This is a genomic window from Vibrio phycocola, from assembly GCF_053850235.1.
In genome coordinates, this window is record NZ_JBSQDJ010000013.1 from 1 (window position 1) to 57671 (window position 57671).

Genomic DNA, 57671 nt, shown 5'->3' on the forward strand with positions numbered 1-57671 from the left:
TCATCGTCTTCTCCCAGACTCATTTGCCACCTTTAAGGTTAGCTTCGTATTAGAGCGGGAGTCCAATTATCTTGTTAGCCGTACATTGCCCAACGGAAGTACGGACGCTGACCATCCATACGCTCGACTTCTGCACCTAACTTTTTGTAGAACTCGTGTGCTCTGGTGTTATAAGGGCTAGCAGTCCATGAAATATGAGAAGTTAACGACTCTTCAGCAATCATTTTCAAAGCATGCATAAGTTCAGCACCGTACCCCTTTGATCGACTCTTACCAACAACTAGAAGGTCATCAAGCCAAATAGACGGCTCACCACGAAAGGAGGAATAACGATAATGAAATAAGGCGAACCCCTGAGCTTCGCCATCGACCTCCAATAACAAAGCGTGAGCAAACGGATAATCACCAAATAAGGTTCGTTCAATCTTCTGTTTAGTCGTAGAGATTTCGCCGTCGAACCCTTTCATACTTCGGTCAAACTCTGCTTTGTATCCAATAAGTTCTAACAACTTACCGGAGTCTTGCTTGCTCGCTTTCCTTACGTTCACTTTGTTCTCCATAACTAAAATTTGTGCTTGTCGGCTAACGCCCACTTAAGCGGACAAAAATAGTTGGTTAAAATGTGTAGCGAAGCGGAACCTAACCAACTGTTTTTGTTCCGTTTGAAGTTCTTGTTAGCCAAATGGTGATGGAGGTTCAGGCCTATATGTACTTCTTCTATTGGGTTGATTGTGATCAAGCCAGCTTTTCATTAGATCTAGCGATGTAAAATCCAGTATCTCTAACTGTTCACTAATAGGGTTATCAAGCATTACCTCAACTGTTGAGCCTTCATGACCGCCGAGTGACATTAGCCAGTTAGTATATTGCTTAAATGTATAATAATTAGATCCTATTTCACCATTTAGAAAAGACTCGATTACTACATCAGCGCTAATTCTAGAAGATGTTTGCTTTTGCTGATTAATAAGAGGTGTTACTAAGGGATTAAATACTTGGTTATTACAAACCTCAGGATAGTAGTTATTAAAATGAGCAGTTCGAGTCTGTCGCTTTTTAGACCAAGCAATATAATGGCATTGCAAACTTTGTGAGCGACGATTCATCTCACTATCTAATAGAGTACACAATTGAGCACGCAATGATTTACGAGATTCAGCTTTAATATCTCGTTCTTCGTACTTAAACTCTATCAATGCAAATTTAGTAGTAGTGGTGAATATGTAATCAGCTCCTAAAATCGCATCTTGACCATCCAAACTACAACGATTTAAAGTTCTTCCCTGTTGCATGGCAATTTTAGAAAAGTGGTTTGAAAAACCATCCGCGACTGATTGTTCGTGTTTTCGTTGCATTCAAGCTCCATTAGATATTGAATTTGGCTAACGCCCGCATAAACGGACAAAAATTGTTGGTTATAATGTGGAGCGAAGCGAAACCTAACCAACTGTTTTTGTTCCGATTTAATACACTTGTTATGAGTTTTTAAGGCAACCTCACAATTCTGATTGAAATGTGAATTTAGCTGCCTCTAAGAGAGATTCATGTTTAGTAACTCCAAATTTTATGCCCCTCTCTTGCTGATAGCATTCGTAACCATCATGTGTCTTAATTAAATATTCTCCGTCGAAAGTTTTTATTTCAAAATTCAACCAGTCATTGGATTTTCCATTTCGTACGAGTTCATAAAAATCCGAATCACTTTGAAATAGCTCAAGTATTCGGCTACGATCACCAGAAAGTTTCAGCTCAATTAATTTATCTAAATATGACATACCTATACTCATAACATTTTTAATAATATGCCGGCTCGTTTTTACAGGCTAACTTTATAGCCGAAAAAACCAACAAACTACTGTTTTATATTGGATAAATTTCAATTTTTCACCAATTTACTACCAGAAAAACGAGCCAACATAAAACATCTTTCAATTTTGGCACGTTATCCCAATAGTGCTCATACTTAACCTAATAATATGTAACATGTTTCTCATTTTTTCTCTAGAAAAACGAGCCAACTTCAACGACAAAAACACACTTTATTCATTCAAATTCCACCTCGCCTTCCAATAAGCTGTATAAAAACACATTATTGAGCGATTCATATGGCAAGCAAATTTATAGAAGAACTCAGGCAAGGTATTCGTCTAAGAGGTTACAGCCTTAAAACCGAGAAGGCCTACCTCTATTGGATCAAATTTTATATAAGACACCATAAACTTCGCCATCCCACCGAAATGGGAAAGAAAGAAGTGACTGAATTTTTATCCTTCTTAGCAAATGAACGGTATGTCGCGGTTAATACTCAGAAAGTTGCACTAAACGCCTTAGCGTATTTATACAATAAACATCTAAACCTTCCGTTTGGTGAACTTGGTTTTTCACACGCCAAAAAACATAAAAAGATACCCATAGTATTATCATCGCAAGAAGTTCAATTGCTACTTAATCAACTAAGCGGGCAATACAAGCTCATTTTTTCTTTGCTCTACGGATCAGGCCTTCGTATTAATGAATGTTTACGGTTGCGTGTACAAGACATCGACTTTAATCACAAATGCATAGTTGTTAATAACGGCAAAGGAAACAAAGATCGAACGACGTTGCTTAGTCCATCTTTGATTGATCCCATTCAACACACTATTGAGTGCGCCACGCGAATTCAAATCTCCGACAATAAACAAGGTATTGGCCCTTCACTTCCTTTTGCTCTTCATCGAAAATATCCGAACGCCTATCGTCAAAGTGCATGGATGTTTTTATTTCCATCACAATCCATCAGCCATCAGCCCTCATCCTGTAGCGAAGCAATTATGCCGCCATCATCTTCACGACTCAGCACCACGTAAAGCATTGAAAAAAGCTGTGTTCAACTGTGGCCTACAAGATAAGAGAATTACTTGTCATACCTTTCGTCACAGTTTCGCCACTGAACTATTAAAATCAGGTCAGGACATCCGCACTGTGCAAGAGTTGTTAGGCCATAGCGATGTGTCTACAACGCAAATCTATCCCCATGTTTTAGGGCAGCACTTCGCTGGAACACACAGCTCGTTAGACTTAATGGTCTCTAACAACAAAACGATAACGGATTTTTAAAGCTCAGCGTCTTACTCAAGCCCAAATTCGTTAGCCAGCACATATGCAAAAACTAGCGTCGCGTGACCGCAACAATCAATTTCAGTTAATGGCCTGTAATTTATGATAACTTAGTGAGTATCGTACATAACCTCGCGCTTGGCCCATGATCGAGAGACTTCCCTTACTTCATACACTTACTTCTCTTAACGCTCCAATAGTGATTCTCAATGGATTACCGGGCAGTGGAAAATCGGTAGTATTACGTCAATTAGCCAAATATCTGGGCTGTGATGTGAGTAAAGTTTTACCTAGCCCTGGTGAACATGGTGATAATGCGCACCTAATTTGGGATCCTGTTGGACGAGGGTTCTATCAACACTTGGATCAAGTTTTACAGCTCTGTGAAGAATTAGAAATCAGAGAACAAACCTTATTTATTAGCGCCAGTTGGGTGGGCAACAATAAAATATTATCCCAAGCGTTGTTGTACGGAAAACTCGCGATCATTGACCAGTCTGAATTAATGTTTTCCGAGCAAGAAATCTCGACACTATACCCGAGCGAATCTTCTACCATTTATTTACACACTAAAGGTTGGCCAGTATTAGTATCCAATTGGGCTGAACTGGGTAGCGAAAGATACAAAGAGTCACTACAAGAATATGTCAAAGCAAGGATCCTCCCTACGCTTCCCTATCATGAGCAGCGACTCCTTATAGCATTAGCTTTTTGTTCGGCTATTCCCTTAGCGCAGGTCAACGTTGAAAAGACCCATATCGAAGTGCTGGCTCCCCTAATAATTCTGGAAAAAAACAGCCAATTCGTTTTGGGCATTCCGTATTTAAAGCAGACCCTAATCGATATCGCAAAAGCCGATCCTCGGGTTTATCAGGAAACAATGCGACTTGTGGCAAAAAACCATTTTTATATGAATAATCATTTAATTGCGATTAAAACGGCGATTGAAACCAATAATCTAGATCTTGCGATTAAGTGGTTTAAAAAAAGTGGTGCCGGAATGTATGGCTATCGTCATAGCTTTGGAGAGCTAGAGCAGCTTCTGGATTGCTTCCCTGAGGAAATTATCGAAAGCAACCTTCACCTTAGCTTAGCAAAAACTATTTACTTTCTTAAAAATCAACGACTTTTAGAAGCAAGAGAATTCATTGAAAGGCTAAACCTTTCCGATCAAAGATATACGCGAAATAAACAAGACCAAGCGGTAGCGACGCTTATTCAAGGGAAATATGAAGCCTACTTTACTTCGGATCCTCACGAAATAAGAGTAAACAAGCTCCTGAAATTGGAATTCATACTCGCACCTGATCCCGATGCAATGATGATCTACTATGGAATGGTTTCAATCAACTACAGCAATCTGGGAAACTGGTTTCAAGCGGCTGTGTATCAACAAAAAGAACTGGATCTTGCGACCAAATGCAACGTGCCTTATCTCAAGTTTTACAGTCATTTTAATCTGGCTCGCATCAATTTGAGAATGGGATTCACCGAGATTGCTGAACAACATGTCTTAAAAGCTAAAAAGAACATTACAAGAATTGGTTACTACCAGTCTTTAAGTTTTGAACGGAATTTCATTGATCTTATTGATGGAATGCTGGCTTTACTTAAAGGAGATATTAAATTGGCCTACAAGCTGTGGGACAAAGTCGGGATTTTAAGAAAGCATTCCGAGGTGTGGCCTGAGTTCCTTACTCAGTTTCATTTTTATGGTATTAGTTGTCACCTTATTGCCAACGAAACAGAACAAGCAACATCGCTACTCGATCAACTGCATTATGAGTATCGAATTTACTTCTCTGATGAACAAGGCAATATTTATTTTAATCTATTGGCGGTTTTGATTCTGCAGCAACAACAACGTTGGGTGGAAGCTGAGCATAAACTTACATCAATAGAAGCCAAAGATGGGAACATAACGGGATCGGTTCTCGATCTCTATCGTTGGGTGTCTCGGCGCAATGAGGTCGGACTCATATGTATTCATAGAAGTCGAAAACACCAAACCTTCCTTCCTGTTCAATATAAAGATACTCCATGGACAGATGTCTGTTATGCGCTTCAAGACCTTAAACTGCTCTGGTTTAATCAAGAATATACGCTCTTAGCTCCCCGATTATTGTCACTGTTTCAGCGAGCTAACGAATTAGATCTTTGGCTCCCACTACTCTTTGAAATGGAGTGGTTAAATCAGGCAGTGAAAAAGGTCAAGAGCAGCGCAAAAAACCGTATTCGTCATACTCATTACGAACGCACACTTTTAATCTGGACAGAAAAGAGCCAACAAAGCCCAAGAAGTACCAATACCGACGAGTTAACGACAAAGCAGTTATTGATTGTGCAGAGGCTTGGCGAGGGACTCTCCAATAAGCAGATTGCTCAATACACTGGGCTATCAGAAAATACTGTTAAGTTTCATTTAAAGAACTTATTTAAAAGATTTGATTTAGAAAGTCGCCAATCGCTAGTTCAATTGGCGAACCAGAAAGGCTGGATCCGCTAAGTTTCACAAACCAAGTGATGCATCGAAATATGGAGATGCTTCAGATTGGATAACTATTCTTAAGGACAAAATACGTATTCATTTCTGCCATAGTGGGAATCCCCACTATGGCAGAATGGCATTAACGGCCTGCTGGTCGACATGTCCAATTTAAGTTAGAGAAATCATAAAAGAAGCTCTGGATTGGAATAAATTTCAAATCACTCAGACACGTATTTACCGCCATCCGATAACGAGTGGTTTGTAAGAATGAATCAACTTGATTATCGACAATATATTGTTGCAGCGACTTATAGATCTCATTACGCTTCGTCGCATCCAATTCGGTACCCGCAGCATCGATCATGTCATCGACTTGTTGATCATTTAACCATGACATTGAAGCCCATGATCCTGCTGATTTTGAAGAGTACTGATTGAAGAATACGGATTGAGGAGACGAATACGTCGGCCCAAAGAAAATTTGGTTTACGTGTGGTGTGGTTTCTGGTTTCGCAGCAATCTCCGTTACTCGGCTCCACGGATCAGCTTGTAGTGTTGGTTTAAAGCCGATTGCTTGCAAGTTTGCCTGCATCATTAATGCAATTTCTTCTTCGTAAGCAGGACCGGCTACATAACCAAGTGTCAGTGGAATCGGTTTTCCTGCATATTTGGATTTCTTAACGTATTCAGCGGCTTTTTCTAGATCTAACTTTGGCGGTTCCAAGGTATCTAAGAATGCATCTTTAAACAACGATGCAAGTGGGCCAGCCATTGATTCGCCAGGATGCAACTCTTCATTAATCAAATCATAATCGATCGCCAAAGAGATCGCTTTGCGGATATTCACGTCATCCGTTGGTGGAAGTTGGTTATTATACTTAATGTAATACCCTGTCGCCGTACCAAGGTTTTGAATTCGATAATTGTCCAACTTACCGAGCGCTGTCAATGTTTCATTGGCTTGATAGATACTGCTGATATCGAGCTCACCTTTGTTTGCCAGTGCCTTAACCGTTGATTCATCTTTGGTGACCAGAATTCGAACAGTTTCAATAGGGTTTGGCTTAAAACCTTTAAAGTAGTCACGGTTACGTGTCATCATAATGCGACTACCACGCTGCCAGTCGTCCAATACATATGGCCCAGAACCAACAGGATTAGAGGCAATGAACTCTTGTGCCCAGTCATCACTTTCACCTTGCTCCATCGCTATATCCGAGTTAATAACGAACAAAAGTGGTGTCATTGCAAGAAACGCGGATGACGGTTGTTTTAAGTTAAATACAACGGTTTTATCATCGATAGCACGTACGCCGTCTGCGTCCAAATCAGACTGGAAAAAACCCGCTGGTCCTTCATTAATTGATAGCAAGCGCTTAACCGAATACACGACGTCTTTTGCGTTAACTATCGAGCCATCTTGAAACTTAGCATCATCGGCAAGATAAAATGTGAACGTTTTTCCATCAGGTGTAATATCCCAACTTTTGGCCAAACTTGGGACAATGTTCCCTTTCGTATCGGCAGTGGTAAGTCCATCATACAGGTTGACCGCCATTAAATATTCCGTGTAATCCGTAACCTTCGCAGGATCAATACTCCCTACGACTTGAATGACATTCATAGTCGCCGTCAAGTCATCATAGCTTTCCGCCAATGCGGGTGCTGTGGAAAGTAGCGCTGAAGTAAGCGCAGCAATTGCTTTTAATTTCATAACATAAATCCTTTTAGTCTTGATTGAATGGTACGTAGTCAATGTCCTGATAGCCAAAGGCTGCCGGGCCAATAATTTTCAGTGCGCGTTCTGACCGAAGAAGTGGATGACAAGGAATTGCGAGCACAGCGATTTTCTGACCATAGCGCAACACCTCAGTAGTAATGGCGTGTCCTGTTTCTATATCAAGAATGATGATGAGATCGGGCACACTACATGCAACTGCTTGATCAATTTTGAGAATCAGATTCTCATTTTGGATATCCACGCTGGCCGTTTGTTCGATATAACGACCACTTCCTTCAACTTGTAATGTTCCGCGTGTAAATCCTGCAGACATTTTTCGTTCCAAATCGATGATTTTTCCTTCAAAAAGAACCTGCCCATTTTCCTGACGACAGATTTCTTCAATCGGGTTCAATTTTTCTTTGTGGGCGTTTATTACCGCTAAACCAAGGTTTTTAGCTTGAGTAACGGTACTTGGAATCGCGAATTGTTTGACAAAACTGCCTTTCATTGGGGCTTCAACCATACCAGCAGAAGCACCCATCTGAACCACACAAGCACGCGCTAACCTTTCAAGCCAAAACTCATCTTTCAGGTTCTCAAAGATAACGGTATTACCGTGAGCATCAGACATTGCGGAGGGCGCACTGCAATGTCCGTAAATACTAAAACTGGTCATCTGCATTTCAGGAAAAGCACGTCCCATACCATCGCCATCAACTAACGGTAGCCCCATAATTGCAGCGATAGCGGCAGGACGTATACCGTTGGCACCACCGATTTCAACGGGAATAATGGCGTCAATTTTTTTACCTAAATTTTCTTCAAGAGCATAAATAGCTCGAACAATTTCATTTCCCTCACAGATCTTTTCCATGGAAACCGCTGGAGCTCCAATGTTGCCCACAGAGACAACCAAAGCTTCATCATCCAGTTCATTCAATCCGATCAACTGAACTCTGCCACCTTTTTCCATTTCTGCCAGCGTGTGCAGCTTACCGTAATAGGGATTACCTCCCCCACCTGTACCGAGTATTGCAGCACCAATTTCTATCGCTTCAATATCACCTCTTGTTAATTCAATCATGTTAAAACTCCAGATCGCCAACGACTTTTATGTGTATACGTGTTGCATTTCCTGGCAGGTAAGCGAGGGGCACATCTTCCTGATCAACGACCGTAATCGATGAGACCAAAGCTCCTGCTTGCACTGCTTTATCTGTTGCAATAGATATGGCATCGGCAATGGCGTCGCTGCGACTGATATCAGACAAGCTGTATATTTTGTCAACCTCACCACTCACTTGTGCAATAGCGGCTCCGACAGCGTTGGCGACAGCATAGTGGTTTGGTTTAATAACCTTTAGGGAACCAATTTGATTCGGTGTGAGTATGGAACCACCGCCCACGACAATCACGGGGATTTGGGCTGAAGAAAGCCGATTTTTTTCAACGGTTTCTAATATGGTTTGGTCAATCTCTTTTAAGGCAGAAGCGATCAATGAAGAGGCTATTGAATCAACCAAAGCCGCGTTTCCAACCTCTGCCCGTCCAGCACATACAGCAATATCAGTAGCAGTGATTTGTGTACCTCCAAAAACCAGAGCTTCTTCAGCAATCCGATAGCCGACACTTTTCGGTCCTACTTTCGCTATTGTTCCAGAAAGATTTTGGGTAAATTCAACGCAACTACCGCCCCCTAAGCCCACTGAAACCATATCTGGCATTCTGAAATTGGTTCGGATGCCACCGACATCAACACTCATCGACGCTTGACGAGGAAAAGAGTTCTGTACTAGACCGACATCGGTAGTGGTGCCACCAATATCAACCACAATGGCATCTTGTTCTCCAGATAAGAACACCGCACCACGCATTGAGTTAGTCGGTCCACTAGCAAAAGTAAGCACTGGAAACTGTTTAACAAATTCGGCATTCATCAGCGTGCCGTCATTTTGTGTGATAAAAAACGGACAGTTAAGACCACAAGATTTAAGAGCCGAGGAAAATGCAGTCACCGTTTTTTCGCTCAGAGATAATAAACTGGCATTAAGAATGGCTGCGTTTTCTCGCTCCAACAATCCAATTCGCCCGACTTCGCTTGCCAGTACCACTCGACATTCTGGGTAATAATGAGTTAACAGTTCAGCCGCACGTTTTTCGACATCATCATTGACCGGGCTGAAAACACTATTGATTACCGCTGATTTAATCGATTTTCTTTGTAGATCGAGTGCTATCTCTTTGATGTAATTTTCATCAAGCGGATTAATCTCTCGCCCATCAAACTCATAACCTCCATTTACCAAATAACTACCAGCATCAATTATCTCGCGAATATCAGCTGGCCAGTCCGAAAAGGGCGGAACACTAAGCGTTGCTGGCAAACAAATACGAATAACAGCTGTTTGCGTGAGATGCCTGCGCTCGACAACAGCATTAGTAAAATGTGTGGTACCAATCATCACGCCTTGAATATCAGTGTGTGGTACACCTGAAGTATCAAGAACTGCTCTTAAGGCATTTTCTATTCCGGTTGTAACATCTTCAGATGTAGGTTGCTTTGTTGTGGCAACGACCTGATCGCGCTCCATGAGCACCGCGTCGGTATTTGTACCACCAACGTCAACCCCTATCCTGTAATTGGTTGTCATCATTTCTCCTTAATTTATACCTGTTGAAGGACACTTAACGCATCTTCATCACTAATTGCGGGTTTGTGTTGCTCTTCTTCATCGCTGATGACAGGTATTGCTCGTATCAATGCCTTGGTGTAAAGGTGTGTGGGCTGTTTAAAAATATCATCCGCCGTGCCGGCTTCGATAAACTCGCCACGAAACATAATGGCGACTCGGTTACAGAAATTTCTCATCAGACTGAGATCATGAGAAATAAAAATGTAGGTAAGTCCCAGCTCAGCCTGGAGTTTTTCCAATAGTTCTATTACGTTTTTTTGCACAGACACATCCAGAGCCGATGTCGGTTCATCGAGCACTAAAATCTTGGGATTGGCCGCTAATGCTCGAGCAATCGCCACCCTCTGCTTTTGTCCTCCAGATAGACTAGAGGGATACATTTGGGCGTATTCGGCAGGAAGCTCGACAAGCTGCAAGAGGCGATTAATCTCGCGTTCTCGATCCACTGTTCGGGCAATATATTTGAGTGGGACTTCAAGTGTTTGAGCAACTGTACGACGTGGATTAAGCGATGCCGCCGGATTCTGATGCACTATCTGAATACTGTGACAGTTTTGTTTATCATTGCGCCAGATCTCAAGTGGCTGTTCCTCAATCATGATGCGACCACTGGTGGCATCAATCAGCCCCATAATCATTCGTGCAATGGTGGTTTTACCCGATCCTGATTCTCCGGCAATTCCATAAGTATCACCTTTTCGAATATCGAGAGAGAGAGGCTTTACCGCTACGACTTCCGACTGAACTTTACCCCTCCAATTTTTCTTGGTGATAAAACGTTTTTCAACTTCAACTAATCGAACCAATGTAGGTTGTTCGGGTAAATTGTCAGTGTTAACACTCTCCTGAAAAAGTTTAGGTACCGCGTTAAATAAGCGAAGAGTGTAAGGGTGTGCTGGATTAGAGAAAATATCCGAAACATTTCCCTGCTCTACAATTCGCCCATGCTGCATGACATACACTCGATCGGCCGTTTTTCTGACAACACCTAAATTATGCGTAATCATGAGAAGTGCCAGTTGTTCCTCACGAACAAGCTGGTTAATTAGCTTAATAATTTCATCTTGAGTGGTGACATCGAGCGCCGTACCAGGCTCATCAGCAATGAGTAATCGAGTCGGATGCAGCAACGCCATGGCGATTAAAACACGCTGTCGCATACCACCAGACAATTGCCACGGATAAGCGTTGTAGACTCGCTCAGGTTCAAGAAGTTTGACCTTTCTTAATACCTTGAAGATATGTTGCTTTCTTTCTTGCTGGGTTTTCTTTTGTCCCAAGCGCTTTTCGCCTGCTCTCATAATATCGCTTAAATGATTCCCGATACGAAACACTGGGTTAAAAGACGTTTGGGGATCTTGTTGAATCATTGACATCACAGAGCCTTTTAAGGCTTCTCGCTCGGATGCCTGCATCGCTAGGGCATCATTGCCTTCAACCAGAAGCTCTCCACTCTCGACAACGATGTGTTCGGAGTTCAATGTACCAATCAAAAACTTACTGGTGACACTTTTTCCGGAGCCAGATTCACCAATCAATGCGACCCGCTCCCCGGGGGCAATACTTAGTGAAACGTTATGCAGCACTTTACGTGTGCCGCCATAGACTTTAAAAGCAAGGTTAAGATTGTTAACTTCAATTAAATTCATCCCATTACACCTCGACATCGAAGAAATCACGCAAACCGTCACCAAGCAGGTTAAAACCGATGATGGCATAGAGTATTGCTAGGCCAGGCATAATGGCTTCCCACCAGTATTCTGGTAGATAACTTGATCCAGTTGACACCATGGTTCCAAGATCCGGAGTCGGAGGCTGAACACCAAGACCAAGAAAGCTAAGAGTTGCGCCAAATAAGATGACAAATCCAGCATCCAAAGTTGTTTTAACGCTGATAGCAGCAATGCAGTTTGGTAGGATTTCCTTAGTAATAATATGCCAGTGAGAGGCTCCCGACAGACGAGCGGCTTCGATAAAGTCTTCAGTAACAATGCTTTTGGCAAGTCGGTAAATAAGGCGACAATGCCAATTCCACCAAAGGAAAGAGATCGCAATCATTGCATTGATTAAACTGGGTTCGAGAATAGAGGTAATCGCCAGAGCTAGCGCAAGCGGTGGTACTGCCAGCAACATATCATTAAAGCGCATGATCACTTGCTCTAGCCAACCACCAGCATACGCTGCAATAATCCCTAGAAGTACGCCAACAGGTACGGAAATAGCAAGAACACCAACAACCAAGGTAAGCGAGATACGGTAACCAAAGATCACTCGGCTAAGAATATCTCTTCCAACATTATCGGTGCCCATCCAATATTCCATACTCGGTGCAAGATGTCTGGCTCTGAAGTTAACAAAGCTCCCCGCATGCTCTGGATAAGGAGAAAACATTGGAGCAAATATCGCCAAAAGCACAACGCTAAGAACAATAATTAAACCGATAACGGCGGTATAATTTCGAGAGAAACGGTACCATGCACGTCCAAAATTTGAGTATTGTTTCGTAGCAGACTCCATAGAATATTCATTGAGTCCGTTAGGCAGTCGAGAATCCACATTTGGCATAAATTGTTACCTCCCTTTTTGCGTTACGCGTGGATCGACAAGGCCGATGATAAAGTCGATAACTAAATTAGCGATAATGAAGAAGATACCTGAGACAAGCACAACGCCGACCACCGCATTAAAGTCTTTGTGCAAAATTGAGCGCACTCCATAACTTGCAACTCCAGGCCAAGAAAACACCATTTCCACCACAAAAGCGTTCCCAATTAGTGAAGCAAACTCAAGACCTAAGATTGTTAACGGTGCTGAAGCACTTAGGCGCAACAAGTATTTAAAATTTACTAAAGGCCGTGACACACCACAGGCTCGAAGTGTTTCTACGTGATCTCGATGACTGAATTCGATCATCGAAGAGCGAGTAATACGCATAACCTGGGCAATACCAGCCGCCGAAAGAGCAATCGCCGGGAGTAATATATGTAATAAGGCGTCGATAAAGGCATCAATACGACCACTAATCAGCGAGTCCACTAGGAGTAATCCGGTATGTGAAGCGGTAAAGTCAATACCGCTGGAGATGCGTTCTGTTACGGGAAGGTTGAACCAACCAACACTGGCCATTAACTGTAAAATAATCGCTAACAGAAAAGATGGAGTAACCACTCCAATGAGTGAAGCGATCCTAGAGAATTGATCGAACCAACCATTCGGTCGATAAGCGGCAAATAAGCCCAATGGAATACCGAGGCAAGCGGTAAACAATACAGCAACGATGACTAACTCGAGAGTTGCAGGCAAAGCTTGCTGAATATCGGTGAGAACTGGACGACTTGTCATCGTTGACTCTCCCATATCACCATGGAAGATATGGTTAATATACTGCCCATACTGGCTAACCAGCGGGTCATTTAGACCCATTTTTTCCCGAAGCTCTGCCACTTGTTCCTGTGTTGCCATTGGACCGAGTGTAATCCGCGCTGGATCACCGGGTACGAGTCGAGCGATAGAAAAAATAATAATCGACAGACCAACAAATACCAGTAGTAGTCTGCTAGCTCGAATCGCTAAATAATAAAGCGTATCCATAATCATCCTTGTGTGGATTTCCTTTACTATTCAATCTACAGACAGCGTCAAAGTAGGCAACAACTCAGATGGGTAGTTTATTCACTTATTGAGGTATTTGATGCCTTACTATGTTTAATATATAGACCGAAAAACTACCTATATAGGTAGAATCAAGCTAACAACTTCACCCCTACAAACACCAAATACAACCCTACAAAACGTAACCATATATCCAAGCTATTAGGCCGTAGCGATGTTTCTACAACGCAAATCTATACCCATGTTTTAGGGCAGCACTTCGCTGGAACACACAGCCCGTTAGACTTAATGCTCTCGAACAACAAAACGACAACGGATTTTTAGATAGAACTTCCTTCTTTGCATCAATGACAAAGAAGCAGTATAAAAAACAAAAATACGACAATAATTAAGCGGAAATACTGAAAGGAAAAGCGTCTTTATTGAGCGCAGGCGTCACCGAGGCGGTGCAAGAATGACAAAACCCCGATAACTCATTGAGCTATCGGGGTTTTATGGAATAAATGGCACGCCCTACAGGATTCGAACCTGTGACCACCTGCTTAGAAGGCAGGTGCTCTATCCAGCTGAGCTAAGGGCGCGCTGATGGAGGGAATTATACGAGTAACGAAGCGTAAATCAATCGCTTTATCAGATATTCTCACCTAAGTGCCTAAAAAGTTAGCACATCCAAAAATTTAACGCGAAATACGCACCATTAGCAAACGTTTGCCTGTGGAATATCACGCTATAATCTGCGACAATGCGCTCAAATTTTTTTGCGAAAAAATGTGAAAGGAAAACCATGACAGCTCAAAACATCGATGGAACACTAATATCTAAAACGGTACGCTCGGAAGTGGCGGCTCGCGTTAAAGCGCGTGTTGAAGCAGGACTACGAGCTCCTGGCCTCGCGGTGGTATTAGTCGGAGAAGATGCGGCTTCTCAGGTTTACGTAGGCAGCAAACGTCGTGCCTGTGAAGAAGTTGGGTTTGTTTCAAAATCGTATGATTTACCGGTGACAACCACGCAAGAAGAGTTGCTTGCAGTTGTTGATCAACTGAATGACGACCCTGAGATTGATGGTATTTTGGTTCAACTCCCTCTTCCTGCTGGCTTAGAGTCCACTCAAGTTCTTGAGCGTATTATTCCCGAAAAAGATGTCGATGGTTTTCACCCTTATAACGTTGGCCGACTCGCACAACGTATGCCAAAGCTTCGCTCTTGTACGCCTAAAGGTATCGTCACCCTTTTAGAGCGCTACAACATTGAGCTTCGTGGTAAACATGCCGTGATCGTTGGTGCATCAAATATCGTTGGTCGCCCAATGACACTGGAACTTCTGTTATCGGGTTGTACCACAACAACTTGCCATCGTTTTACCAAAGATCTTGAAGGTCACGTTAGACAGGCCGACCTACTTGTTGTTGCCGTCGGAAAACCGAATTTCATTCCCGGTGATTGGGTGAAGGAAGGCGCCGTTGTGGTCGATGTCGGCATTAACCGACTCGAATCTGGAAAATTAGCGGGCGATGTTGAGTACGACGTTGCAAAAACCAAAGCCAGTTTTATTACCCCCGTTCCTGGCGGTGTTGGCCCAATGACAGTGGCAAGTTTGATTGAAAATACCTTATTGGCCTGTGAGCAGTTCCACACCAAATAAAGTGCTGTAACTAAAGCATCCAAGAACGCCTTAAAATACACATAGCCCCAACCGTTTCACAACGATTGGGGCTATTTGATCTCTAGAGAATATTAGAACAGAGTAAAACACTAATTTAGCGACGAACGATTCGATCCGCCAACGTACTCACAGCAACACCAAAGTAATACGATCGATTCCATTTCATTAACACATTGTAGTTGTTGTAGATGAGATACGAACGTCCATTTTCATCATCAGGACGAATTAACCACGCATGAATATCTTCATCTAACTTGGGCAGTGGATTGCCATTGAGACGAGTAACGCCTAATTCACCCCATTGCTGGAGGTATTTAGCTTTGTCTTTGGTACGACCTTCTACATCGCGGCTCACTCCTTTTGGTACTTTTACCTCACGACCCCAAGTATAATCATCATCCCAACCTGATTGTTTTAGATAATTTGCGGCAGACGCGAAGACATCCAATTCAGTGGTCCAGATATCTTTCTTACCATCGCCATTACCATCGGCTGCAAAGTTCAAAAATGAGCTTGGCATAAATTGACATTGTCCCATCGCACCGGCCCATGAGCCTTTCATGTTTGCGATAGAAATGTGCCCTTCCTCAAGGATCTTCAGTGCAGCCATGGTTTCTTTGCGGAAGAATTCTTCTCGGCGACCGTCGTACGACATCGTTGCCAACGCATCGATAACTTTGTACCCGCCGGTGAAGCGACCAAAATTACTTTCCACCCCCCACAAGGCAACAATGAAACGCGGTTGAACGCCATATTCATCACCAATGCGCTGCAAATCTTTATAATGCTTGTCATAGAGTTCGCGAGCTTGGTCCACTTTCCATTGCGGTACCGCACGTGGGATATATTGATCCAATGTCAGTTTTTTCTCAGGCTGGCTTTTGTCTGCCTTAACCGCTCTAGGTCGATGGGTTACGCCTTCAAATGCCTGATCGATGATATTTTGACTGATCCCTTCCTGTTGCGCTTGTTGTTTTAGCCCTTCAATGTAGGTATCGAACGGAACTTCATTTGCGCTTAATGGTAGGCTGAGCAACATGCCTAATCCAACTGACCAACTCAATCTCATTATTTCTCCTTGTTATCTGTCAGCTTTTATTTTGTTCTTTCTTGCGTAATTTATGTTCTTCTAAAAGGTTTTCTGGTGGCGGTGGCATTTGCAAAAAATAACCGTCATTGGTGAGCGATTCGGTCACCTTATCCACATCCACACGGGCAAGTGTTTTCCCATCAAGAAGCATTGTCATTACGAGTGTCGGTTTACCGAACATCGTCATCAATGGCTCAGGTACAGCAGAGAAATCATCTTTCTTTAGAATATAAAGGTAAGCACCTTCCTTCTTGGAACCTTTGTAAATAGTGCAGAGCATGGCGTAACTTTCCTAGTTTTTAATCAGTTTACTTGAAGTGATGTCGCAAAATAGAATTCATTTGCTATTTTGTGTGAATTTGAGTCAATTAAAAGTCAGATAACTTGCTGAATTCATACAGTGAATATAACATGGCAAGTCTAGTTTCAGGCAAGTTCCTTTCTGAATTGTTTCACTGGTTGAGGTCTATATTTTTAATGTCTACATCTCCTGACCTAAAAGGCAGTAGTTTTACGTTGTCAGTACTCCACTTGGCAGATAACGAAATTACCAATGTCGTCGATTTCCTAAAGGAGAAAGTAGCACAAGCTCCTGCTTTTTTCTCTTCAGCTCCAATTGTGATTGATATCTCTCAAGTGGAAGAAGACATCGATTATCACGCGCTAAAAGATGGCATATCTCAAGCTGGGTTAATCCCTGTCGGCATCACTGGATTCAAAGATAAACGAATTCAAGAAGAAGCGACAAATGCCGGCCTTGCCGTATTAAAAGCAAGCAAAACACCAAAAGTTGCGATTGAGGAACCAGCCGAGAAACCGGTGCCTCGCGCTCAAGTTGAGGCGGCACCTGTTCAAGCGTCGGAACCAGAAATGATTCCGACGAAGATTATCCGCACGCCAATACGTTCTGGTCAGCAAATCTACGCTAAGAATTGTGATTTAATGATTTTTAATAACGTAGGCGCAGGCGCAGAAGTTATCGCGGACGGTTCTATCCATATCTATGGCACATTGCGTGGACGCGCGATTGCCGGAGCAAAAGGTCATAAAGACGCCACAATTATTTGTAGCGACCTGCAAGCAGAACTGATTTCCATCGCTGGAAATTACTGGGTTAGTGATCAAATTGGTGAAGAACTTTGGCAAAAGCATGTCGTCGTTACCACAACGACCGATACCTTAAATGTCGATCTTCTCACAGTATAAGAATAAATAAGGAAAACAAATGGCACGCATTATTGTTGTTACATCAGGTAAAGGTGGTGTAGGAAAAACAACGTCAAGTGCAGCGATTGCCGCTGGACTGGCATTACGAGACAAAAAAACGGTTGTGATCGATTTCGATATCGGTCTGCGTAACCTCGATTTGATCATGGGTTGTGAGCGTCGCGTCGTCTATGACTTCGTTAACGTTATCAACGGTGAAGCAACGCTTAATCAAGCTCTAATTAAAGATAAGCGTTCAGAGAACCTATTTATTCTTCCTGCATCACAAACACGTGATAAAGACGCACTTAACAAAGAAGGCGTTCAGCGCATTCTTAATGAACTCAGTGAAATGGACTTTGATTTCGTTATCTGTGATTCACCTGCAGGGATCGAACAAGGTGCATTGATGGCACTTTACTACGCCGATGAAGCCATCATAACCACCAACCCTGAAGTCTCTTCTGTTCGTGACTCAGACCGTATCCTTGGCATATTAGATTCAAAATCGATGCGTGCTGAACAAGCAGAAGAGCCTGTTAAACAACACTTATTGATTACTCGCTACAACCCAGCTCGAGTGACGACAGGTGAAATGTTAAGCGTAGAAGATGTGGAAGAAATTCTTCACATTCCATTGCTAGGTGTTATTCCAGAAAGCCAAGCGGTACTGAATGCATCAAACAGTGGCGTACCTGTCATCTTTGACGAAGAGTCTAGTGCTGGCCAGGCCTATGGCGATGCGGTTGAGCGCCTGTTAGGTAATGAAGTGAAATTCCGTTTTCTGACTGAACAGAAAAAAGGCATCTTCAAACGACTATTCGGAGGTTAAGTGATATGTCATTACTTTCGTTTTTTCGTCCTAAGCAAAAAGCCACCGCGAATGTTGCTAAAGAACGTTTGCAAATCATTGTTGCAGAACGCAGAAGTCAGGAAGATCCAGCGCCAAGCTATCTTCCGCAGTTGAAGAAAGACATTCTTGAAGTGATTGCAAAATACGTCGACATTGATCCCAATATGGTTGATCTCTCTTTTGATTCAAAAGATGACGATATTTCCGTTCTTGAGCTCAACGTCAAGCTTCCAGATGAAGTGAAGTAGTTCAGGTTCAAAAACCAAAAAAGGGAATCAATCGATTCCCTTTTTTATTATTACTTTCGCATCTTTACCTGTGTTAATTCTTCGACATCATCAAATGCACAGTTAACGTTTACATCTTGGGTGCAGTTGGGATAAGTTCTTGCAGCATTAGCCCCACAAGCTCTTTACGCCATCCTTTCATCAAATCGGGTAGTTGCTCACTTCGTTTGCCTTCGGCTTTCCACTGATGGCTAATGAGCTGATTGATTTGCTTACGAGAAGCAATAAATTCTGGCGATAATCCACTTTGCTCCGACGCTTTTTTCACTTTGTCTTTAAGGGTCTTAAATAGCTGTTTATAACCGGGATAATCATTCAATGGAACAATCGCAGCAGGATAGTCTGCTTCGGCCACATCACCACTTTGCTTAACCAACTGGATGAGTTTTCGACCATGACGCTTTAACGCCATCTGATCGATACCTTCTTGCGCCATACTCTGTTCACTGGATAATTCCAAACGAGCAATTTGCAGAAGATCGTTTTCTCGGATAACAAAGTTGAGCGCAAGATCTCGCCTTTGTGCTTCATGGAGACGCCACTTGGCAAGAAGTTGTAAGGTTGCCAATGCTCTGGGTTTCAGGCTCCACGCCCCTTTGATATCAACGTACGCTAACTCGTCTGGGGTTGTTTGTAAGCGTTTATCGATTTGTAACTGAGACTCTTGCAGTGCAGACTCCCACCACCCTTTTTCTTGCACTTTTTCCAATAAGGCAGTGTATAGCGGGGCCAAATAAATCACGTCTGCCGCAGCGTAATCGAGCTGTTTTACCGTTAAAGGGCGCGCAATCCAATCGGCTCGAGATTCGCTTTTATCCAACTCAACACCCACATACTCTTTCACTAATGCTGCAAACCCAGTAGAGACGCCATAACCTAGAAACGCAGCAAGAATCTGGGTATCAATCATTGGGGTTGGCACACAACCTAACGCATGTTGAAACACTTCAATGTCTTCACCACAAGCATGCAGCACTTTGAGTACTGAGGTGTCTTGCAGCAATTCTGCTAACGGAGTTAAGTCTGAAATCGCAACGGGGTCGATCAATGATGTTGTCGTTCCATCAAATAATTGAATCAATCCCAAGCGGGGATGGTAAGTTCTAATTCGAACAAATTCGGTATCAAGCATCACAGTGTCTGCCAATCTGGCAGCCTGACAGGTTTTCACTAGATCCTCGTAGTGGGTAATTATTTGATAACTCACCTAATTGCTTCTCTTATTTGATGTGTGGCTTATAAATGCATAATGCCGACGTTGTGTCGGCATTATTACGGATTGATCTAGTGAAGTCACTTATTTAGCATTATTTTCTTCACGGAGTGCGCGGCGTAATATCTTCCCAACACTCGATTTCGGCAATTCTTGACGAAATTCGATTAACTTAGGAACTTTATAACCGGTTAAGTTCTTACGGCAATGAGCAATAATATCGTCGACACTGAGCTTGAGATCTTTTCTGACCACATACAGCTTCACCACTTCTCCCGACACTTCGTGAGGTTGGCCGATCGCAGCCACTTCGATTACGCTAGGGTGCATGGCAACGACTTCTTCGATCTCATTAGGGTAAACATTAAAACCCGAGACCAAAATCATGTCTTTTTTGCGATCGACAATATAAATCAGCCCTTGCTCATCCATACGTACGATATCGCCAGTACTTACCCAACCTTCATCATCCAGGACTTCTTTCGTGTCCTCCGGTCGGTTCCAATACTGCGCCATCACTTGCGGGCCACGAACTTGTAGCTCGCCAACCTGATCAAAGCCAACCACATCGCCATGTTCATTGACTAAACGAACCTCGGTTGAAGGCACAGGTACACCAATCGATCCAGTGTAGTCTTTGGTGTCATAAGGGTTTCCCGCCACCAATGGAGAGCATTCGGTTAAGCCATATCCTTCGAGAAGATGAAGCCCGGTGATCTCTTTCCATTTTTCAGCCACCGCGCGTTGTACCGACATGCCACCACCCACACATAGATGAAGATGATCAAAATTAACTTCAGCAAATTCCTTATTGTTAACCAATGCATTGAATAACGTGTTGACGCCAGTCATAGCTGTCACATTGTGAGCTTTTAGTTCCTTGATAAAAGACGGAATATCACGTGGATTAGTAATCAATAGATTGCAGCCACCCATTTCCAAAAACAGTAGGCAATTCACACTCAATGCATAGATGTGATACATCGGTAATGCGGTTACCACTAACTCTTTTCCAGATGTCAAAGCCGCACCATAAGCCGCTCTCGTCTGCATCAAGTTAGCCACCATATTTCGGTGACTTAATACCGCACCTTTCGAACCACCGGTGGTGCCACCGGTGTATTGTAAAAACGCCGTATCGGAGCTACTTATCTCTGGCTTGGTATACGGAAGATCACGACCTTTGCGCACCGCCTTTCGCATCGAAATCGCACCCGGCATATAGTATTTTGGTACCATACGCTTAACGTACTTCACTACGAAATTCACCACGGTGCCTTTGACACGAGGCAACATTTGACCAAGATTGGTTATGATGACGTGTTTAACGGAAGTGCGCTTTATTACTTGCTGCAAGGAGTTGGCAAAATTAGACACGATAACAATCGCACTCACTTGAGCATCATTTAACTGATGTTCTAACTCTCGAGGTGTGTAGAGTGGGTTCACATTGACCACCACCATACCAGCTCGCAAAATCCCAAATAATGCGACCGGATATTGCAATAGATTAGGCATCATCAGGGCAACACGATCGCCCTTTTCCAACTTGAGATCATTTTGAAGGTACGCAGCAAAAGCACGGCTACGTTCCTCAAGTTGGCGAAAACTCATCGTCGCACCCATATTAATAAATGCGGTTTGCTCACCGTACTTAGCTACGGCCTGTTCGAATACTTCGATTAACGATGAATACTCATCAGGGTTAATCGTTTCCGGTACCCCATCGGGATAACGTTTTAACCATGGCTTTTCCACGTCGATACTCCTAAATATTGGCATGGTTGCCGATTATTTTTATTGTTGAAATGATATTGAGTTCCAATGTAAACAAACGAGTTGCGCTAAACGTTTCGGATGTTCTAAATGACAATAGTGGCCACCAGAGAAATGGTGTATCTGTGAATGATCGGGCCGCCAACACGATAGATCGTTACGTTGCGTCACCAAACCATTCTCAGCCACGACAATGTCGAATGGCACTTCTATCTGCGCTAAATAATGTTCAACTTGTTCACATGACATTCGATAAAGCGACTGTGCGCTTAATTTACTGTCTGCTCTCCATCGCCACTGTTGATCCGAGCATTCAACACCTCGCTCAACAAGAGCATAAACCAACGATTGATCTAACTGCGTCGTCTTCACTTTGTGCGCTAACGCAGCCTCAAAACTGGCGTATCCTTTACGCGGCTTACTTCGAACACGATGGCGACTAATCACCCCGTTACGCAGTCGATCGACCGCATTATCAGACTCTTCGCCTAAAGGGCCAATACCATCAATCTGAATTAGGCCGAGCACTTGCTCAGGAAAGGCGGCACTATAGCAACTCGCTATTAATCCACCAAGTGAGTGACCCACCAAAACGCAACTTTTGAGAGATAATTTACGTAAAAGCTGATGAAGATCATCGATATAGTCGTGAAAAGGATAAAAATTGCTCAAATCTTTGTGACTTGAGTGACCGTGACCGACAAGATCAAATGCCACTTGGTGAGTGTTTGGCTCAGTTAATGCGACGTGCTCCATCACCGAATAAAAACTGGCTGCGTTATCAAGCCAACCATGAAGATAGACAATACTGGGTTTGTCGGCTGAAGGGGTTCCGTATTCAACACAGGCAATTTTGATGGGTTCTACGTCGACATAAAAGGCGCGCAATGATGTTTGAAATGTCATGATGAAGTTCTAAATTGAAAGGAAAGTAACCAACACCTAAAGAGGCTAAACATACATGTCGACACCCAACATTTGAGATAACTCTTCTCTCTTGTTGTGCGACATAACGTCAAAATACTGTTGCATTGCTTTACGCGATTTTCCTTCTGGAAGATCATATTGCACTTGGCTTTGTTGATAGTCATCGCTTTTCATTGCCTTGACCGATAAAGCAACGGCACTAGCAACGGCATTTTTTGAGCTTGGTGACGTAATAACCGATTGGTTATCTGCAATGTGAGCAGGTTGAGTCGACTGGGTAGTATGGCTTTTCTCCGTAGATTGAATTGAAGACGTCGCGTCACTTCTACTAACGTTAGTGTTTGCCATCGTATTACGATCAACACCCTGCCCTTGATTCGGCTTAGTCGAGTTAAGGTTGGTGTTGTTATTGAGCAACACAAAGCCAGTTGAATTGTTAATCGAAACCATACTTTTCCCCTGCCGTTATGCTATTCGCGTCCCGGCAATTTTTTCCACGCAACTTTATCTCGTAAATACACAGGACTCGACTCTTCCACCGTGACGGTATCCCCTTTAGCAAAAGCAAATTTAGCCAAAAAGGCCATATCTTCGGCATCGGGATAAAGGACATTTCCTGTTGTTGTCTCTAATTGTAGCTCAGATAACGCATCATGGTAGGCATCCCATCCTGTGCCCGCCTGAGTCCATACTTTATCATCGTTCTTTAGCTCAGCTAAATGCTGCGGTGGTATCACCATTTCGTCACCAAGACACGCCCAATCGCCGTCTGACTGACGCTCATACCTTGCCCAGTATACTTCAGACATACGCGCATCAATTGCGCTCGCGACACAGTGACTACCGGATTCCCGATAGCTCCCTTGTGCCATCGCCGCTAAAGTTGATACCGGAATCATCGGCAACTCTGCACCGAAAGCCAAGCCTTGTGCGATACCAATACCAATTCTAACACCGGTAAAGCTTCCCGGGCCACGGCCAAAGGCTAACGCATCGAGTTCGGAAAGCGCCACTCCAGCTTCCTTTAATACTTCATCCACCATAGGCAGCACTTTTTTTGTGTGGTCTCGTGGCGCAATTTCTCGACGGACAAAATACGTATCATTGATCACCAAGGCAACGGAACAATTCTCCGTGGAAGTATCAATTGCTAGAATTTTCATGCTTATATTGTTCTCTATCTGTACTGTTCTTAACTTAGGCGACCAGTGTTCTTACTGTGCCAGAAATTGGGTAATAATATTCAAATCTCGTGTCCGAGGAATCGGCGGCAAACTTTTCAAAAAAAGCGCGCCATACTCTCGAGTCACCAAACGATTATCGCAAATAATTAACGCACCACGATCGGAGGTATCACGAATCAAACGTCCAACGCCCTGCTTTAATGCAATAACCGCATCGGGCAATTGAACTTGAGCAAAAGGATCGCCACCTTGTATCCGACAATCTTCAATTCTGGCTTTCAGTAAAGGATCGTCGGGTGCGGTAAAAGGCAATTTGTCGATAATAACACAGCTCAACGTATCACCTCTAACGTCAATTCCTTCCCAAAATGCGCCAGTCGCGACCAAAAGTGCATTACCCAGCTCCATAAACTCCGAAAGCGTTTTTTGTTTGGTGGTTTCACCTTGCAGCAATACCGGTAAATCAAGCCTTTCACGAAATCGCTCACCCAAGTCACGCATCATACTGTGTGACGTACATAAGAAAAAGCAGCGTCCCTGATTTCCTTCAATAACCGGAGAGAGGTATTCGACTAATTTTTTCGCCATTTCTGGGCTATTGGGTTCGGGTAAATAGCGTGGCACACACAGACGTGCCTGACTTGGATAATCAAATGGGCTGGGTAGCGAAAACTGCTGTTTAGGGGTTAGCCCGAGGCGATTGGAGAAATGACCAAAATCATTATTTACCGCCAAGGTTGCCGAGGTAAATACCCATGCCCCTGGCTGTAAGCCCATTTGCTCATGAAATTTATCGGCAACAGAAAGCGGTGTGATATTTAAAGAGGCGTGACGCGGCGTGGTATCAAACCAGTATGAATACCCAGGAATGCTCACATCACAAACACGGTCCAGCCGTCCTTTAATATTGGATGCTCGCTCAAATGCCGTATCCAGTAACTGACTTCTCCCCAAAGCCAATTTAAGCACTTCTAATGCAAAGTCTAGAGATTCATTCAAACGCTCGATAGCTTGTTGCACTTCAATCTTCTCTAGTGCTTCACGCCAATTACCGCGAAAGTTTGAATCTCCAAGTACAATTCGCAAGTCCGCTCCGGTTTGCTGTACTTTTTGCGCGACTTTTTGCAGCTGACGCATATCACGCGCTTCCGTGCGATAGCCAATTTCAATATCTTTTGCGAGTTCTTGAATTTGCCGAGTCGACAACGACTGACCAAAATATTGACTGGCAATATCTGGTAACTGATGCGCCTCATCGAAAATAAAGACACTCGCTTCAGGTATTAACTCCCCAAAGCCAGTTTCCTTGATTGCTAAATCGGCGAGAAAAAGATGATGGTTTACGACAACGACATCGGCTTCCATTGCTTTACGACGCGCTTTAGACACAAAACAGTCGCTAAAGCTTGGACACTCTTTCCCTAAACAATTGTCGTTAGTGGAGGTAATGCTGGAAATGATCGGGCTGTCTTCGGCAATGGCATCACAATCGCCCAAATCTCCCGTTTTCGTTTCCGACGACCAACTGCGCACTTTCACTAGTTGCCCAAGTGAGTGTGCATCAACATCAGGTTGGTGCGTTTCGACAATTTGACGGCTCAAGCGATCATGACATAGGTAGTTCGAGCGCCCTTTGAGCAAAGCAACGTTACCGGTGAAGCCCAATGCCTCCATTATTAGAGGTAAATCGCGGTGAAACAGTTGCTCTTGAAGGTTTTTGGAACCGGTACTGATAATGACTTTTTGATTACTCAATAACGCGGGCACAAGATAGGCAAAGGTTTTCCCAGTCCCCGTTCCGGCTTCAACCACAAGTTGACTTTGTTGCTGAATCGCTTTATCGACGGCAACCGCCATATCAATCTGAGCTTGTCGTGGTTGAAATCCTTTTATGGCTTTCCCCAATGCGCCTTGGGGGGAGAATGCTTTGGTGATCATAATAGAAAGCGTAAGTCATCGATAAAGCGATTATGGCAGGTTTGAATCGACAGCGCGAACTCAATTATCGCAATTAAATACTGATAAAAAAGGCGCACAGTTCTGCTTTTACTATCGCGTTCAAGCGTAAGATAGACGTGGCCAAAATAGCGGCCACAATGATTGGTTAAATCAAGACAAGGTAAATTAGTTTAGTTATTCGGTTGAAAGTCTCGGTAGAATAGATTAATTATAGCGCCTATAGTGCAAAGCGAATCGTCGCTTAATACATACCTATTTAATAATTGAAGCTAAAAAATGTCGCCGGAATCCCTATTAATGGAAAAGAAAACGCTCCTTACACATTGTAATGATGCACCGGGTCTTATATCTAAGATCACGAATATCTGTTACAAACATGAACTTAACATCGTTCACAATAATGAATTTGTTGATAACTCAACCAATCACTTCTTTATGCGTACCGAGCTTGAAGGATATTTCAACGATCGTACTTTACTTGCCGATCTGTCTCATGCACTCCCAGATGGCGCAGAGCACCGACTCGTCAACTCTGGTCGAAAGAAAATCGTTATTCTTGTAACAAAAGAAGCGCACTGTTTAGGTGATATTTTAATGAAAAGCTACGATGGCAGCTTAGATGTTGAGATTGCCGCCGTAGTGGGCAACCACAATACTCTACAATCGCTGACTGAACGCTTTGATATTCCTTACCACTATGTGTCTCATGAAGGACTTAGCCGAGAAGAGCATGAAGCACAGTTAAGCGCTGTTATCGATCCTTACCAAGCTGATTATTTGGTACTGGCAAAATATATACGCATACTGACGCCAAATTTTGTCGAGAGATACAACAAACGTATTATTAATATTCACCACAGTTTCTTGCCCGCATTTATCGGTGCCAAGCCGTACCTACAAGCATTTGAACGTGGTGTGAAAATTATTGGCGCCACCGCTCACTTTGTCACCAACGACTTAGATGAAGGGCCAATTATTAAACAAGATGTCATTCCAGTCGATCACTCTTTTAGTGCGCAAGACATGGCTCAGGCCGGTCGTGATGTTGAAAAAAACGTGTTAAGCCGTGCACTTAGTAAAGTCCTCAATGACCATGTGTTCGTTCACGGAAACAAAACAGTTATCTTATAAAGCTCCGAAATAAAACAAAAACGAGATAATTTCTGATTATCTCGTTTTTTTTGACTACATTTTATTAATACTATCGCCATGATCCACCTTCGGTACGAGTAGCACATTTGTTCTATTTAACTGAATAACGTAGGATTGATGACTATCAACTAAAAAACACACCAAGCTAATATATCAATAAAGGGTAATTAGCGGAGAATAAAAAAAATATGTTGTTGAAAAATCTCGGTTGGATATTAAAAACAATTTGGAAATGCATTACCTATACTCGAGTCGCGCTTGCTAATCTCATTTTTATTGCTCTCATTGTCCTGATCTTTGTCTCTTTCAATCAAAAAACGGATATCGAGCAATCGACAGTTGAGCCTTCTGCATTAGTCTTGAATATTTCAGGCCCAATTGTCGAAAAGAGCACACGAGTAAGTGCCATCGATTCACTAGGTAACTCAGTACTAGGACAATCCTTACCTCAAGAGAATGTATTGTTTGATATTGTTGATGCCATTCGTGCAGCAAAAAGTGATGATAATATTACAGGGATAGTCCTTAGCCTTAGCAATATGGCGAACACCAATGTCACCAAACTCGATTACATAGCCAAAGCACTGCAAGAGTTTAAAACATCCGGAAAACCCGTTTATGCCTCTGGTGACTTCTACAGCCAGAGTCAATACTACCTTGCAAGTTATGCTGACAAAGTATTCCTGTCTCCCAATGGTGGCGTATTACTAAAAGGGTACAGTAGCTATCCAATGTACTACCGTCGCCTATTAGAAAAGATGGATATTACTACTCACGTTTTTCGTGTTGGTACCTATAAATCGGCCGTTGAACCCTTTATCCGCAACGGAATGTCCCCTGAAGCCAAAAAAGCTAACCTAGTTTGGTTAAATCAGTTATGGGATTCTTACTTGGATAAAGTGAGTACGAATCGTAAAATTGAACCTCAATCGTTGAACTTGACTGAGAAGCAATTTATCAGTCAATTCAAACAAGCCGATGGCAGCATGGCAACCTTAGCACTGAACCTAGGTTTGGTGGATGAACTAGCCTCTAGGCCAATGATCAGACAAGAGCTTTCCGACATATTCGGCAGCGATCATGATGGTGGCTATCGACGTGTCAGTTTGTATAACTATTTATCGACGATTAATTTCCCTGAATCTCACTCCTCTGATCAAATCGCCGTGATTGTTGCCAGTGGCGCCATAATGGACGGACATCAACCCGCTGGACGCTTAGGTGGTGACGATATTGCTGCACAACTGCACAAAGCACGTATCAACAGAAACGTAAGAGCCGTTGTGTTACGAGTCGATAGCCCAGGTGGAAGTGCGTTTGCCTCAGAGGTAATTCGTAACGAAATAGAAGAATTAAGAGCAGCAAATAAACCGGTAGTCGTATCAATGTCCAGCCTTGCGGCGTCGGGTGGGTACTGGATTGCAATGAGTGCAAATAAAATTATCGCATCGCCAACAACACTCACCGGCTCTATCGGTATTTTTTCAGTCATTCCAACGTTTGAAAAAGCCATGGATAAGCTCGGTGTCTCTACCGATGGTGTTGGGACAACACTATTTTCAGGTGAAAGCGTAACAAAGGGTTTATCTCGAAGTGCCCAACAAACAATGCAACTTGCGATTGAAAATGGCTACAAGACCTTTATTTCTCTTGTATCAGAGAATCGTGATATCGGACTTGCTGAAGTTGATAAGATTGCCCAGGGCCGCGTATGGACCGGTAAAGACGCTTTAAACCTTGGCTTGGTGGATCAATTAGGCGATTTTGATGATGCCGTCAGTGCCGCTGCGACATTAGCTGATATCAGTGATTATAGATTGCAGTGGCTGAAAGAGCCGGAATCAATGACTGAACAAGTTCTAAATGAACTACTTTCTGGTGCTCAAAGTCATATAGGTATTCAACTTGAGAGCGTTATTCCTCCTGCACTAAAAGGCGTTTCCAATCAGGTACTCGCAGATGTATCTCTATTGAATCAGTTTAATGACCCTCACGGGCAATACGCTTTGTGTCTTACCTGTCAGACAGAATAAGAGACAAAACCATTTAGAAAAGGAACGTCAAATACGGATTTCGACGTTCCTCTTCTGATCACCTCAGATTCCGCTATAATTCTTGCACTCCCTATAATTAAGCTGTCGACCTCTCAATGACTAGAAAACACATTTATATCGCCTACACAGGCGGCACGATCGGAATGCAAAAGTCGGATCATGGTTTTGTTCCTGTTGCGGGCTACATGAAAAAGCAGCTCGAAAGTATGCCTGAATTTCATCGTTCTGAGATGCCTCTTTATACCATTCATGAGTATGAGCCCCTGATTGACTCATCAGATATGAGCCCTAAGGATTGGCAACAGATTGCGGATGACATTCGTGATAACTATGAAAAATATGACGGCTTTGTCATCCTTCATGGCACTGACACCATGGCATTCACCGCTTCTGCGTTGTCTTTTATGTTGGAAAACCTTGGTAAACCGGTCATTGTAACAGGCTCCCAAATACCACTTGCCCAACTCCGTTCAGATGGCCAAGCGAACCTTTTAAACGCTTTACACATCGCCGCGAATTACCCAATAAATGAAGTTACACTTTTCTTTAATAACCAGCTAATGCGGGGCAATCGCAGTACTAAATCCCATGCAGATGGTTTTAGTGCCTTTACTTCGCCCAATTTACCGCCATTACTTGAAGCAGGAATAAACATCAAGCTCAGCAGTGGTGTGCAGCTCAGTAAGCCTGTACCAGAAAAGTTTCATGTTAGCCGGATCACCCCTCAACCTATCGGAGTGATTACGATGTATCCGGGGATATCTCATGAGGTCATTCGCAACACATTGCAACAACCCGTCAATGCCATGATCTTACTGACTTTTGGCGTTGGGAACGCGCCTCAAAACCCGGAATTATTAGCTCAATTAAAGGAAGCTTCCGAACGTGGTGTTATTGTGATCAACTTAACTCAGTGTCTTGCCGGAAAAGTCAATATGGGCGGCTATGCAACAGGGTGTTCGCTTGCTGATGCTGGCGTAATTAGTGGTTATGACATGACGCCAGAAGCGGCTCTAGCCAAGCTCCATTACTTATTAAGTAAAGAGCTCAGCTATGAAGAAGTGAAACAACAAATGCAATTGGTGTTACGGGGTGAGATGTCATTGTAAAACGACAACTAGGTAGCAATCACTAGCCTTGGTTGCTTCATTGATACTGACTTATTCAGAATCGTTAGGATTGACACGTAATATCTCGTCTCCAGCGTTAGAAAATGACTGTTTGAACTCATTTTTAGACTTAATATGCAATTCTCCACCCGCTGCAACTGTCATATGTTCAGGTTGTTTATTATGCTTAGATTGATAGAGCATCATGGCTTGAATACAAGATTCTCTTTGCTCTGGTGATAGAGCATTACCTTCAGGCCATTTGCCCGTTTCAACGGCATAGACTATTCGTTGAAACGCTTCGGGAGTGATTGTGTCGACCAACTGTTGAACATTCATAACATATTTCTCTTAAATTTTTTACCAACATAGCCGCTATATATTTTGCGTCAAGTTGGGAAAAATAAATCGGTGTGATAGATCACAAGCCTATGAAAAATGCACAACTAAAACTCTGCCTAACAATCTTGTTATCAGCCTTGTTGGTTGGGTGTTTTGAAAATAAACGCGATACCAAGCAGCTTTGTGCCGCGACGCCTGAACTTCGCTGCGATGAACTTAACATCAATGATGGTCAATGCCGAATAACCCGAACCGATTTAATCTGGCATCGCCGAACGGTATTAAGAGATCCGAGTGACGTGAATAAAATCAAAGAATACCAATTGACTCAAGAGTACCGCCTTTGCATGGAGGTCGCTGCTCAACTGCAACCTATTGATAAACCTCTTATGAAACAGCGGCGCTTCGAATCATTAGTCAATGCTGGCAACAATCTCGATAGAATCAGTAACGAGCTCCACCAATTCCGTACACCGGAAGCGCTCTACTTTCTCTGGAGTCAAAATAACGATAAAGATGCACGTAGAGAGTTTCTCCAAATGGAGCGTTCTCCTGAACTCCAAACGGCTCGACTGCAATATGCCCTTGCTACCTTCTATACCGATGTCGACCAGAACAAAACTCTCAAGCTGCTTAACCGTGCTCTTGAATTAACGTCTGGGCCAAAACAGCTAAATACAGAAATCTTAGAATCACTGGCCAGTATCAACCAGTTAATCAATCAAAAGGAACGGTCATACATTTGGGCAATGGTCGCCAAGGAGTTTAACGTCCCAATTGTCGACCAAGACCAATTGGCGTTACTTTACCATTTCGACGACACAAAAATGGACCAATTGAACGAGATCGTTTCAGATGTTATCAGCGCGATAAACAAGGGGAAATATCGTTCAGATATCATCCCTGACCCTATCAATTAACTCAAACCGTTTACAAATATAGATGGCACTATTAGAAAGTAAAAAACTACATTTGATCAATTTTCATCATCATTTTTGAAAATTAATGACACTGAATTCACACAGTAGCGCATACCAGTAGTGTCAGGACCATCTTCAAAGGCGTGGCCCAAATGACTATCGCAAGATGCGCAACGAATTTCGCTACGAACCATTCCATGGCTATTATCAACGACGTATCGTATTGATGATTCTGTTATCGGCTTATCAAAACTTGGCCAGCCACAGCCAGAATCATATTTATTTTCTGAGCGAAATAACTCTACAGAACAACATGTGCAATGATATAAGCCTGTACTTTTATTATGCAGAAGTTTTCCGCTAAATGGCGCTTCCGTTCCACGCAGTCGACAAACGTCAAATTCTTCTTTGGTAAGGCGTTGACGCCAATATTCATCCGATTTATTCACCTGATTAAACGTATCATCCACTATCGATTTTCCTTTATAATCGCAACAATAAACTGTAATTTTTCACTGAAATACTTGCACTGATCACGTGTTGTAGCACATACTTCGTATACTTAACAATCTTCATTGATATGTTTAACAGTACCAATGAAATGTTAATTATGTACTTATAACTAGCAAAGAACGGTTTAACAACAAGTAAAAAATATAATCTCTCGCGGCCGATAGCAAAAAAAAGCTAAGTTTTTTTTTGACATTAAACAAGTTAAGTCCGATTATCGGTTGCGAATTGTTACTGGTTTCTGTAATTTTACTACCAGTTTATCTTTCATCATAAATTAAGTTGTGGAGCAACTAATAATGACTATTAAAGTAGGTATCAACGGTTTTGGCCGTATCGGTCGTTTCGTATTCCGTGCTTCTGTAGAGCGCAATGACATCGACGTTGTAGGTATTAATGACCTTATCGACGTAGATTACATGGCATACATGCTAAAGTACGATTCAACTCACGGTCGCTTTAACGGTACTGTTGAAGTTAAAGACGGTAACCTAGTAGTAAACGGTAACGTTGTACGCGTTACTGCTGAACGTAACCCTACAGACCTTAAGTGGGATGAAATCGGTGTTGATGTTGTAGCTGAAGCAACTGGTATTTTCCTAACTGACGAAACTGCACGTCAGCACATCACTGCTGGTGCGAAGAAAGTCGTTCTTACTGGTCCATCTAAAGACGCGACTCCAATGTTCGTTAACGGTGTAAACTTCGACACTTACGCTGGTCAAGACATCGTTTCTAACGCTTCTTGTACTACTAACTGTCTAGCGCCTATCGCTAAAGTACTTAACGACAAGTTCGGTATCGAATCTGGTCTTATGACAACAGTTCACGCGACTACAGCAACTCAAAAAACTGTTGACGGTCCATCTGCTAAAGACTGGCGCGGTGGTCGTGGTGCTTCTCAAAACATCATCCCATCTTCAACTGGTGCTGCTAAAGCTGTAGGCGTTGTACTTCCTGAAGTAAACGGTCTTCTAACTGGTATGGCTTTCCGTGTACCAACTGCTAACGTTTCTGTTGTTGACCTTACAGTTAACCTTAAAAACGGTGCTTCTTACGAAGCTATCTGTGCAGCTATGAAAGAAGCTTCTGAAGGCGAAATGGCTGGTGTTCTTGGTTACACTGAAGACGCTGTTGTTTCTCAAGATTTCATCGGTGAAACTTGTACTTCTGTATTCGATGCTGCTGCTGGTATCGCTCTTAACGATAAATTCGTTAAAGTTGTATCTTGGTACGATAACGAAATCGGTTACTCAAACAAAGTTCTTGACCTAGTCGCTCACATCTCTAAATAAGAGTAGCGTTTAGCATAACTTGTTTATAAAGGCGGCCAATGGTCGCCTTTTTATTTGCAGAAATTCACTACACTTACTCTGTGATCATCCACACTTCTCATTATAATTACCCATATTCCGTGTGCCTGTTGTTCGCAGAAAACAAAAAGGAATAGATGTTATGGATCTTTCTACTCTTCCTGCCATAGCGGCGCTGTCAAATAACATTTCAATTGTAGAATACCAACAACTAAAGTTAATCCGTGTCTTGCATGAGAAAGCTACTGCTGCTATCTCGTTATTTGGTGGGCACGTCGTCTCTTTCTCGCCAAATGGTCAAGATGATCTCATTTGGATGAGTCAAGAATCTAAGTTGGACGGAAAAACCGCAATTCGTGGTGGTATACCGCTATGCTGGCCTTGGTTTGGTCGAATTGGAAATCCAGCACACGGCTTTGCCCGGATCCAAGAGTGGTCATTAGTCGAACATAGAGAAAGCAACGAGGGAGTGGTCGTAACTCTAGGCTTAACGGCCAACGATGAAACTCGCGCTATCTGGCCATATGAGTTTTCCCTTCTGCTCCATATTGCGATTTCCGACACCCTAGATGTACAACTTGAAATAAACAATACTGACGCAAAAGCTTGGACATTCTCGGGTGCGCTGCATTCTTATCTCAACGTCGGCGATATCCAGCAAGTGACAACGACTGGGATGGGCAGTGAATACATCGATAAATTGCTTGATAGTAAAATTTGTAGAGGCGATGATTCTCTTCAATTAACGGATACAATTGATCGCGTTTACACCAAACCTGAAGATAAAATCACGGTGACTGATCCAGTATTAAAACGTCAAATTTTGGTTGAAAACAGTGGCCATAACTCAGCAGTTCTATGGAACCCTTGGTCTGCGGGTTCACAATCAATGCCTGACATGCAAAACGACGCATACCTAACCATGTTTTGTGTTGAATCAACCGTTCATGCTCCTTGTCTTTCTTCTGGAATAACACTTCAACCAGAAGAAACGCATATTTTGACAACTCGTATTGGATATCAGCCTTTATAACGTTACGATTACAAAGGGTAGAACCCCTACCCTTTTCACCTTTCTACCCTGACTTTTTTGAAATAACCAATGAGTGATTTATGACTTACCAATGCCCGCTATGTGAGAATACATTAATACAAAATAGTGGCAGTTATACCTGTGAACATAACCACCAATTCGATATTGCAAAGGAAGGATATGTCAATCTAATGCCGGTTCAGCATAAGCGTTCTAAAGATCCCGGCGACAATAAAGAGATGATGACCGCTCGTCGGCAATTTCTTGCCACTGGACATTATCATCCTCTCCGCGACGCCATCGGTAATCTATTACAAAAGAATCAAGTAAGTTCTCTACTTGATATCGGGTGCGGCGAAGGCTATTACACGGATTACTTTCGAGGCCAGTTGACAGCGGCAAATCATAAAGCCTCTGTCTATGGTCTTGATATCTCGAAGATAGCCATTCGCTACGCAGCGAAATCCTACCCTGATAGCCACTTTTGTGTCGCATCAAGTCAGCGACTCCCATTTACAGATAACGGCCTTGATGCTGTAGTTCGAATTTACGCGCCATGCAACGATGATGAACTTATGCGAGTTGTTAAAGATAAAGGTATCGTTATCACAGTGACACCAGCTGGACGTCACCTTTACCAACTTAAGTCACTGATTTACCAAGATGTGAGACTGCATGACGAGACTCCCGAGAATATCCCCAATTTTTCATTGATCAACGAGCAAGCGCTGCATTACACCATGTCATTGTCGGGTGAAAATGCTAGCCACTTATTGCAAATGACCCCTTTTGCATGGAAAGCGTCAGAAAGCGTAAAATTTAACCTAGCGCAGCAATCGGTGTTTGAATGCGATGCCCACTTTATGATTCGAATCTACCAGAAAATCTCACCACCAGCATAACTCGATCAGGTTGGCGTAATACTTGCTATCCTAACCGTTAGTAGACGATAAAATGAGCACCTTCAGAAAATAATGATGAAATAGTGCTCAACATTTCGCTTTACACGCCGATATAGTCATGAGGAAACTGGTGGGAGCATGTTATGGATGTAGCAAAAACAGATAATACAATAACGAATACATCTTCAATACTTAAACCGAAGGATTCTCCCGAGAAGCCTGACAAAGCAACGTTATTAGAATCTGTAACAAAAGTAGAAGCAAATAAAGTGACTCTGTCTGAAGAAGGCAAAGCACTGCTTAGTGCTCTCCAAGACATAGAAGGAAAAGAGGCTAAAGCCAGCGATAAAGATAAAACCGTTGGTGATAAAGTGGAGTCCTTCACTTATGGTGCACTGGGTATGGAGCATCCAGAAAAACTTGAAGAAGAAAAAGACGATTCCTACTCTGCCGGTCAATATCTCTCTGGTGCAGCAACAATTGGAACAATCTTACTTGCACTTGCCTAGATAATTACGTAACGACACCCACTGTTAAAAATAAAGCCAAGTTCAATCACTTGGCTTTATTTTCGCTAACTAACACTGTGTATATGAGACTCTGTAGGATACAAATCTCGATAATTCGTCTTGGCGACTGATACCGCATGATCGAGCTGATCAATGGTGACCGGATGAGCAAAATAATATCCCTGTAAGCTATTGCACCCTAGGTCGATCAAATAAATCGCATGCTCTGCTGTTTCAATACCTTCGCAACAACTGAACAAGTCCATTTTATTCGACAATTCGATAATAGAATTCAGTACCATTGCGTCTTTTTCACTATTCAATGCATTAAAGACAAATTGCCTGTCAATCTTTAACGTATCAATTTCGATACGTGTCAGGTAACTCAGTGACGAATATCCTGTCCCAAAATCATCTAGAGCTATCGTTCCACCTAATGATCGTATTCGTGAAAAGAAGTCATTGGCAATATCAAACTCTTCAAGAAAACTTGATTCTGTTATCTCAAATTGTAGTGACCGAATACTTTGCCCATTTTTTTGTAACGAAGACAGAATGTGCTGCTCTAAATTTGGTATCAACAAGTCTTTCGAGGAGATGTTCAATGACACAACCGTGTCAGCACCACAAATTTCCAATATCTGATTCAAATCTTGAGCAACATTAGATATAACCCAGTGAGTAATATCCCCAATACGTCCACCACTTTCGGCAATAGGAATAAACTCACCTGGCGAAATGAAGCCAAGATCGGGACTTTCCCAACGGATCAGAGCTTCGACAGAGTCAATATTCCCAGCGCTCGAGACTTTCGGCTGATAGCGTAAACTAAATTCCTTATTTTCAAGCGCTTGTGGAATTAGATTTACGATTTGAAGCTTTCTACTATTCTCATTTAGCATCTTCGGCTCAAATACCGTCGCTAACCCACGTCCCTCATTCTTAGATACATACATCGCGATATCGGCATTCGATATCAAAGAATCAACACTATAATTCGCCTGACTCCCCAAAGAAATTCCAATACTAACACCGGTGTGTATTTCCCATTTTCCGACCTTTACGGGTGATTTAAATTGCTCGATGATACGAGCGGCAATCGTTCTAACTAGTTCAATATCGATACCATCAATCAATACAACCAAAAATTCGTCACCAGCTAAGCGAGCAAGAATGTCATTGGGGCGCATGCAAGATTTCACTTCTTGACTGATTTTTATCAGCAGTTTATCGCCCGTTTCATGCCCTAATCGATCATTTACAGCCTTAAAACTATCAACATCAAAATAGAGAATCGCCACTTCATTTTGTTGAATCTTTGCTGTTTCCAAATGAAGATCTAAAAATTCAATAATATTGCGTCGATTTGGTAGATCGGTCAGTTGGTCAAAATTAGCAAGCTGATACATAGAGTCTTGCTGAGTGCGTAGGATGGCATTCTGCTCCTTGTTTAACTTGTTTTCTTTATTAATCGTCTCAAGCATCGAGTTGACATCGCGGCTCAAATTAGAAATTTCGTCGTTACCTTTCGTTTTAAAACGTAATGTGTAATCGCGAGTTCTCCCAATTAATCGTGTAAATTCAGATAAATCAATGAGAGGCGCAAACAGATGTTGAAAGAAATACCAAGTCAGTGAGAGCGAAATGAGTAGGACAATCACCACAAGTGGCATCGCGGTAGCAAAAAGTGCATCACGACTTTTAACAATAGGAGTTTTAAAATCTTGAACAACTTGCAAAAAGCCAATTGGATCAGCGACATCACCAATTGGGTACACCGCGACTAAATGATCTTCAATTCGACTAACCCCAATGGGCAGCTCCGACGGTGTGCTTTCGCTCGAAAACATGTATCCATTTAAAGGAATTGGAGTGATCTTTGGGCTAATATACCTTTCTAGAACCTGCCACTTCTCATCATAGATAAATGCAGAAATAATATGATCGTAGCGTTCAAAAATGAGAAGCTGGTTCTTGAGTTCAAAACTATCGGGCTGATCAACAAGATAGAGAAGAAGATCATCGGCAACATTCGCAGCCAACGCCTCGATATTATCTTCAACCGAATTAAGGTAAATTTGTTCATGCTCTTCTAAAGAGACAAAGAAAACCGCCAAAGCACATATCACAATCGATAATGTGCTAATCAAAAGGAACTTACCTCGTACACCGGTTAGTATTGTTTTTAATGAACGTAACACTATGGCTCCAATGACCAAGAAAGAGTCAATGCCCTTTCTTTACGCCTAACGCTGATAAACCACGATTAAATTACTTGGAATAACCGTACCTGCTGGCACGTACCCCACCGCATTATCGACAGTCGCGACATAGTTAAGTACGTCATCTATTTCAGAAAACTCTTTAGGTGGCTTGCTTCGACCTGAAAACAACAGCTGTGCCCAATACGATTGAATTCTACTTTCAGTTAAACCAATCACCTTAGTATTAAACTGAATTCGGGTTCTATCACCTACAGATAAGCCTACGGGAACATATTTCCGACTTAATGTCCCACCCATAAACACTTGGCGAACTTCACTGCGAGACAATGAATCCAGTGCCGTCGTTGAGTTCATCACCACCATCACATCATTATATTGAGCAATAGACGCTTGGCATACACTTAGTAAGAAGAAAGTGAAAAATGCGCTCCGAGTTATAATATTAAATAATTTCATCATTAGAATACCCACTCCACGCTTAGTTTATATAAGCTGGCATCACGATCGAAACCCTCTTCTATTGAATCGAAAAAAGAATTTTCCTCGCTATCACCATCGAGTAAAGTCACCTCTGCTTTAAGAGCGACTTTGGGTAACACATCCCACCGAGTACCTAACGTCCATGAACGTAAAGAATCGTTGCTTAGACGATCCATTATTTCATTCCAACCTTCATATAACGGAGCATAGTAAGAAGGTATCTCATCTGGAAAAGTAGGATAATCGACTTGGCTTTCTGCATAGGTAAAATGAACTGAGAAGGGATAAAAGTTATAACCACCCATCAAATAGTAACTTTCTATTTCAGCAGCTATCGAAAGATCAGATTCGATCAATACCCATTCGGCACGAGCGAAATAATCCAGGTTATCGTAACTGACTGAAAGCTGCTTCGCTTCAATCCAGCCCTCACGAGATAAAGCATCAGCACTTGCTGTGAAGCCTGCTAGAGCCAATCCACTTTTTAAGGTGTCGATCTCGGTTAAACCAATATCAACCTTACCACGGTGAAATGACGCTCTAAACTCAAAATCTTTCCAATTCACTTTAGTAATTAACCCACCAAATATATCGATAGTATAATCTGTGGAATAATCACTCAGTTCTATTTCACCATCATAGCGCCCTACATACCCTTCAAAAGTAGTATCCACTTCTCCAGTCGAGTATCCCCAAGCTAAATCAACACCATCAAAAGTAGGGAAAAGCCAGGCACTATACACTTGTATAGGAGCAGTAATCCAAGGATATGCATAACCAACATCAAGCACATCACTGAGCGCAAAAAATGGAGTACGTTGCCTGCCGGCTTTGATCAACAAGTTATCGTCAGGCTGCCACGACGCATACGCCCAATTGATAATTGAGTCATTATCTTCACTATCAGCGTGCAGGATCCCTTGAATGGTCGCACTTAAAGCAGGGGTAAATTCATAGGAGGCTTGCAGTCCGATAAGACTATCGGACTTCAAGCTAACATCATCTGAATGGCCTTTGAAATTGGCTTGGTCGGTATCTAGATAGCCGGCGGTAATGTTACCAAACCCTGAAATTGTGAGATCATCACTTATCTGTGCTATCGAATAACAAGGCATTAGTGCTAATAACGCAGGTAACACGCCACTTAGCTTTAACCTTGTTAATTTATAGTTAGTCTCGCACACTGCTATTTACTCTTTTATCTATTATGGTTTGAGTATAGGTTTACCTTTGATTTTTTTCCAATGACTACAGAAAAATATTAGAAATATATAGAATACGATAATTGACCAGTTTTTCATGGAACTAACTGTCACCTAATATTCTGTAAGCTTTTGAATTGGGGAATAAAATTTAGAGCGCGATTGATGATACCAAAACCGCTTTCGACCGTTTGATTTGGACATTATAGTCCTCCTAGAAAGCCATTTCTGATCGCTAAATCAGCACGATCAAAAAATACTCTGATCATAGTAAATCAACGACAATAGGCTCAGTGGAATTTAATTAAAATATGAAGATAACGCGATAGTTCTAAAGGGCTTTATATATACAAATAAATGTTACGAACAGAAAGGTGATACAGGCTTTAGTAGGACGGTATGGCTTTTTGCTGAGGTCGTGTTAGATAAGGCAATTAGAAATGAGCTGGTGCAATATAGTATTGCACCAGCATCGAAATTATAGCGCTACTACGTTAGCCGCTTGAAGACCTTTAGGGCCTTGCTCTACTTCGAAAGACACTTTTTGGCCTTCAGAAAGAGTTTTGAAACCTTCAGAAGCGATAGCACGGAAGTGAACGAAAAGATCAGCACCGCCACCGTCTTGAGTGATGAAACCAAAACCTTTCTCTTCGTTAAACCATTTTACTAAACCAGTAGATTTGTTAGACATTTGAGTCCCTTAATATTTAAAATTCATAGAGTTATCGTACGATCAGCAGTAAGCTAATGACACGAGCGCTGGTGACTTTTAATTATGAATGTGACGATTAAGCTAAGGGAAAAACTAAGAATAACAACAATGACGAAGGAATACTGAGGTTTTACTTTACTTTATGCTTCATTAATAACTCCGAGTCGCAGAGCACGGGTATAATACCTCTACCCTAACTTTAGTCAAGCGTTACTTGCCCCTTTAGTTCTTCTTTAGTCAATTAATTACAAGCTCTCACAAAAATACCGGGAATTATTGATTTATTACGAATTACGATTGGCATGGCGAAGGCATGAGTTTATCTATACTTATTCAGAACCTACTAGATACGGAAAGGTAATAAATGAAGCCAAAGCAGACAATGCATATTTTTAGAGTTAATCTTTTCCTGTCACATACGCAACATGATCTGCTACCTGAAGGCTAGCGATTGATGTATCCTTTTTTATTGCACTAAGTCGTACCCTAACGACAGTTATTCCTCTATGTTAAGGAGATAAGGATAATAGATCGTTAAATACAACATTCGGCATAAAATATACCGTATCTGGTCATTGCCTTATTAAGGTTGACGGCAGTTTATAAATCAACCAAATCCAACGTTTACCTGGCAAAAAGTTAGCGATAGCGTTTGGAGATAGCACGATTGAAGCGTCAGAGAACGATATAAAAGTGATGGGCCGCGTGGCGGTTACATTGAAGAAAGATTGATTTAGCTGGGGTGACTAAGCACCTAGATATTCTTTGCTATGGCTACAATGCTGGACCAACAAAACTCGCCAAAGCAATGGATCAGGGTGTTTTTATTCTTAACAAGTCGCAATTTGAAAGCATGATTGAAACTGGCGAAGTGCCGGAAGATGTTTAAATTTTGAGAACGTAAATATGAGTGTCAACGACAACCAAAAACCTAAAATTAACTTAATAAACTTCAAAAATTTATTAAGTAACACAAATACACACATCAACTTCGAAGAATTTAAACTTAATGGTGAAGGGTTAGAACATTGGCACCTCAAAGACCTTAGACAAATAAACTTACTTACGGGCTCAAATAACTCTCGAAAAAGTCGCCTATTAAGGCAGTTATTTCTCTCCGACACTCAATACGTTGAGTACAGTAACTACCCATTTGATAGCTTCCTTTCAAACGTAGAAAAAGTTTCATCACAACTAAGGCTAAAATTCGATCCCATGTTAAAAGAAGAAATTCTTACTGAAGAAATCGGTAAGAGATTCAAAAATGAATTTGGTACTTTTTCTTATGATATGATGATAGATAAACTCTCCGAAATCTCTGCTGACATATTTAAAAAAATTTCACCAAAAGACATTGATTTAGACAAATTTGAATACGAATTTAATCGAATAATCCATTTTGATGGACCTGCAGCAACTTCAAGAGAAGTATTTTTACCTTCTAATCACGTTTACATTCCGATTTTAAGAGGATTGCGGCCTTTACACCATCAATCAGACACCCCTCCAAAACTGGAAGATAGTTACCTAACTAGAACTAAATCTGATTATTTCCAAAATAGCACTATTAATTTTTCAAACAGCGTCAACAATAATAAAGAGGGGTCTCCTTCTGCAACAATCTACAGTGGTCTTTCCATGTACACTGAATTGAAGCGAGCGCTATTAGGTACACAACAAGAACGAAAAAAAATACAAGAATACGAGAATTATTTATCAAGGACATTCTTCGATAACCAAGACATATCTTTAGTCCCTCGCATTGGTGAAGATGTTGTATATATATCAATTGGTAAAGAAGAGAGGGCTATTTTTGATTTAGGTGATGGCATTCAATCATTAATAATAATAACGTTTCCAATATTTATTTCACCATGCCCCACTACATTTTACATTGAAGAACCCGAACTCAACTTACACCCGGGAATGCAACGAATATTAATCGATGCTTTCCACAAGTTTCCTCAGCATTATTTTTTTATGACCACGCACTCAAATCACTTAATCGATATAGCACAAGAAAACCAAGATATTTCTGTATATAGAATAAGTAGAGTAGACGACTCAAGTTCAACAATTTCAGTTCTAACTGAATATTCAGATGCATTGGATGACCTAGGCGTTAGGGCTTCTTCAGTGTTATTAGCCAATTGTTCAATTTGGGTTGAAGGTGTCACTGATAAGCGTTATTTAAGAGCTTTTCTAAAGAAATATTTAGAAGAAAACACTGATGACTCGTTAAGAAATTTCAAAGAAAATTTACATTATATCTTTGCCGAATATCAAGGAAGTAATATTACTCATTGGAATTTCTCATCAAGTGAGGAGAGCTCTGAATCGGAAACTCCTGCTCGAAAACTATCAAAAGAAATATTATTAATAGCTGATAATGACATCTCCAATAAAGGCGATAGAGTTAAAACACTAGAACGTGAATTGGGCGATAACTTTATTCTTCTTGAGTGGAAAGAAATCGAAAATTACATCCCAGCTAAATTAATTGTTGAAGCAGCAAAAAAGAGATGGGAGACATTTAGACAAAAATCGAAATGTCATATAAGTAATTTGGGCTCTCAAATAGAGTACGATAAATTTCAGAGCACAAGCATAGGAATTGGAACGATGTTAGAGGAATTTGTTTCTAATAATACAAATCACACTAGAAAGTTTTACGCTGATGAAAGTGGAACAATAAAAGACAAAGTTAAATTTTGTAATACAGTTTTGGAAGTCATTGATTCTAATGAAGTAGACTGGAAACTTACACCTGAATTAACTGCTTTATGTGAGCAAATTTTTGATCACATAAAAAAACATAACTAGAGTAATTCTTAGTGTCGATCCGTAACCTTAAAGACGGCAATAAAAAACCCTGGCTTTGCGAATGCTACCCAACAGGCCGAGACGGTAAACGCATTCGTAAGCGCTTCGCCACTAAAGGTGAGGCGCTTGCTTTTGAAACCTTCACCATATATTAAATCGGAAAGAACTCGTTAAACTCTCTATAACTGCCGCCACAAAAATGGCGACAAAATGACGGCAGATTTTCACTATATACAGGTTTATGTGATTATATTTGGGTTAAGGCATTACACAAGCCCTTGAAAACCCTTGTGTAGCCTACTTCCTGTTAGGGTGATTTATTATGTGGTCTTCCCAATCCACCACATCAATTTCATACACCACGGTATTTTTCACGCTTTCTTTAGCCGCGTGCATTGCCGATTTGTCACCAGTAATTAGCGGGTGCCATGGAGGTAAGGGTTTTTCTTCCGCAAGTAAACGATACGCACAGGTATTAGGTAACCAATGAAACTCATCGACATTATCACGGGTTAACTTTAGGCACTCTTCTCCTGAAGAAAAACGATTGGGGTAATCCTTACAAGAACATGTATCACTGACTAACCAGCTGCAGGCGACATTGGTGTAATACACTTCATCGGAATCTTCATCCATCAATTTGTGAAGACAACATTTCCCACAGCCATCACACAGTGACTCCCACTCCTGCTCACTCATTTGATTTAAGGTCTTTTGTTGCCAAAATGGAGTCGTCATTGCACGTCACTTTTCTTCAAAATACAGGGGAAAGATTTATACCCCTCTGCCTAGTAAAGTTCAAGTATTACCTAAGAGCCTTAGACGGGTAAACCAAGATTGTTGCAACAAAATTTGCTACCATCACGGTTCAAAATTACATAATACCAAGGAATAAAAATGGATTGTCGACTAGGGTATTTTACATGTTGTATTGCACCAAGTATCACCTCTCCCATTCCCGGGATGTTACAGGGGAAAGCCGCTGGGGAGCGTTGCGTTCAACTCAATGACGATAATCTGTGTAAGTTATTTGGCCGACCAGAACGGCCAAAGGTGTGCTTGGCGTTTAAAGCTTGCTCAAGCGTATGCGGAGAAACGAACGATGAAGCTCTACGTAACCTCATCGAACTCGAAACCTTAACTCAGTAATTCAATTTTTGACGTCCAATGAGAGAGTGCGATAGCGTCGTACCATCGACAAACTCCAACTCTCCACCAACAGGAACGCCGTGGGCAATACGACTGGCCGGAACATCATGCTCGCGACACAACTCTGCAATGTAATGCGCCGTTGCCTCTCCTTCGACCGTTGGGTTTGTCGCTAGAATTACCTCGTTAATATTGCCGGTTTGAAGGCGATAATCCAAGACATCCAGCCCAATATCGCTTGGTCCAATACCGTCCAAAGGAGATAAGTGTCCCATCAAGACGAAGTAGCGCCCTGAGTATTGTCCAGTGGCTTCAACCGCCGCAATATCTGCTGGGCTTTCCACAACGCACAATAGTCCATTCTCTTGGCGTTTCGGGCTACGACATATATGACATATCTCGTCTTCTGTAAATGTCCGACACTCTTGGCAATGCCCGACTTCGGTCATGGCTTGTTGTAGCGCATCCGCTAGTAGCAGGCCGCCTTTTCTATCTCGCTGTAGCAATTGAAAAGCCATACGCTGTGCTGACTTAGGGCCAACCCCAGGCAAACAACGTAAGGCTTCCATTAATTGTTCCAGTAATTGACTGGTACGCATTAATAACGCTCAGTTAAAATGGCATTTTCATTCCAGGTGGAAGTTGCATACCACCTGTTACTGAAGCCATTTTTTCTTTTTGAGATTCTTCAGCACGACGCGCTGCATCATTAAAAGCGGCTGCAACTAAATCTTCCAGCATCTCTTTGTCATCCGCCATTAAGCTTTCGTCGATATCAACACGGCGAACACTGTGATTGCCTGTAATTGTAATCTTTACAAGGCCAGCACCTGATTCACCAGTCACTTCCATTTGAGCAATTTCTTCTTGAACCTTTTGCATACGGTCTTGCATTTGTTGGGCTTGTTTCATCAAGTTGCCCATTCCGCCTTTACCATTACCAAACATATTTATCTCTCTGTGTTTATCTATTTCATATTACGTTGGGGCTGAAAAGCTAAAATTTCAAGTCCCATGAACAATTAAATCGGGCGAACGCTGTCTATGTCTAGCTCTGCTGAAAACCTCTGTTTTAAGAAGTGAACATTTGCATCCGTTTCTAAATTTTTTATCGCTGTCGTAAGTTTGTCTTGATAGATTTGCTCTCGGCGTTCAAGTGGCGTAACACCGTCGTTACCGATTGAAATATCGACATCAATCGTACGTTGAAGTTGACTTGATATCGCACGGCTAAGTTCCGAAATCGCTCGATCATTTCGTAAGTGTTCTTGATTTGGGCGCAAGACTAATGACAGTTGATCTTGATTCCAATGAGGTACCGAATTAAGCGCAAGTTGCTCGACCAATTTTCCAATGGAAAGTTGTTTAATGAGTGCGGCCCATTCATCTTCAGCTACCACTTCAGCACTGAGTTTTTCTACCATTTCTGGTGTTTTTTCGTGCTCTAACGCTTGTTTTGCTTTCGTTGGCGTCACAATGTCACTATTCGTTGTTTCAGCAACATCAACACTTGGACGCCATTGGTACGGTTCATTGTCTACTTTTGTGTTTTGAACGTCTGGTTTATTCTGCGACACCACACCATTATCAGTACGCTGAGCTAAACGCTCAAATACAGATTCCGACTGGCCAGATGCCGCTTCAGACTTTTTTCCATTTTTACCACTGCCGCGTTCAAGCTCTTTCCTTTGGGAGCGCAACTGATGACGCAAACCAACGACTGGAGACGGTGCAGATGGTGTCGGCTGAGGTTCCATTTTTTGAGGCTTAGATGAAACCTCAGATGATGGCGTTTTTACCGATTCCATCTCATAACTTTCTGCCATCGATGCGTATTCTTGAGCAAGCTCATTATAAGAATCATCTTGAGGATTTCGTTGGGGCTGAGTGTCCTCAACTGACTCAGCAGGCTGGGTACGCAGTTGGACGGTTTCTTTAGCCTGTTTCAGGCCAGAAGGTACCGATGATGGAGCCTCATCAGAGTCTACTTTGTCCCTTACCAATGGCTGAGTTGCGGGTTGCGGGATAGGTTGTGACTCTGTATTCAATTGACTAAATGCAGAAACCTGTTGAGGACGAAATGCCACCATTCGCAGCAGTGTCATTTCTACCCCAATACGAGGAGTGGGAGATAAAGGAAGAGACTCCCTCCCTTTAATCGCAATTTGATAAAATAGCTGAACATCTTCAGCGGTCAATGCCTTGCTCAAGAGTTCTATTTTTTCAGCGTCTGGCTGAGACTTATCTAACGTAGCAGGTAACATCTGATACATAGCAATTCGATGTAGCTGGCTCGCGAGTGTCTGAAGCAAAATATCCCACTCAACACCATTCGTCGCTAAGCTATTAATGCATTCGATAACCGTTTGAGCTTGCTTACTGCTTATCGCTTGAATCAAATGCAATGCTTGATCACTATCTAGCGTACCAAGCATCGTCGAGACGCTTTCGGTCACAACTTGATTGTTTCCAAGTGCGATGGCTTGATCTGATAAGCTTAATGCATCACGCATACTACCGTCGGCAGCGTGAGCAATAAGCCCTAAAGCTCGCGCTTCAAAACTGACATCTTCTTGCTCTAACACATGGCGTAATTGCTGCTCGATACCTTCGATACTGATTGGCTTTAGATGAAACTGGAGGCAGCGAGATAATATGGTGACAGGTAATTTTTGTGGATCTGTCGTCGCCAGCAAAAATTTCACATACTCGGGCGGCTCTTCCAACGTTTTCAAAAGAGCATTAAAGCTATGACGAGAAAGCATGTGGACTTCATCGATCAAGTAAACTTTGTATCGACCGCGCGCAGGCTTGTATTGAACGTTATCAAGTAACTCTCGAGTGTCTTCGACTTTTGTTCTCGATGCGGCATCAATTTCAAGTAAATCGACAAATCGACCTTGGTCAATTTCCAGACAAGAAGCACATTTGCCACACGGGGTTGAGGTCACACCGATCTCACAGTTTAAGCCCTTGGCAAATAAGCGTCCTATCGTCGTTTTACCCACACCTCGCGTACCACTAAACAGATAAGCATGATGTAAGCGATTTTGCGCTAACGCATTTTCTAAAGCTGTTAATACATGGGCTTGACCTACCACTTCACTAAACTGAGTAGGACGCCACTTCCGTGCCAAAGCTAGATAACTCATTTAAAATTCCGTATTCAGTTTACCGAGGGTCCATTTACCAACATACTTCTTGCTAAAACCTTAAGTGTTGAAAGCAACTACTCTCACGAGAAATTAGTGGCCATCAAACTCACAAACGCTATAAACATTTAATCCTAATGCTTCCAAACGTTTGTCACCCCCGATTTCAGGTAGGTTTATCACAAATGCTGCATGTTCAACAATACCACCAAGTTGGCGAATCAGTGCGGTTGTTGCCTCTATCGTACCACCCGTTGCTAAAAGGTCATCAACCACTAAGACTTTATCTCCTGGTTGAATCGCATCAAGGTGAATTTCGAGCGTATCGGTCCCGTATTCTAACTCATATGACTGAGCAATGGTTTCTCGAGGTAATTTTCCAGGTTTACGCACAGGAACAAACCCGATCCCAAGCTCTAATGCCAAAGGTGCACCGAACAAAAAGCCTCGAGCTTCAGTACCCACCACTTTAGTAAATCCCATATCCTGGTATTGCTCTAATAAGTGAAAGATAGTGGCACGATACGCTGCAGCGTCTTCCATTAAGCTGGTGATATCACGAAATACAATCCCTTTTTGAGGATAGTCAGGGATGCTTTTGATGCTTGATTTGATCAATGAAATTGTATCTGTAGTCATAACTTTTAGTAACTTATATTTAAATAGCGCTCTTAACCAACTTAAACGTCAATGAGAGGCTTAGGCCACGTGCGAGAAAATGTTTTCACAGCAAAAAACAATGCCCACTCTGAAGAATGGGCACACTTCACACTAATGCTAGTGATTTTCTCATTGGTTAGCAACCAGCAGAGAATATTTATGAGGTCAAACGCTCTGATTGCGACCAATATAAGCTAACAAAATTAGAAAGGGGCATAACCATTCGCAACTCGTATCCAAGTTAACGTTGCCGGTAAGGTAGGAAGTAATAAAACCAACAATAAACCTAAAAGATAAAAAATATTAAAAGGTTCCTTAAATTCCTCTTGCGACATAAAACAGCTTCTCCTTAGTGATAATTTTAATGTGAGTGATTCTCACTTACTACTTTGAAAGGCTTTATATCGTGTTTTTATAACTAAATCTCTATAAGTCGCTTAAGTTGTGATCTGTTTCATTATATCTAATGTAAATGAACACACCCCTGTATTATGAACTAGAACTTTACTTTTCTGGCCAATAGGTAAGTCTTTAGTCACAAAGTTGCGCATGCAGTTGTCGCCAAGATTGACGCCACCTAACACGTTTAACTCATTGTTTTCATTACGCCACTGACCATTAAGGCCCGCTGGCAATATCGACATTGAGCCGCTAACTGTGTCAACAACACCCAGCATGGCAGAGACCGCCCCCTCTTCACTCGAACATCGAATTCCATGCTCAATTAGTTGTGCCAAATCTTTAAGATCAGCGAACCCTGTTTTTAACGTTCGAATATAATCGTGAAATAGAGCTCTCACCAACAAACTAATGCTCACGCCTTCAGTTGCGTGTGAACCAGAATCTACGATATAAAACACAAATTGACCTTCGCTAAGCCAAGCGCAATCAAATACAAGAGGCATGACATCTGCGGTTTGTAGTAATCGATAACTAAAGCGCCAATCACCATGAATATTATCGTTATCGGGCATTAAAGCATGCAATAAATCACGAGCCGCTGGAGGGTTATTTTGCAGATAATCTAAATGAAAATGCAGTTCTTTTTCTTCAGGAACATCTTCAGATTCTTGTCTATCCCAAGCACTCGCCAAATCACGTTCAACGCTTTGCTTCTTAGCATCTTCGAGAATATTAGATACCATTGACATCACATGTGCATAGTCACGCACCGGCTTTGCGATAAACTCTTTAATTCCATATTTCAAAGCTTGTGCGACATCAGACATCGCATCGGTACCGGAAACAACGATTATGGGTAGGTCTGTGCGTGAATGACTCACTTCTTCAACAAATTCAATTCCCGTCAAGATGGGCATAGAAAGGTCACACATCACCAAATCTACACTATGTTGATCTAATCGAACTAATCCTTCTAATCCATTTTCTACTTCATCAACGAGGCAACCGTACGATTCTAAACAACTGCGCATAACGCTTCTAAAAATAGGATCATCATCGACAAGTAGGATAGACTTACCTTGAAGCTTACTTTTTATATCTAGCTCCTCGCGAGCAGAAAATTGCTTACCAGACATACTCACAGCCCTACTCTAAGAAAAAATGCGAATCAAAGTATCGTTATAACGGTGTGTAAACTCTGCTAAACAAACCATACTCATAAAAATAGCTCCCGTTATTGATATCATTCTTATCACACCTTTTTAAAGTAGACCTTAATTCTCATTTCTACAACAAAAAGAGATGGCAAAAAATTGATCCCAATAGAGTTATTAAGACACCATGAGCGCAAGATTAGTTTTCAAAAGTTACGAATTTTGCTAAAGATGTTGATGTGCCTCAAGAATTTTTAACTAAATAACGTATAGATTTAACAAAAGATACGATTAACCATATGTCGGGTATTATGAAATTAGATGATTTAAACCTATTTCGCTTAGTTGTCGAAAATGGAAGCTATACAGCAACATCAAGAAAAACATTGATTCCAGTCGCCACCATAACCCGACGAATTCAAGCTTTAGAAGATTCTTTGGATTTACGCTTACTCAATCGTCACGCTAGAAAACTCTCTCTTACTGAAGCGGGTGAGCGCTTTTTTAAAGAATGCTCACCATTACTTCAAAAGCTAGCCTGTACTGCTGATGAGATAAGTGACGAATGCCGAGGTGCTAAAGGCCAAATTAGAATATCTTCACCAGCGAATTTGACCAAACGAATGTTGATGCCGATGTTTATTGCGTTTATGAAGCAGTTCCCAGACATCAATTTAGAGCTCACAACGAGTCATGTTTCTGATCAACTTGATCCAACTGAATGGGATGTCATTTTCCGTGTTGGCCCTCAACGTGATTCTTCATTAATAGCCCGAAAAATCAATGAGGTAGAAGACATTCTCGTTGCAAGTCCAGAGTATCTTCAAAAACATCCAGCTCCAACCCATGCCGAGGAATTAACCCAACACTCTTTATTAAAAGGGTACCCACTACTCAAATGGCAACTGACCAATCGAGACGGTGAGTATGTGATCAATAATGAAAAGGGAAAGTTTCAAGCGAACACTTTGAATGTGGTTAGAAGAGCCTGCTCTGAGGGGTTAGGCATCACATTAATGCCAAATGCTATGATAAAAGAGCAGATTGAAAATGGCAGTTTGACCCGAGTGTTAACGGATTGGAGTGCAAACCCGCGTGATATTTACATGCTCTATAATCACAAAGAGCACCTTCCTGATAAAGTACGTTTATTTATCGATTTTGTGATTTCTTACAGCATCGATGAAAGCCAAGCCGTCAACTAGCCAACCAATAGCAGGCTATTTCATAGCAAAGGTGCGCTTGGCTTGATACTGAGAACTATAGAAACTCAACGTATTTAGAAAAATCTCGCTGAGGAGCTTTCATCGGTTCAATTGTCGCGGTTCCCAAATAAAGAAACCCGACAATTTCATCATCTCCCTCAAGAGAAAAAGCCTGCTTAACTTTCGGATCAAACATCCATGAACCTGAACGCCAAACCCCTTGAAAGTTTTGCGCAACGGCCGCCATTTGCATTGCTTGAACCGCACAGCCCGCCGATAAATGTTGTTCAAAAGCTGGAACTTTAGGGTGCTCCGTTACCTTTGCAATCACGGTAATGACCATTGGAGCACGAAATGGGGCATTTCTGAGTTTTTCAACTATCTCATCATTGCTACCATTTTGTTGTGCTGCAGATACATAAATATCAGATAACTTCTGTAAGCCATCTCCTTGTGCGATCACGAAGCGCCATGGTGTTAAATTCCCATGATCAGGGGCTCTCAGTCCCGCCTCAATAATTTTTTCTAATGCACGACCTTCTGGTGCTGGCGCTGATAACTTCGCAACAGAGCGACGTGTTAACAGTAATTCTAATGCATCCATCGATTAACCCTTTGTTATAATGACTATTGATGTTGTAACAACTGCATGTCTACACGAGATATCGCATTCGTTAGTTTTATCCTAACATGATCAAAACCAATAACAATACAGTATCAGTTCACGTTTAATAATGCTTACAAGGTGGTTAAAAATAAAGCGAAGCGTTAGCTCTGGAAGTCAGGTTATTCTATGACTAAATAAAACATTGAGATAAAATGAACAAAAAAAAACCACACATAACTGTGTGGTTGGAATGTATAAAGCAATTAACTTGCGCCAATTGAAATAATCAGTTTCCCGATTAGGAGAAAGTAAAGTCAGCCTTCAAAAGGAAGTGTCATCTTGCTCAACGTGTCAGTCCAAGAACCGACCAGATGACCTGAACTAATATAATGACTTTCTGAATTTAAATTTTGAATTAGATCAATTTTATGTTGATTTACGTCTAATTATTACGTTAACTAAGCCTTTTTATTATCAATTATCACCGAGCTGAAAAAATCCCTCCAAACAATAGAGAGCTTCCCGCTCACCCAGCTGAGTAAAAACTCTAATAATAACAAAAATTCTCCATTTTCATGCCAATTAGCCGCCAGTTCTCAACTTTTATCGTCAAAACTACCAATGGTCGGATTTGTCTTACTTATACTAAGGACTACTATCACGCGCCACGTTAATTGTTGGTGCCAAGATCCGCAACCATCATATTCATCATAGGAAGTAACCAATGAATAAAACGAGATTGTTTCAAAAGTCAGTGATAGCAGTAGCGCTCACACTCTCAACCCAACAGGTGTTCGCAGCGGGTTTCCAACTTAACGCTCAATCAGCTACTGGTTTAGGCCGAGCATTTGCAGGTGATGCTGTTATCGCAGACAATGCATCAGTTATAGCGCGTAATGCTGCCGCAATGACATTGTTTGATTCAATAGCGTTTTCTGGTGGGTTTGAAAGCATCACCTCAATGATTGAAGTATCAGATGCAACTTATACCAACGCTCTTGGTACAGAATATGATGCAAATTATGATAACGCAGGTGATACTTCTATTGCACCGAACTTACATCTAATTGTACCTATCGATGATAAATTATCTTTAGGCGCGACGATCTACAGTAATTTTGGTACCAAAACCAATTTTGACAGTGATTATGTTGCGGCTGAATATGGTGGAAATACCGAAATTTCAAGCTTAAATATTGGGGTTGTTTCAGCTTACCGACTGTCTCCACAATGGAGTATTGGCGGCGGTATCGACTTTATCTACGGTGAAGGCACACTAAAGCGTAACTTGAGCTCAGACGTTGGGCTTCCCGGCTTTGGTGGCGCTGAAACTCTTAATATTGATTCCGCATCTGGATGGGCCGTTGGATTCAATGTGGGAACTGTCTATGAGCTTGATGCCGATAATCGCTTTGGGTTCTCTTACCATTACAGCCCTGAACTAAAAGCAAAAGATGGGTCACAATCGGTGACGTTACCACTTCCAGACATGGCCGAATTTTCAGGTTTCCATAAACTCGAAAACAGCCCATTTGCTGTGCACTACAGCATTCAATTTATTGGTTGGTCGTCATTTGACAAAATCACCTTTGAAAATGCGAGTATCGAAGAAAAAGAATATAAATGGAAAGATGCATTCCATTATTCTATTGGCGGTACCTATTTCCTAAATGACACCTGGACACTGCGTGCGGGTTACATGTATGACGAAAGTGCACAAGATAAAGTGACCTCAATCTCTGTGCCCGACTCTGATCGCCAATGGTTTTCTGCAGGTGTCGGTTATCAACTGAGTCAAAAAGCAACGGTAGATTTTGGATTTACTTACCTTTTAGGCAAAGACGTTGAAGTTGAAGAATCAACAGCGCTTGGCGGACCTTACTCTACATCACTTTCTGGAACAACTCACGCTGATGCCATCTTGATGGGTCTACAGTACAGCCGTACGTTCTAAGTAGACTATACGTATTCAATGGCAATAAATAAGAGAGCTCTTGCTCTCTTATTTTTTATCGAGATACTTAACCTTATTGAGTATCGATAGCGCCGCATCTTCGATTAAATCCAGCACCAACTCAAAGCCATTCTCACCCCCATAATAAGGATCAGGTACTTCTTCGTAGCGAGAATCACCATGGCTTAATAACAGCGAGACCTTGCTTTGATATTGAGAAGGACACTGTTGTAATAAGTCAGATAAATTATCCTTATCGGCGGCTAGAATTAGGTCAAATTTAGCAAAATCTTCGATACATACTTGTCGAGCACTGATACCAGAAAACGTATACCCTCTTCGCTCTCCTGCGGCTCTTGCTCGGTTATCCGGCGGGTTTCCTTGGTGATAACCAATAGTACCTGCGGAATCCACTTCAACATCAATGCCTAGCTCTAAAGCTTTTGCCCGCAATACCGCCTCTCCGGTTGGAGAGCGACAAATATTGCCCATACAAACGACGAGAATCTTGGTTTTATCGTTATTCTTCATTTTGTAAACCTCTTAAATATACGCCCAATTCACTTATCTCAAGTTATTGTTTGATATTCTCATTAAAGACAATGTTACCCTCTCACTAAGCACGGTACAAATAATGACAAAAGATGATGATCAAGCTAAGCTATAAGTTGATCAACCCATCGAAAGAGTCGTTAAAGTAGCAAGGCATTTGGGGTGTTTTGATTGATTCGGATTAAACCAATTTCCGTGAGTGTATGACTCTAGATTGCACATGACATTTTTAAACAAAAGGACTCGTTATAAAATGAACCAGCACCATGTCGACATATTCCCTTGGAATGATAGTTTTAGCACTGGTGTTGAAGAAATTGATCAGCAGCATAAGCAATTAATTTTTCTACTAAATCAACTGGCCAATTATATATCTCAACACGATTCAGATATTAAACTGGCTGAAGTACTTCACGAATTAATTGATTATGCAGAGTATCACTTTGACAGCGAAGAGACCTACTGGCTAAGCATATTGTCTAACTGTGACTATGCAGAACAACATAGAGAAAGTCACAGCCAGTTTACTCAACATATAAAAAAATTAATAAAGAATGAAGATCAAAAGCCAGAAGAGCAGTGGCTAGAAGAATTATTGTCTTACTTAACAAGTTGGCTCGTCACTCACATTTTGGAAAGTGATCGTCACCTCGCATTTATGACTCAAGCGGTTAAATCTGGCCAGTCAATTGATGAAGCCACATTGTGGGCGAGCGCTCAAATGAATGAAAAGGCTCAAGAAACCATAAATGTTATTTTGACGGCTTATCAAACCCTTTCTGCTAATACGATTCGCCTTATGCAAGAGATCAAAGCGGGTAAAAAAACACTCCTTCAATTAGCGGAAAGTGAAGAAAGCCTCATTCAGGCCATGCATTATGCAAAAATTGGTCGTTGGTCTGTTTCCTACCCAAATCAAGTCACAACTTGGTCCCCTAAGATGTACGAGTTACTTGGCCTAGACCCAGACACAACTCCGGGTATCGAGCTTCTTTGCAACATAATGGTAGATGACTCTCATCATTCTCTGATGGATTCACTAAAAAACAGCTTTGATTGTGGTCAGGAACATAGAATCGACTATCAAATCGTACGCCCGAGTGATAATGCAGTCCGTTGGATTGAGTGTCGTGGGAAGATGATTTATGCCAGTGACGGCACCCCTGAAAAAATGACAGGATTCATTCAGGATATAACTGAACGTAAAGAGAACGAAGAAAAAATAAGCTCACTGGCTTATTATGATTCGTTAACCTCTTTGCCAAATCGCCGTTTACTCTTTGATCGCCTGAATCACGCGTTAGCTTTGAGCAACCGAGATACCGCCTATAATGCGGTTATATTTATCGATATAGACAATTTTAAAAACATTAACGATTCACATGGCCACGAATTTGGTGATGCCGTGCTTCAGCAAGCGGCTAAACGCATCCAAGATTGTATTCGTGCTAGCGATACTTTAGCGCGCATTGGTGGCGATGAATTTGTTCTCATTTTATCTGATCTCGACAATAACGAGCTAGAAGCTGCTGCTGAAGCTGAGATTGTCGCGCATAAAGTCATTCAGGCTCTATCTCATCCTTACCAGGTAAACAAACACCAATTCATTAGTAGTGCCAGTGGAGGTATCTCTCTTTTTAACAACGCATCCATATCAAGCTCAGAGCTAATGAAGCAAGCAGATATCGCAATGTATCAGGCTAAAAAATCAGGGAAAAACACCGTGTTTTTCTACAAACCGCTAATGCAAGAAACGATATCCGAGCGCCTTACACTGGAAAAGAAACTCCACAAAGCCGTTAGAAATAAACAATTTGAACTTTATTATCAACCTCAAGTCGATAACAGCAATAATACTACCGGAGTAGAAGCTCTTATTCGTTGGAACCACCCAACCGATGGCATCATTAACCCTGATGATTTCATTCCGTTGTCTGAAGAAACAGGATTAATTATTCCAATAGGTGACTGGGTTTTAGAACAAGCATGCCTGCAATTAAAACAATGGGAAATAAGTCAACAGACCAAACATTTGACGATATCTGTCAACGTCAGCTACCGTCAGTTTCGTCAACCCGATTTCATCCTAAAAGTCGCAAAATTGATCAGTAAGTATGAAATTAGTCTTGGAATGCTAAAACTCGAATTAACTGAAACCATGCTTGTTGACGATTTGGATCTAACAAAATCACACATGCATTCATTAAAAGCATTAGGGATTCAATTCTCCCTAGATGATTTCGGCACAGGGTATTCTTCATTGCAGTACTTAAAACGACTACCTGTCAATGAGTTAAAAATAGATCGCTCGTTCATTTCAGAGCTTGAACTTGATATTAATGATCAGTCGATCGTTAAAACAACCATACTGATGGCCAATTCTCTTGGTATCGATGTCATTGCAGAAGGAGTAGAAAACGACCAACAGAAAACCTTTTTAGGCACTCATGGCTGTCTATCGTATCAGGGGTTTTTATACAGCAAGCCAATGCCAGTCAAAGAGTTTGAGTCATACCTCGTACAGTAGAGTGTACGATTTTAAAAAGCACAATAGTGTCTGAACATACTTCGCTACTTAGCGATTCAGGAATTGACTCGCATATTCCTGGGGCGCTGCCCCATATAGCTTTTTAAATTCAGCGATAAAACTGCTCACACTTTTATACCCAAGCTCATAAGCAACAGTCTTGGTATTTTCACCTTTATTTATCGCTTCAAGTGAATTCATTAAACGAAATCGACTGCGCCATTGTCGGAAAGTGTATCCAGTCTCTGATTTAAACAGACGTTCAATCGTGCGGGTGCTTGCCCCTGACTCTCTACTCAATATATCCAACGTTACTGACTCCTTCGGGTGAAGGATGAGCTGATTGATCACCTGAAGCAACCTCGGATCTTGACCACTCGGTAAATGAAGAAAAAACGGTTCAAGAGACTCAAGTTCATCCAACGCGACCAACCCTAAGCGCTGCATAAATGGCTCATCTGGTAAATCTTCACGAGTCATACGGACAATAATCTCGCGCATCAAAGGGCTCATAGCCAGCATCACAACTTCACTGTCATAATGCCGAATCGGGCATGATGGATCAAAGTACAAGTTGCGTATTTGCGCTTGAGTTTGGCAGGTAACCTGATGAAAGGCATTACCTGGGATCCACACTGCGTGTGAAGAAGGAACGACCCAAACGGCGTTGTTAGTTGTCACTCGGAGTAAACCTTTCGACGACCATAACAACTGTCTACGAGGATGACGGTGAGGGGCTATCGCCTCTTCCGGATTCATGGTTCTTCGCTGAGTTAAAACTGGCCGCTTTGGATCAATCGTGTAAGCGACATGGCTTGCCGGCAAGTATGACGTATTAGGAATACCCATTGTCACATTTCCACCTTATTACGACAATCACGAACTGCTAATATAAGCGGCAACCGAAACAAACACAAGCCTACAATATCGCTATTTACATAGAGAACTCACATGAAAAACAGCCTCAATATACGCTCAATTATCGTGTTCATTGCCGTCATTATTTCTGGATACTTGGCGGTGATGCCGATTGCTGGTCAACCAAATAACTTCTCTTACAGCGCAGCAATCATTCTGATTACACTAGTATTTTGGAGTTTGAGCGTTATCCCTCCCTTTCTTACAGGGTTAATCTTTTTTGCCTTAGTTGCGGTTTTTAATTTAATCGAACCAAACGTTCTTTTTTCTGGCTTTTCATCTTCCGCAGTCTGGTTGATTATTTCAGGCTTTATTATTGGCGAAGCAATATC

The 57671-nt window shown here is 41.9% G+C and carries 53 protein-coding genes, 1 tRNA gene and 2 pseudogenes (1 of these 56 running past the window's edge); 22 read left to right on the forward strand and 34 right to left on the reverse strand.

The features are described 5' to 3' along the window. Positions 1-74: 74 nt before the first annotated feature. The 3 genes from ACWU4D_RS16220 to ACWU4D_RS16230 form a co-directional block, all read right to left on the reverse strand. On the reverse strand, positions 75-560 hold the full coding sequence (locus ACWU4D_RS16220; RefSeq protein ID WP_171736145.1) for a GNAT family N-acetyltransferase: 486 nt from the start codon (positions 558-560) through the stop codon (positions 75-77). Positions 561-674: 114 nt separating this feature from the next. Beyond that, entirely contained in the window at positions 675-1355 is a 681-nt protein-coding gene (locus tag ACWU4D_RS16225; protein ID WP_456052496.1) for a hypothetical protein, read from the reverse strand. A 141-nt stretch (positions 1356-1496) separates the two neighbouring features. Next, positions 1497-1775, reverse strand: coding sequence for a hypothetical protein (locus ACWU4D_RS16230; protein ID WP_456052497.1), 279 nt, complete (start codon positions 1773-1775; stop codon positions 1497-1499). A 330-nt stretch (positions 1776-2105) separates the two neighbouring features. Between ACWU4D_RS16230 and ACWU4D_RS16235 the strand changes: the two are divergent. Both ACWU4D_RS16235 and ACWU4D_RS16240 read left to right on the forward strand, forming a co-directional pair. Next, positions 2106-3099 (forward strand): annotated as a pseudogene (locus ACWU4D_RS16235) (integron integrase). Between the two features lie 145 nt (positions 3100-3244). Continuing rightward, the gene (locus tag ACWU4D_RS16240) at positions 3245-5605 is read left to right on the forward strand and encodes a LuxR C-terminal-related transcriptional regulator (protein ID WP_456052498.1); all 2361 of its coding nucleotides are present in this window, start codon (positions 3245-3247) and stop codon (positions 5603-5605) included. 121 nt (positions 5606-5726) lie between these two features. On the opposite strand, the gene ACWU4D_RS16245 is transcribed toward ACWU4D_RS16240, so the two are convergent. The 7 genes from ACWU4D_RS16245 to ACWU4D_RS16275 form a co-directional block, all read right to left on the reverse strand. Beyond that, complete coding sequence (locus ACWU4D_RS16245; protein WP_456052499.1) at positions 5727-7301, reverse strand: ABC transporter substrate-binding protein; 1575 nt, start codon at positions 7299-7301, stop codon at positions 5727-5729. Positions 7302-7314: 13 nt separating this feature from the next. Continuing rightward, positions 7315-8394 carry a DUF917 domain-containing protein gene (locus ACWU4D_RS16250; protein WP_456052500.1) on the reverse strand — a complete coding sequence of 360 codons (1080 nt, stop codon included), beginning with the start codon at positions 8392-8394 and terminating at the stop codon, positions 7315-7317. A gap of 1 nt (position 8395) precedes the next feature. Continuing rightward, positions 8396-9961 (reverse strand): hydantoinase/oxoprolinase N-terminal domain-containing protein, encoded by a 1566-nt coding sequence (locus ACWU4D_RS16255; protein ID WP_456052501.1) that lies wholly within the window; start codon positions 9959-9961, stop codon positions 8396-8398. 14 nt (positions 9962-9975) lie between these two features. Further along, positions 9976-11652 (reverse strand): dipeptide ABC transporter ATP-binding protein, encoded by a 1677-nt coding sequence (locus ACWU4D_RS16260; protein WP_456052502.1) that lies wholly within the window; start codon positions 11650-11652, stop codon positions 9976-9978. A 4-nt stretch (positions 11653-11656) separates the two neighbouring features. Next, entirely contained in the window at positions 11657-12568 is a 912-nt protein-coding gene (locus tag ACWU4D_RS16265; protein WP_456052503.1) for an ABC transporter permease, read from the reverse strand. Positions 12569-12574: 6 nt separating this feature from the next. Next, on the reverse strand, positions 12575-13594 hold the full coding sequence (locus ACWU4D_RS16270) for an ABC transporter permease (protein ID WP_456052504.1): 1020 nt from the start codon (positions 13592-13594) through the stop codon (positions 12575-12577). A gap of 525 nt (positions 13595-14119) precedes the next feature. Beyond that, positions 14120-14196: transfer RNA gene (locus ACWU4D_RS16275), tRNA-Arg, on the reverse strand. Between the two features lie 203 nt (positions 14197-14399). Between ACWU4D_RS16275 and folD the strand changes: the two genes are divergently transcribed. Further along, entirely contained in the window at positions 14400-15257 is an 858-nt protein-coding gene (gene folD, locus ACWU4D_RS16280; protein WP_456052505.1) for a bifunctional methylenetetrahydrofolate dehydrogenase/methenyltetrahydrofolate cyclohydrolase FolD, read from the forward strand. 115 nt (positions 15258-15372) lie between these two features. Here folD and ACWU4D_RS16285 read toward each other — a convergent pair whose 3' ends face one another. After that, complete coding sequence (locus tag ACWU4D_RS16285) at positions 15373-16347, reverse strand: lytic murein transglycosylase (RefSeq protein ID WP_456052506.1); 975 nt, start codon at positions 16345-16347, stop codon at positions 15373-15375. 19 nt (positions 16348-16366) lie between these two features. Beyond that, entirely contained in the window at positions 16367-16648 is a 282-nt protein-coding gene (locus tag ACWU4D_RS16290; protein WP_456052507.1) for a YcgL domain-containing protein, read from the reverse strand. A 197-nt stretch (positions 16649-16845) separates the two neighbouring features. Between ACWU4D_RS16290 and minC the strand changes: the two genes are divergently transcribed. The 3 genes from minC to minE are packed head-to-tail and all read left to right on the forward strand — an operon-like array spanning position 16846 to position 18675. Then, the gene (minC, locus tag ACWU4D_RS16295; RefSeq protein WP_456052508.1) at positions 16846-17574 is read left to right on the forward strand and encodes a septum site-determining protein MinC; all 729 of its coding nucleotides are present in this window, start codon (positions 16846-16848) and stop codon (positions 17572-17574) included. Positions 17575-17593: 19 nt separating this feature from the next. Further along, the gene (minD, locus tag ACWU4D_RS16300) at positions 17594-18406 is read left to right on the forward strand and encodes a septum site-determining protein MinD (RefSeq protein WP_456052509.1); all 813 of its coding nucleotides are present in this window, start codon (positions 17594-17596) and stop codon (positions 18404-18406) included. Positions 18407-18411: 5 nt separating this feature from the next. After that, positions 18412-18675 (forward strand): cell division topological specificity factor MinE, encoded by a 264-nt coding sequence (gene minE, locus ACWU4D_RS16305; RefSeq protein ID WP_456052510.1) that lies wholly within the window; start codon positions 18412-18414, stop codon positions 18673-18675. Between the two features lie 109 nt (positions 18676-18784). Here the strand turns inward: minE and rnd are convergent, their stop codons facing one another. From rnd to ACWU4D_RS16335, 6 genes are all read right to left on the reverse strand, one after another. Further along, positions 18785-19921, reverse strand: coding sequence for a ribonuclease D (gene rnd, locus ACWU4D_RS16310; protein ID WP_456052511.1), 1137 nt, complete (start codon positions 19919-19921; stop codon positions 18785-18787). 90 nt (positions 19922-20011) lie between these two features. Further along, positions 20012-21685: a long-chain-fatty-acid--CoA ligase FadD gene (gene fadD / locus ACWU4D_RS16315; RefSeq protein WP_456052512.1), complete on the reverse strand. Its 1674-nt coding sequence runs from the start codon at positions 21683-21685 to the stop codon at positions 20012-20014. Between the two features lie 39 nt (positions 21686-21724). Then, on the reverse strand, positions 21725-22609 hold the full coding sequence (locus tag ACWU4D_RS16320) for an alpha/beta fold hydrolase (protein WP_456052513.1): 885 nt from the start codon (positions 22607-22609) through the stop codon (positions 21725-21727). Positions 22610-22654: 45 nt separating this feature from the next. After that, positions 22655-23080 (reverse strand): chromosome partitioning protein ParA, encoded by a 426-nt coding sequence (locus ACWU4D_RS16325; RefSeq protein WP_456052514.1) that lies wholly within the window; start codon positions 23078-23080, stop codon positions 22655-22657. Between the two features lie 20 nt (positions 23081-23100). Next, complete coding sequence (gene tsaB / locus ACWU4D_RS16330) at positions 23101-23799, reverse strand: tRNA (adenosine(37)-N6)-threonylcarbamoyltransferase complex dimerization subunit type 1 TsaB (RefSeq protein ID WP_456052564.1); 699 nt, start codon at positions 23797-23799, stop codon at positions 23101-23103. 45 nt (positions 23800-23844) lie between these two features. Further along, entirely contained in the window at positions 23845-25752 is a 1908-nt protein-coding gene (locus ACWU4D_RS16335; RefSeq protein ID WP_456052515.1) for an ATP-dependent DNA helicase, read from the reverse strand. A gap of 318 nt (positions 25753-26070) precedes the next feature. Here ACWU4D_RS16335 and purU point away from each other — a divergent pair, with 318 nt between their 5' ends. From purU to ansA, 3 genes are all read left to right on the forward strand, one after another. Next, positions 26071-26904 carry a formyltetrahydrofolate deformylase gene (gene purU, locus ACWU4D_RS16340; RefSeq protein WP_456052516.1) on the forward strand — a complete coding sequence of 278 codons (834 nt, stop codon included), beginning with the start codon at positions 26071-26073 and terminating at the stop codon, positions 26902-26904. 209 nt (positions 26905-27113) lie between these two features. After that, positions 27114-28958: a signal peptide peptidase SppA gene (gene sppA, locus ACWU4D_RS16345; RefSeq protein WP_456052517.1), complete on the forward strand. Its 1845-nt coding sequence runs from the start codon at positions 27114-27116 to the stop codon at positions 28956-28958. A gap of 116 nt (positions 28959-29074) precedes the next feature. Then, on the forward strand, positions 29075-30088 hold the full coding sequence (ansA, locus tag ACWU4D_RS16350; RefSeq protein ID WP_456052518.1) for an asparaginase: 1014 nt from the start codon (positions 29075-29077) through the stop codon (positions 30086-30088). A 51-nt stretch (positions 30089-30139) separates the two neighbouring features. Here ansA and ACWU4D_RS16355 read toward each other — a convergent pair whose 3' ends face one another. Next, the gene (locus tag ACWU4D_RS16355; protein WP_456052519.1) at positions 30140-30427 is read right to left on the reverse strand and encodes a YeaC family protein; all 288 of its coding nucleotides are present in this window, start codon (positions 30425-30427) and stop codon (positions 30140-30142) included. Positions 30428-30519: 92 nt separating this feature from the next. Between ACWU4D_RS16355 and ACWU4D_RS16360 the strand changes: the two genes are divergently transcribed. Beyond that, positions 30520-31350 carry a DUF2989 domain-containing protein gene (locus ACWU4D_RS16360; protein WP_456052520.1) on the forward strand — a complete coding sequence of 277 codons (831 nt, stop codon included), beginning with the start codon at positions 30520-30522 and terminating at the stop codon, positions 31348-31350. Between the two features lie 56 nt (positions 31351-31406). Here ACWU4D_RS16360 and msrB read toward each other — a convergent pair whose 3' ends face one another. Beyond that, positions 31407-31820, reverse strand: a complete 414-nt coding sequence (msrB, locus tag ACWU4D_RS16365; protein ID WP_456052521.1) for a peptide-methionine (R)-S-oxide reductase MsrB — start codon at positions 31818-31820, stop codon at positions 31407-31409. A 339-nt stretch (positions 31821-32159) separates the two neighbouring features. Here msrB and gap point away from each other — a divergent pair, with 339 nt between their 5' ends. The 4 genes from gap to ACWU4D_RS16385 all read left to right on the forward strand — a co-directional run bounded on the left by gap (position 32160) and on the right by ACWU4D_RS16385 (position 35617). Further along, positions 32160-33155: a type I glyceraldehyde-3-phosphate dehydrogenase gene (gap, locus tag ACWU4D_RS16370; protein WP_456052522.1), complete on the forward strand. Its 996-nt coding sequence runs from the start codon at positions 32160-32162 to the stop codon at positions 33153-33155. 160 nt (positions 33156-33315) lie between these two features. Beyond that, complete coding sequence (locus ACWU4D_RS16375; RefSeq protein WP_456052523.1) at positions 33316-34206, forward strand: D-hexose-6-phosphate mutarotase; 891 nt, start codon at positions 33316-33318, stop codon at positions 34204-34206. 80 nt (positions 34207-34286) lie between these two features. After that, on the forward strand, positions 34287-35108 hold the full coding sequence (gene rlmA, locus ACWU4D_RS16380) for a 23S rRNA (guanine(745)-N(1))-methyltransferase (protein WP_456052524.1): 822 nt from the start codon (positions 34287-34289) through the stop codon (positions 35106-35108). A 143-nt stretch (positions 35109-35251) separates the two neighbouring features. Beyond that, entirely contained in the window at positions 35252-35617 is a 366-nt protein-coding gene (locus tag ACWU4D_RS16385) for a hypothetical protein (RefSeq protein ID WP_456052525.1), read from the forward strand. A gap of 65 nt (positions 35618-35682) precedes the next feature. On the opposite strand, the gene ACWU4D_RS16390 is transcribed toward ACWU4D_RS16385, so the two are convergent. From ACWU4D_RS16390 to cspE, 4 genes are all read right to left on the reverse strand, one after another. Then, positions 35683-37818, reverse strand: coding sequence for an EAL domain-containing protein (locus ACWU4D_RS16390; RefSeq protein WP_456052526.1), 2136 nt, complete (start codon positions 37816-37818; stop codon positions 35683-35685). A gap of 45 nt (positions 37819-37863) precedes the next feature. Next, a complete protein-coding gene (locus ACWU4D_RS16395) occupies positions 37864-38301 on the reverse strand; it encodes a hypothetical protein (protein ID WP_456052527.1) in 438 nt (145 codons plus the stop codon). Further along, the gene (locus tag ACWU4D_RS16400; protein ID WP_456052528.1) at positions 38301-39506 is read right to left on the reverse strand and encodes a hypothetical protein; all 1206 of its coding nucleotides are present in this window, start codon (positions 39504-39506) and stop codon (positions 38301-38303) included. Before ACWU4D_RS16400 ends, ACWU4D_RS16395 begins: the two co-directional genes overlap by 1 nt. A 496-nt stretch (positions 39507-40002) precedes the next feature. After that, positions 40003-40215, reverse strand: coding sequence for a transcription antiterminator/RNA stability regulator CspE (gene cspE / locus ACWU4D_RS16405; protein ID WP_456052529.1), 213 nt, complete (start codon positions 40213-40215; stop codon positions 40003-40005). Between the two features lie 763 nt (positions 40216-40978). On the opposite strand from cspE, the gene ACWU4D_RS16410 reads away from it, so the two are divergent. The 3 genes and pseudogenes from ACWU4D_RS16410 to ACWU4D_RS16420 all read left to right on the forward strand — a co-directional run. Further along, on the forward strand, positions 40979-41125 hold the full coding sequence (locus tag ACWU4D_RS16410) for a hypothetical protein (protein WP_456052530.1): 147 nt from the start codon (positions 40979-40981) through the stop codon (positions 41123-41125). Between the two features lie 17 nt (positions 41126-41142). Next, on the forward strand, positions 41143-43059 hold the full coding sequence (locus ACWU4D_RS16415; RefSeq protein WP_456052531.1) for an AAA family ATPase: 1917 nt from the start codon (positions 41143-41145) through the stop codon (positions 43057-43059). A gap of 11 nt (positions 43060-43070) precedes the next feature. Continuing rightward, a pseudogene (locus tag ACWU4D_RS16420) lies at positions 43071-43208 on the forward strand (site-specific integrase); the annotation flags it as partial. Between the two features lie 148 nt (positions 43209-43356). Here the strand turns inward: ACWU4D_RS16420 and ACWU4D_RS16425 are convergent. Beyond that, positions 43357-43797 (reverse strand): YcgN family cysteine cluster protein, encoded by a 441-nt coding sequence (locus ACWU4D_RS16425; protein ID WP_456052532.1) that lies wholly within the window; start codon positions 43795-43797, stop codon positions 43357-43359. Positions 43798-43956: 159 nt separating this feature from the next. Here ACWU4D_RS16425 and ACWU4D_RS16430 point away from each other — a divergent pair, with 159 nt between their 5' ends. Further along, positions 43957-44208, forward strand: a complete 252-nt coding sequence (locus ACWU4D_RS16430) for a YkgJ family cysteine cluster protein (protein WP_456052533.1) — start codon at positions 43957-43959, stop codon at positions 44206-44208. On the opposite strand, the gene recR is transcribed toward ACWU4D_RS16430, so the two are convergent. From recR to ACWU4D_RS16460, 6 genes are all read right to left on the reverse strand, one after another. After that, a complete protein-coding gene (gene recR / locus ACWU4D_RS16435; RefSeq protein WP_456052534.1) occupies positions 44202-44807 on the reverse strand; it encodes a recombination mediator RecR in 606 nt (201 codons plus the stop codon). The two genes, ACWU4D_RS16430 and recR, sit on opposite strands and share 7 nt — an antisense overlap. A gap of 13 nt (positions 44808-44820) precedes the next feature. Further along, positions 44821-45156 carry a YbaB/EbfC family nucleoid-associated protein gene (locus tag ACWU4D_RS16440; protein WP_456052535.1) on the reverse strand — a complete coding sequence of 112 codons (336 nt, stop codon included), beginning with the start codon at positions 45154-45156 and terminating at the stop codon, positions 44821-44823. A 74-nt stretch (positions 45157-45230) separates the two neighbouring features. Beyond that, on the reverse strand, positions 45231-47360 hold the full coding sequence (gene dnaX / locus ACWU4D_RS16445; protein ID WP_456052536.1) for a DNA polymerase III subunit gamma/tau: 2130 nt from the start codon (positions 47358-47360) through the stop codon (positions 45231-45233). A 93-nt stretch (positions 47361-47453) separates the two neighbouring features. Beyond that, positions 47454-47999, reverse strand: coding sequence for an adenine phosphoribosyltransferase (apt, locus tag ACWU4D_RS16450; RefSeq protein WP_456052537.1), 546 nt, complete (start codon positions 47997-47999; stop codon positions 47454-47456). Positions 48000-48223: 224 nt separating this feature from the next. After that, complete coding sequence (locus ACWU4D_RS16455) at positions 48224-48355, reverse strand: hypothetical protein (RefSeq protein ID WP_456052538.1); 132 nt, start codon at positions 48353-48355, stop codon at positions 48224-48226. Positions 48356-48457: 102 nt separating this feature from the next. Then, complete coding sequence (locus ACWU4D_RS16460; protein WP_456052539.1) at positions 48458-49558, reverse strand: response regulator; 1101 nt, start codon at positions 49556-49558, stop codon at positions 48458-48460. Between the two features lie 329 nt (positions 49559-49887). Here ACWU4D_RS16460 and ACWU4D_RS16465 point away from each other — a divergent pair, with 329 nt between their 5' ends. Continuing rightward, the gene (locus ACWU4D_RS16465) at positions 49888-50781 is read left to right on the forward strand and encodes a LysR family transcriptional regulator (protein WP_456052565.1); all 894 of its coding nucleotides are present in this window, start codon (positions 49888-49890) and stop codon (positions 50779-50781) included. A 55-nt stretch (positions 50782-50836) separates the two neighbouring features. Here the strand turns inward: ACWU4D_RS16465 and ACWU4D_RS16470 are convergent, their stop codons facing one another. Continuing rightward, positions 50837-51385 (reverse strand): NAD(P)H nitroreductase, encoded by a 549-nt coding sequence (locus ACWU4D_RS16470; RefSeq protein ID WP_456052540.1) that lies wholly within the window; start codon positions 51383-51385, stop codon positions 50837-50839. Between the two features lie 727 nt (positions 51386-52112). On the opposite strand from ACWU4D_RS16470, the gene ACWU4D_RS16475 reads away from it, so the two are divergent. Beyond that, a complete protein-coding gene (locus ACWU4D_RS16475) occupies positions 52113-53342 on the forward strand; it encodes an outer membrane protein transport protein (RefSeq protein WP_456052541.1) in 1230 nt (409 codons plus the stop codon). Between the two features lie 48 nt (positions 53343-53390). Here the strand turns inward: ACWU4D_RS16475 and ACWU4D_RS16480 are convergent, their stop codons facing one another. Further along, positions 53391-53873, reverse strand: coding sequence for a low molecular weight protein-tyrosine-phosphatase (locus tag ACWU4D_RS16480; protein WP_456052542.1), 483 nt, complete (start codon positions 53871-53873; stop codon positions 53391-53393). 274 nt (positions 53874-54147) lie between these two features. Between ACWU4D_RS16480 and ACWU4D_RS16485 the strand changes: the two genes are divergently transcribed. After that, the gene (locus ACWU4D_RS16485) at positions 54148-56421 is read left to right on the forward strand and encodes a bacteriohemerythrin (RefSeq protein ID WP_456052543.1); all 2274 of its coding nucleotides are present in this window, start codon (positions 54148-54150) and stop codon (positions 56419-56421) included. A gap of 48 nt (positions 56422-56469) precedes the next feature. On the opposite strand, the gene ACWU4D_RS16490 is transcribed toward ACWU4D_RS16485, so the two are convergent. Beyond that, a complete protein-coding gene (locus ACWU4D_RS16490; protein WP_456052566.1) occupies positions 56470-57270 on the reverse strand; it encodes an AraC family transcriptional regulator in 801 nt (266 codons plus the stop codon). A gap of 102 nt (positions 57271-57372) precedes the next feature. On the opposite strand from ACWU4D_RS16490, the gene ACWU4D_RS16495 reads away from it, so the two are divergent. Continuing rightward, on the forward strand, positions 57373-57671 hold the 5' end (the start) of the coding sequence (locus tag ACWU4D_RS16495) for an SLC13 family permease (protein ID WP_456052544.1). 1093 nt of this gene lie beyond the right edge of the window; 299 of the gene's 1392 nt are visible here — the first part of the coding sequence; the start codon lies at positions 57373-57375; its stop codon lies off the right edge, out of view.

What these genes read in the sequence shown, in the direction of transcription:
- ACWU4D_RS16220 (WP_171736145.1), bottom strand. Translation starts at nt 560, where the DNA reads ATGGAGAACAAAGTGAACGTAAGGAAAGCGAGCAAGCAAGACTCCGGT.
- ACWU4D_RS16225 (WP_456052496.1), bottom strand. Translation starts at nt 1,355, where the DNA reads ATGCAACGAAAACACGAACAATCAGTCGCGGATGGTTTTTCAAACCAC.
- ACWU4D_RS16230 (WP_456052497.1), bottom strand. Translation starts at nt 1,775, where the DNA reads ATGTCATATTTAGATAAATTAATTGAGCTGAAACTTTCTGGTGATCGT.
- ACWU4D_RS16240 (WP_456052498.1), top strand. Translation starts at nt 3,245, where the DNA reads ATGATCGAGAGACTTCCCTTACTTCATACACTTACTTCTCTTAACGCT.
- ACWU4D_RS16245 (WP_456052499.1), bottom strand. Translation starts at nt 7,301, where the DNA reads ATGAAATTAAAAGCAATTGCTGCGCTTACTTCAGCGCTACTTTCCACA.
- ACWU4D_RS16250 (WP_456052500.1), bottom strand. Translation starts at nt 8,394, where the DNA reads ATGATTGAATTAACAAGAGGTGATATTGAAGCGATAGAAATTGGTGCT.
- ACWU4D_RS16255 (WP_456052501.1), bottom strand. Translation starts at nt 9,961, where the DNA reads ATGACAACCAATTACAGGATAGGGGTTGACGTTGGTGGTACAAATACC.
- ACWU4D_RS16260 (WP_456052502.1), bottom strand. Translation starts at nt 11,652, where the DNA reads ATGAATTTAATTGAAGTTAACAATCTTAACCTTGCTTTTAAAGTCTAT.
- ACWU4D_RS16265 (WP_456052503.1), bottom strand. Translation starts at nt 12,568, where the DNA reads ATGCCAAATGTGGATTCTCGACTGCCTAACGGACTCAATGAATATTCT.
- ACWU4D_RS16270 (WP_456052504.1), bottom strand. Translation starts at nt 13,594, where the DNA reads ATGGATACGCTTTATTATTTAGCGATTCGAGCTAGCAGACTACTACTG.
- folD (WP_456052505.1), top strand. Translation starts at nt 14,400, where the DNA reads ATGACAGCTCAAAACATCGATGGAACACTAATATCTAAAACGGTACGC.
- ACWU4D_RS16285 (WP_456052506.1), bottom strand. Translation starts at nt 16,347, where the DNA reads ATGAGATTGAGTTGGTCAGTTGGATTAGGCATGTTGCTCAGCCTACCA.
- ACWU4D_RS16290 (WP_456052507.1), bottom strand. Translation starts at nt 16,648, where the DNA reads ATGCTCTGCACTATTTACAAAGGTTCCAAGAAGGAAGGTGCTTACCTT.
- minC (WP_456052508.1), top strand. Translation starts at nt 16,846, where the DNA reads ATGTCTACATCTCCTGACCTAAAAGGCAGTAGTTTTACGTTGTCAGTA.
- minD (WP_456052509.1), top strand. Translation starts at nt 17,594, where the DNA reads ATGGCACGCATTATTGTTGTTACATCAGGTAAAGGTGGTGTAGGAAAA.
- minE (WP_456052510.1), top strand. Translation starts at nt 18,412, where the DNA reads ATGTCATTACTTTCGTTTTTTCGTCCTAAGCAAAAAGCCACCGCGAAT.
- ACWU4D_RS16320 (WP_456052513.1), bottom strand. Translation starts at nt 22,609, where the DNA reads ATGACATTTCAAACATCATTGCGCGCCTTTTATGTCGACGTAGAACCC.
- ACWU4D_RS16325 (WP_456052514.1), bottom strand. Translation starts at nt 23,080, where the DNA reads ATGGTTTCGATTAACAATTCAACTGGCTTTGTGTTGCTCAATAACAAC.
- ACWU4D_RS16335 (WP_456052515.1), bottom strand. Translation starts at nt 25,752, where the DNA reads ATGATCACCAAAGCATTCTCCCCCCAAGGCGCATTGGGGAAAGCCATA.
- purU (WP_456052516.1), top strand. Translation starts at nt 26,071, where the DNA reads ATGGAAAAGAAAACGCTCCTTACACATTGTAATGATGCACCGGGTCTT.
- sppA (WP_456052517.1), top strand. Translation starts at nt 27,114, where the DNA reads ATGTTGTTGAAAAATCTCGGTTGGATATTAAAAACAATTTGGAAATGC.
- ansA (WP_456052518.1), top strand. Translation starts at nt 29,075, where the DNA reads ATGACTAGAAAACACATTTATATCGCCTACACAGGCGGCACGATCGGA.
- ACWU4D_RS16355 (WP_456052519.1), bottom strand. Translation starts at nt 30,427, where the DNA reads ATGAATGTTCAACAGTTGGTCGACACAATCACTCCCGAAGCGTTTCAA.
- ACWU4D_RS16360 (WP_456052520.1), top strand. Translation starts at nt 30,520, where the DNA reads ATGAAAAATGCACAACTAAAACTCTGCCTAACAATCTTGTTATCAGCC.
- gap (WP_456052522.1), top strand. Translation starts at nt 32,160, where the DNA reads ATGACTATTAAAGTAGGTATCAACGGTTTTGGCCGTATCGGTCGTTTC.
- ACWU4D_RS16375 (WP_456052523.1), top strand. Translation starts at nt 33,316, where the DNA reads ATGGATCTTTCTACTCTTCCTGCCATAGCGGCGCTGTCAAATAACATT.
- rlmA (WP_456052524.1), top strand. Translation starts at nt 34,287, where the DNA reads ATGACTTACCAATGCCCGCTATGTGAGAATACATTAATACAAAATAGT.
- ACWU4D_RS16385 (WP_456052525.1), top strand. Translation starts at nt 35,252, where the DNA reads ATGGATGTAGCAAAAACAGATAATACAATAACGAATACATCTTCAATA.
- ACWU4D_RS16395 (WP_456052527.1), bottom strand. Translation starts at nt 38,301, where the DNA reads ATGATGAAATTATTTAATATTATAACTCGGAGCGCATTTTTCACTTTC.
- cspE (WP_456052529.1), bottom strand. Translation starts at nt 40,215, where the DNA reads ATGTCTAACAAATCTACTGGTTTAGTAAAATGGTTTAACGAAGAGAAA.
- ACWU4D_RS16415 (WP_456052531.1), top strand. Translation starts at nt 41,143, where the DNA reads ATGAGTGTCAACGACAACCAAAAACCTAAAATTAACTTAATAAACTTC.
- ACWU4D_RS16425 (WP_456052532.1), bottom strand. Translation starts at nt 43,797, where the DNA reads ATGACGACTCCATTTTGGCAACAAAAGACCTTAAATCAAATGAGTGAG.
- ACWU4D_RS16430 (WP_456052533.1), top strand. Translation starts at nt 43,957, where the DNA reads ATGGATTGTCGACTAGGGTATTTTACATGTTGTATTGCACCAAGTATC.
- recR (WP_456052534.1), bottom strand. Translation starts at nt 44,807, where the DNA reads ATGCGTACCAGTCAATTACTGGAACAATTAATGGAAGCCTTACGTTGT.
- ACWU4D_RS16440 (WP_456052535.1), bottom strand. Translation starts at nt 45,156, where the DNA reads ATGTTTGGTAATGGTAAAGGCGGAATGGGCAACTTGATGAAACAAGCC.
- dnaX (WP_456052536.1), bottom strand. Translation starts at nt 47,360, where the DNA reads ATGAGTTATCTAGCTTTGGCACGGAAGTGGCGTCCTACTCAGTTTAGT.
- apt (WP_456052537.1), bottom strand. Translation starts at nt 47,999, where the DNA reads ATGACTACAGATACAATTTCATTGATCAAATCAAGCATCAAAAGCATC.
- ACWU4D_RS16455 (WP_456052538.1), bottom strand. Translation starts at nt 48,355, where the DNA reads ATGTCGCAAGAGGAATTTAAGGAACCTTTTAATATTTTTTATCTTTTA.
- ACWU4D_RS16460 (WP_456052539.1), bottom strand. Translation starts at nt 49,558, where the DNA reads ATGTCTGGTAAGCAATTTTCTGCTCGCGAGGAGCTAGATATAAAAAGT.
- ACWU4D_RS16465 (WP_456052565.1), top strand. Translation starts at nt 49,888, where the DNA reads ATGAAATTAGATGATTTAAACCTATTTCGCTTAGTTGTCGAAAATGGA.
- ACWU4D_RS16470 (WP_456052540.1), bottom strand. Translation starts at nt 51,385, where the DNA reads ATGGATGCATTAGAATTACTGTTAACACGTCGCTCTGTTGCGAAGTTA.
- ACWU4D_RS16475 (WP_456052541.1), top strand. Translation starts at nt 52,113, where the DNA reads ATGAATAAAACGAGATTGTTTCAAAAGTCAGTGATAGCAGTAGCGCTC.
- ACWU4D_RS16480 (WP_456052542.1), bottom strand. Translation starts at nt 53,873, where the DNA reads ATGAAGAATAACGATAAAACCAAGATTCTCGTCGTTTGTATGGGCAAT.
- ACWU4D_RS16485 (WP_456052543.1), top strand. Translation starts at nt 54,148, where the DNA reads ATGAACCAGCACCATGTCGACATATTCCCTTGGAATGATAGTTTTAGC.
- ACWU4D_RS16490 (WP_456052566.1), bottom strand. Translation starts at nt 57,270, where the DNA reads ATGGGTATTCCTAATACGTCATACTTGCCGGCAAGCCATGTCGCTTAC.